Annotated in this window: 50 protein-coding genes (1 of these 50 only partly in view); 20 read left to right on the plus strand and 30 right to left on the minus strand. The window is 61.2% G+C overall.

What is annotated here, in order from left to right:
• Positions 1–770 carry the end of a bifunctional acetate--CoA ligase family protein/GNAT family N-acetyltransferase gene (locus tag KW842_RS03890; protein ID WP_218302748.1) on the plus strand. Its footprint begins 1,909 nt before the window's first position, so 770 of the gene's 2,679 nt are visible here — the last part of the coding sequence; the start codon falls outside the window, past its left edge; its stop codon occupies positions 768–770.
• Here the strand turns inward: KW842_RS03890 and KW842_RS03895 are convergent.
• Both KW842_RS03895 and KW842_RS03900 read right to left on the minus strand, forming a co-directional pair.
• Positions 767–1,339: a cytochrome b gene (locus KW842_RS03895; protein ID WP_218302749.1), complete on the minus strand. Its 573-nt coding sequence runs from the start codon at positions 1,337–1,339 to the stop codon at positions 767–769. The two genes, KW842_RS03890 and KW842_RS03895, sit on opposite strands and share 4 nt — an antisense overlap.
• A gap of 18 nt (positions 1,340–1,357) precedes the next feature.
• Entirely contained in the window at positions 1,358–1,948 is a 591-nt protein-coding gene (locus KW842_RS03900; protein ID WP_218302750.1) for a TetR/AcrR family transcriptional regulator, read from the minus strand.
• Between the two features lie 151 nt (positions 1,949–2,099).
• Between KW842_RS03900 and KW842_RS03905 the strand changes: the two genes are divergently transcribed.
• The 5 genes from KW842_RS03905 to KW842_RS03925 are packed head-to-tail and all read left to right on the plus strand — an operon-like array spanning position 2,100 to position 9,544.
• Positions 2,100–3,248, plus strand: coding sequence for an efflux RND transporter periplasmic adaptor subunit (locus tag KW842_RS03905; RefSeq protein WP_218302751.1), 1,149 nt, complete (start codon positions 2,100–2,102; stop codon positions 3,246–3,248).
• A gap of 14 nt (positions 3,249–3,262) precedes the next feature.
• Entirely contained in the window at positions 3,263–6,385 is a 3,123-nt protein-coding gene (locus KW842_RS03910) for a multidrug efflux RND transporter permease subunit (protein WP_218302752.1), read from the plus strand.
• Positions 6,373–7,737, plus strand: coding sequence for an efflux transporter outer membrane subunit (locus tag KW842_RS03915; RefSeq protein WP_218302753.1), 1,365 nt, complete (start codon positions 6,373–6,375; stop codon positions 7,735–7,737). The genes KW842_RS03910 and KW842_RS03915 overlap by 13 nt, the downstream gene beginning before the upstream one ends.
• Positions 7,738–7,754: 17 nt before the next feature.
• Entirely contained in the window at positions 7,755–8,480 is a 726-nt protein-coding gene (locus KW842_RS03920; RefSeq protein WP_218302754.1) for a response regulator, read from the plus strand.
• Positions 8,477–9,544: an ATP-binding protein gene (locus KW842_RS03925; protein ID WP_218302755.1), complete on the plus strand. Its 1,068-nt coding sequence runs from the start codon at positions 8,477–8,479 to the stop codon at positions 9,542–9,544. The genes KW842_RS03920 and KW842_RS03925 overlap by 4 nt, the downstream gene beginning before the upstream one ends.
• A gap of 68 nt (positions 9,545–9,612) precedes the next feature.
• On the opposite strand, the gene KW842_RS03930 is transcribed toward KW842_RS03925, so the two are convergent.
• The 14 genes from KW842_RS03930 to KW842_RS03995 all read right to left on the minus strand — a co-directional run bounded on the left by KW842_RS03930 (position 9,613) and on the right by KW842_RS03995 (position 24,084).
• The gene (locus KW842_RS03930) at positions 9,613–12,495 is read right to left on the minus strand and encodes a TonB-dependent siderophore receptor (RefSeq protein ID WP_218302756.1); all 2,883 of its coding nucleotides are present in this window, start codon (positions 12,493–12,495) and stop codon (positions 9,613–9,615) included.
• A gap of 417 nt (positions 12,496–12,912) precedes the next feature.
• Positions 12,913–14,907: an LTA synthase family protein gene (locus KW842_RS03935; RefSeq protein ID WP_218302757.1), complete on the minus strand. Its 1,995-nt coding sequence runs from the start codon at positions 14,905–14,907 to the stop codon at positions 12,913–12,915.
• Entirely contained in the window at positions 14,907–15,740 is an 834-nt protein-coding gene (locus tag KW842_RS03940; RefSeq protein ID WP_218302758.1) for a hypothetical protein, read from the minus strand. The genes KW842_RS03935 and KW842_RS03940 overlap by 1 nt, the downstream gene beginning before the upstream one ends.
• A 35-nt stretch (positions 15,741–15,775) precedes the next feature.
• Complete coding sequence (locus tag KW842_RS03945; RefSeq protein WP_218302759.1) at positions 15,776–16,483, minus strand: hypothetical protein; 708 nt, start codon at positions 16,481–16,483, stop codon at positions 15,776–15,778.
• A complete protein-coding gene (locus KW842_RS03950) occupies positions 16,480–17,604 on the minus strand; it encodes an exo-alpha-sialidase (RefSeq protein WP_229223466.1) in 1,125 nt (374 codons plus the stop codon). The genes KW842_RS03945 and KW842_RS03950 overlap by 4 nt, the downstream gene beginning before the upstream one ends.
• 228 nt (positions 17,605–17,832) lie before the next feature.
• Positions 17,833–18,231, minus strand: coding sequence for a VOC family protein (locus tag KW842_RS03955; protein WP_218302761.1), 399 nt, complete (start codon positions 18,229–18,231; stop codon positions 17,833–17,835).
• 184 nt (positions 18,232–18,415) lie between these two features.
• Positions 18,416–19,048, minus strand: coding sequence for a winged helix-turn-helix domain-containing protein (locus KW842_RS03960; RefSeq protein ID WP_218302762.1), 633 nt, complete (start codon positions 19,046–19,048; stop codon positions 18,416–18,418).
• Positions 19,049–19,195: 147 nt separating this feature from the next.
• Positions 19,196–19,882, minus strand: coding sequence for a DUF2971 domain-containing protein (locus tag KW842_RS03965; RefSeq protein WP_218302763.1), 687 nt, complete (start codon positions 19,880–19,882; stop codon positions 19,196–19,198).
• Between the two features lie 103 nt (positions 19,883–19,985).
• Positions 19,986–20,459 carry a DUF695 domain-containing protein gene (locus KW842_RS03970; RefSeq protein WP_218302764.1) on the minus strand — a complete coding sequence of 158 codons (474 nt, stop codon included), beginning with the start codon at positions 20,457–20,459 and terminating at the stop codon, positions 19,986–19,988.
• A 54-nt stretch (positions 20,460–20,513) separates the two neighbouring features.
• Positions 20,514–21,050 (minus strand): hypothetical protein, encoded by a 537-nt coding sequence (locus tag KW842_RS03975; RefSeq protein ID WP_218302765.1) that lies wholly within the window; start codon positions 21,048–21,050, stop codon positions 20,514–20,516.
• A 368-nt stretch (positions 21,051–21,418) separates the two neighbouring features.
• Complete coding sequence (locus tag KW842_RS03980; protein WP_218302766.1) at positions 21,419–21,787, minus strand: hypothetical protein; 369 nt, start codon at positions 21,785–21,787, stop codon at positions 21,419–21,421.
• A 111-nt stretch (positions 21,788–21,898) separates the two neighbouring features.
• A complete protein-coding gene (locus KW842_RS03985) occupies positions 21,899–22,288 on the minus strand; it encodes a DUF3224 domain-containing protein (protein ID WP_218303099.1) in 390 nt (129 codons plus the stop codon).
• A gap of 516 nt (positions 22,289–22,804) precedes the next feature.
• Complete coding sequence (locus KW842_RS03990; protein ID WP_255583292.1) at positions 22,805–23,548, minus strand: LuxR family transcriptional regulator; 744 nt, start codon at positions 23,546–23,548, stop codon at positions 22,805–22,807.
• Positions 23,549–23,550: 2 nt separating this feature from the next.
• The gene (locus KW842_RS03995) at positions 23,551–24,084 is read right to left on the minus strand and encodes a DUF1993 domain-containing protein (RefSeq protein WP_218302768.1); all 534 of its coding nucleotides are present in this window, start codon (positions 24,082–24,084) and stop codon (positions 23,551–23,553) included.
• Between the two features lie 222 nt (positions 24,085–24,306).
• Between KW842_RS03995 and KW842_RS04000 the strand changes: the two genes are divergently transcribed.
• Positions 24,307–24,534: a hypothetical protein gene (locus tag KW842_RS04000; RefSeq protein ID WP_218302769.1), complete on the plus strand. Its 228-nt coding sequence runs from the start codon at positions 24,307–24,309 to the stop codon at positions 24,532–24,534.
• 525 nt (positions 24,535–25,059) lie between these two features.
• Here KW842_RS04000 and KW842_RS04005 read toward each other — a convergent pair.
• Entirely contained in the window at positions 25,060–25,428 is a 369-nt protein-coding gene (locus tag KW842_RS04005; protein ID WP_218302770.1) for a DUF6404 family protein, read from the minus strand.
• A 252-nt stretch (positions 25,429–25,680) separates the two neighbouring features.
• Here KW842_RS04005 and KW842_RS04010 point away from each other — a divergent pair, with 252 nt between their 5' ends.
• Positions 25,681–28,512, plus strand: coding sequence for a pitrilysin family protein (locus KW842_RS04010; protein ID WP_218302771.1), 2,832 nt, complete (start codon positions 25,681–25,683; stop codon positions 28,510–28,512).
• A gap of 11 nt (positions 28,513–28,523) precedes the next feature.
• Here KW842_RS04010 and KW842_RS27840 read toward each other — a convergent pair whose 3' ends face one another.
• Positions 28,524–28,625 carry a DUF4844 domain-containing protein gene (locus tag KW842_RS27840; protein WP_373925124.1) on the minus strand — a complete coding sequence of 34 codons (102 nt, stop codon included), beginning with the start codon at positions 28,623–28,625 and terminating at the stop codon, positions 28,524–28,526.
• Positions 28,626–28,811, minus strand: coding sequence for a hypothetical protein (locus KW842_RS04015; RefSeq protein ID WP_218302772.1), 186 nt, complete (start codon positions 28,809–28,811; stop codon positions 28,626–28,628).
• A 154-nt stretch (positions 28,812–28,965) separates the two neighbouring features.
• Between KW842_RS04015 and KW842_RS04020 the strand changes: the two genes are divergently transcribed.
• From KW842_RS04020 to KW842_RS04050, 7 genes are all read left to right on the plus strand, one after another.
• Positions 28,966–29,400: a DUF411 domain-containing protein gene (locus KW842_RS04020; RefSeq protein WP_218302773.1), complete on the plus strand. Its 435-nt coding sequence runs from the start codon at positions 28,966–28,968 to the stop codon at positions 29,398–29,400.
• Between the two features lie 142 nt (positions 29,401–29,542).
• The gene (locus KW842_RS04025) at positions 29,543–31,753 is read left to right on the plus strand and encodes a bifunctional diguanylate cyclase/phosphodiesterase (RefSeq protein WP_218302774.1); all 2,211 of its coding nucleotides are present in this window, start codon (positions 29,543–29,545) and stop codon (positions 31,751–31,753) included.
• Complete coding sequence (locus tag KW842_RS04030; RefSeq protein WP_218302775.1) at positions 31,750–32,430, plus strand: Fe2+-dependent dioxygenase; 681 nt, start codon at positions 31,750–31,752, stop codon at positions 32,428–32,430. The genes KW842_RS04025 and KW842_RS04030 overlap by 4 nt, the downstream gene beginning before the upstream one ends.
• Before the next feature lie 99 nt (positions 32,431–32,529).
• Complete coding sequence (locus KW842_RS04035) at positions 32,530–33,018, plus strand: sigma-70 family RNA polymerase sigma factor (RefSeq protein ID WP_218302776.1); 489 nt, start codon at positions 32,530–32,532, stop codon at positions 33,016–33,018.
• Positions 33,009–33,944, plus strand: a complete 936-nt coding sequence (locus tag KW842_RS04040; RefSeq protein WP_218302777.1) for a FecR domain-containing protein — start codon at positions 33,009–33,011, stop codon at positions 33,942–33,944. The genes KW842_RS04035 and KW842_RS04040 overlap by 10 nt, the downstream gene beginning before the upstream one ends.
• A 78-nt stretch (positions 33,945–34,022) precedes the next feature.
• Entirely contained in the window at positions 34,023–36,803 is a 2,781-nt protein-coding gene (locus tag KW842_RS04045; RefSeq protein ID WP_218302778.1) for a TonB-dependent siderophore receptor, read from the plus strand.
• The gene (locus KW842_RS04050) at positions 36,793–39,591 is read left to right on the plus strand and encodes a M16 family metallopeptidase (protein ID WP_218302779.1); all 2,799 of its coding nucleotides are present in this window, start codon (positions 36,793–36,795) and stop codon (positions 39,589–39,591) included. The genes KW842_RS04045 and KW842_RS04050 overlap by 11 nt, the downstream gene beginning before the upstream one ends.
• Here KW842_RS04050 and KW842_RS04055 read toward each other — a convergent pair.
• The 4 genes from KW842_RS04055 to KW842_RS04070 form a co-directional block, all read right to left on the minus strand.
• Positions 39,569–41,914: a TonB-dependent siderophore receptor gene (locus tag KW842_RS04055; RefSeq protein WP_218302780.1), complete on the minus strand. Its 2,346-nt coding sequence runs from the start codon at positions 41,912–41,914 to the stop codon at positions 39,569–39,571. The genes KW842_RS04050 and KW842_RS04055 overlap by 23 nt on opposite strands.
• 75 nt (positions 41,915–41,989) lie before the next feature.
• Positions 41,990–43,000, minus strand: a complete 1,011-nt coding sequence (locus KW842_RS04060; RefSeq protein WP_373925125.1) for a FecR domain-containing protein — start codon at positions 42,998–43,000, stop codon at positions 41,990–41,992.
• Positions 42,997–43,518 (minus strand): sigma-70 family RNA polymerase sigma factor, encoded by a 522-nt coding sequence (locus KW842_RS04065; RefSeq protein ID WP_218302782.1) that lies wholly within the window; start codon positions 43,516–43,518, stop codon positions 42,997–42,999. The genes KW842_RS04060 and KW842_RS04065 overlap by 4 nt, the downstream gene beginning before the upstream one ends.
• A 63-nt stretch (positions 43,519–43,581) precedes the next feature.
• Positions 43,582–44,319, minus strand: coding sequence for an IclR family transcriptional regulator (locus tag KW842_RS04070; protein ID WP_218302783.1), 738 nt, complete (start codon positions 44,317–44,319; stop codon positions 43,582–43,584).
• A 72-nt stretch (positions 44,320–44,391) separates the two neighbouring features.
• Here KW842_RS04070 and KW842_RS04075 point away from each other — a divergent pair, with 72 nt between their 5' ends.
• Positions 44,392–45,621, plus strand: a complete 1,230-nt coding sequence (locus KW842_RS04075) for a multidrug effflux MFS transporter (protein ID WP_218302784.1) — start codon at positions 44,392–44,394, stop codon at positions 45,619–45,621.
• On the opposite strand, the gene KW842_RS04080 is transcribed toward KW842_RS04075, so the two are convergent.
• Entirely contained in the window at positions 45,587–46,462 is an 876-nt protein-coding gene (locus KW842_RS04080) for a substrate-binding domain-containing protein (RefSeq protein WP_218302785.1), read from the minus strand. The genes KW842_RS04075 and KW842_RS04080 overlap by 35 nt on opposite strands.
• Positions 46,463–46,537: 75 nt before the next feature.
• Complete coding sequence (locus KW842_RS04085) at positions 46,538–47,644, minus strand: S-(hydroxymethyl)glutathione dehydrogenase/class III alcohol dehydrogenase (protein ID WP_090179756.1); 1,107 nt, start codon at positions 47,642–47,644, stop codon at positions 46,538–46,540.
• A 116-nt stretch (positions 47,645–47,760) separates the two neighbouring features.
• Here KW842_RS04085 and KW842_RS04090 point away from each other — a divergent pair, with 116 nt between their 5' ends.
• Positions 47,761–48,759: a GlxA family transcriptional regulator gene (locus tag KW842_RS04090; RefSeq protein WP_218302786.1), complete on the plus strand. Its 999-nt coding sequence runs from the start codon at positions 47,761–47,763 to the stop codon at positions 48,757–48,759.
• A 3-nt stretch (positions 48,760–48,762) separates the two neighbouring features.
• Here KW842_RS04090 and KW842_RS04095 read toward each other — a convergent pair whose 3' ends face one another.
• Entirely contained in the window at positions 48,763–52,827 is a 4,065-nt protein-coding gene (locus KW842_RS04095) for an ATP-binding protein (RefSeq protein ID WP_229223469.1), read from the minus strand.
• 202 nt (positions 52,828–53,029) lie between these two features.
• Between KW842_RS04095 and KW842_RS04100 the strand changes: the two genes are divergently transcribed.
• Complete coding sequence (locus tag KW842_RS04100; RefSeq protein ID WP_218302787.1) at positions 53,030–53,515, plus strand: Fur family transcriptional regulator; 486 nt, start codon at positions 53,030–53,032, stop codon at positions 53,513–53,515.
• On the opposite strand, the gene KW842_RS04105 is transcribed toward KW842_RS04100, so the two are convergent.
• A complete protein-coding gene (locus tag KW842_RS04105) occupies positions 53,496–53,687 on the minus strand; it encodes a DUF1653 domain-containing protein (RefSeq protein WP_218302788.1) in 192 nt (63 codons plus the stop codon). The genes KW842_RS04100 and KW842_RS04105 overlap by 20 nt on opposite strands.
• A gap of 42 nt (positions 53,688–53,729) precedes the next feature.
• Positions 53,730–54,347, minus strand: a complete 618-nt coding sequence (locus tag KW842_RS04110; RefSeq protein ID WP_229223470.1) for an MSMEG_1061 family FMN-dependent PPOX-type flavoprotein — start codon at positions 54,345–54,347, stop codon at positions 53,730–53,732.
• Positions 54,348–54,438: 91 nt separating this feature from the next.
• Between KW842_RS04110 and KW842_RS04115 the strand changes: the two genes are divergently transcribed.
• A complete protein-coding gene (locus KW842_RS04115; protein ID WP_218302789.1) occupies positions 54,439–55,206 on the plus strand; it encodes a helix-turn-helix transcriptional regulator in 768 nt (255 codons plus the stop codon).
• Here the strand turns inward: KW842_RS04115 and KW842_RS04120 are convergent.
• Entirely contained in the window at positions 55,203–55,811 is a 609-nt protein-coding gene (locus KW842_RS04120; RefSeq protein ID WP_218302790.1) for a trimeric intracellular cation channel family protein, read from the minus strand. The two genes, KW842_RS04115 and KW842_RS04120, sit on opposite strands and share 4 nt — an antisense overlap.
• A gap of 106 nt (positions 55,812–55,917) precedes the next feature.
• Here KW842_RS04120 and KW842_RS04125 point away from each other — a divergent pair, with 106 nt between their 5' ends.
• Positions 55,918–56,820 carry an HTH-type transcriptional regulator ArgP gene (locus KW842_RS04125; RefSeq protein WP_218302791.1) on the plus strand — a complete coding sequence of 301 codons (903 nt, stop codon included), beginning with the start codon at positions 55,918–55,920 and terminating at the stop codon, positions 56,818–56,820.
• On the opposite strand, the gene KW842_RS04130 is transcribed toward KW842_RS04125, so the two are convergent.
• Positions 56,801–57,571 carry a helix-turn-helix domain-containing protein gene (locus KW842_RS04130; RefSeq protein WP_307729786.1) on the minus strand — a complete coding sequence of 257 codons (771 nt, stop codon included), beginning with the start codon at positions 57,569–57,571 and terminating at the stop codon, positions 56,801–56,803. The genes KW842_RS04125 and KW842_RS04130 overlap by 20 nt on opposite strands.
• Positions 57,572–57,671: the final 100 nt, after the last annotated feature.

The raw sequence follows: 57,671 nt of genomic DNA on the forward strand, positions 1-57,671 counted from the left end.
TGACGCTGGACGAATGGCGCGGCGCACCGGCGGTGGACATGCAAGCCATCGAACATATCCTGCTGCGCGTGTCGGAAATGGTGTGCGAACTGCCGCAGCTGCGTGAGCTGGACATCAATCCGCTCATCGTTGACCAGTTCGGCGTGCTGGCAGTGGACGCGCGCGTGGTGGTTGGCGTGGCGCCGCCATCGGCGCAGCGCTACGACCAGTTGGCCATCATGCCCTACCCTTCGCGCTATGCCAGCGACTGGCCGATGCGCGGTGGCGGAGAATACACGCTGCGCCCGGTGCAGCCGACCGACGCGGACATGCTGCAAGCATTGGTGCGCGGCCTGTCCGACCAGTCGCGCTACAACCGCTTCGCCTCGTCGCTGCGCGAGCTGTCGGCGCAAATGCTGGCGCGCTATTCGCTGATCGACTATGACCGCGAAATGGCGCTGGTCGCGGTGCTGACCACCCGCACCGCCGACGATGACGGCAGCTTCACCGAAACGGAACAGATCATTGGCGTCTCACGCTATATTGCCAATCCGGACCGCAGCAGCTGTGAATTCTCGCTGCTGGTGGACGACAAATTCAGCGGCCAGGGACTCGGCACGCGCCTGATGCTGGAGATTATGGACGTGGCGCGCGACCGCGGCCTGAGCGAAATCGTCGGCCTGGTGCTGCGCAAGAACCGCCCGATGCTGAAGCTGATGGCCAGCCTGGGCTTCCAGATCCGTCCGTACGACGATGATCCGGAATTCCAACTGTGCAGCAAGGCGCTTTAAGGCAGCATGCGGGTCAGGACATTATCCTTGCGCACGCGGTGGTGATATAGCGCTGCCGCGATGTGCAGCGCCACCACGCCCCATGCCACCCACTTGCCGACAAAGTGATGCACCACATCGACCGGCGCTTCAAAGCTTTCCCAGGTAAAGCCGAAGATCGATGCCAGCCAGTCAAAGGCCGCCGTGTCGCGGAAGCTCGGAATGGCGAACAGTCCGAAATCGGTGGCCGCGCTGGTGCCGATGTAGCCCGTTACCGGCATCAGTATCAGCAGGCCGTACAAGCCCCAATGCGCGGCATGCGCCAGCTTGTGTTCCAGTGCTGATCCAGGCGGATCGTCCGGCTGCACGTCCAGCATGCGCCACACCAGCCGCGGCAGCACCAGCACGCCAACCAGCACGCCAAGCACCCAATGGATATTCAGCACCGGCAGGAAGTTGGGCGCGTCCTCATCGAGAAACCAGATCACGTAGTACACCACGATGTAGGCGCCAATGAAGGCGGCGGCGCTGGTCCAGTGAAAGAATTTGGCGAGCGCGCCAAAACGGTGTGCGGTATTTTTCCATTGCATAATCAGTTCCTGAATTGGCTAGCGAGGCAGCAGCCCGCTGAGCAATTTGTCGAGCGCCTCCAGCGACACCGCCAGCCGTACCGGCGGGTCGCTGTCCGGTTCCGCGATCCAGAACGCCGCCTCGGTGACGGCGCCGTACAGCATGCGCGCCATCAGCCCGGCATGCACCTCCACCACCGTGCCGGCGTCGATCAGTTCCTGGAGCGCGGCTTCCAGCGCGGCGATGCCGGTATTCTGGTTCTCCTGCGGGACGTCGCCGAACATGGCGCGCGCGTCTTGCAGAATGATGCGCCGGTTCTCCGGTAGCAGCGCCAGTTCAAGGTAAGCACGGCAGCGGCAACGAAAGGCTTCCCACGGCGTTGGCGCGGCGTCGGCGATCTGTTGCAGGCGTTGCGCCAGTTCCCCTTCCAGCTGATCGATGACAGCGATCAGCAATTTCTCCTTGCTGCCGAAATGGTGATACAGCGCGCCGCGCGTCAGCCCGACCGCCGCCGTGAATTCGTCCATTGAGGTATTGGCGTAGCCATGTTCTGCAAAGGCCTTGCGCGCGGTGGCCAGCAATTTGGCGCGTGTTTCTTCGATCATCTGGGTGCGGGTACGTCGCTGCATGCAGCCTCCTTGTTGACATACGCGGCGTATGTTATTTGCATACGCCGCGTATGTCAAATACTTCCCGCTCCACGCAATCTCCATACTTCCCACACAAAACCTGCAAACCGACTCAGTAAGCTTGCGGTTTTGTTCGTTGGCGGGAAAGACTATGAATCTCAAGAACTGGCCGGCATTGCTGGCCGTCGTGGCGTTGGCGGCGTGCTCCAAAGGACCGCAGGCGGAACAGAAAACACCGCCGCCGTCGGTGACCGTGCTGGCGCTCAAGCCTTCTTCCATTACGCTCAATGATGATCTGCCAGGCCGCGTCGCTGCCTACCGCAGCGCCGACATCCGCCCACAAGTTGGCGGTATCGTGCTGCGCCGTCTGTTCGAGCAAGGCACCGAGGTGCAGGCCGGCCAGCCGCTGTTCCAGCTCAACCCCGCGCCGCTGAAAGCGGAATTCGATACCGCCGCCGCGTCCCTGCAGCACGCGCAAGCCACCCTCGCCCGCGCCAGCCGCCAGGCTGAGCGCCTGCAACCCCTGATCGATGCGGACGCCATCAGCCGCCAGGCTTACGACGACGCCGTCTCCGACCGCGATCTCGCCGCCGCCAATGTGGCGCAGGCCAAGGCCACGCTGGAACGCAAGCGCCTGGACCTGGCGTTTGCCACCGTACAGGCGCCCATCAGCGGCCGCATCGGACAGGAGCTGGTGTCGGAAGGCGCGCTGGTAGGCCTGTCGGACGCGAATCCGATGGCGCGCATTCTGCAAATCGATAAAGTGTATGTGGACGTGCGCCAGCCGGCTTCCATGCTGGCGTCCCTGCACGCGATGCGCGAACCGGGCAAGCAGCAGGCGGTCATTCTGTCCGCCGAAGGCCAGCCTTACAAGGTTGACGCCAAAGTGCTGTTCGCCGACCTGAATGTCGATGCCGGGACCGGCGACGCCACCATCCGTATCCTGGTGGAGAATCCGGACCGCGCGCTGTTGCCGGGCATGTTCGTGCGCGCCCGCATCGCACGTGCTGCGCCAGCCGACGCATTGATGGTGCCGCAACAAGCAGTGCAGCGTGCCGCCGACGGCCACGCCAGCGTGTGGACGCTGGATAAAACCGGCAAGGCCGGCCAGCGCAACATCAGCGTCGGCGAGGTCATCAATCATCAATACCTGGTACGCAACGGCCTGGCCGCAGGCGACACACTGGTAGTCGAAGGCCAGGAACGCCTGCAGGAAGGCGCACACGCCAAACCGCTGCCGTGGAAAGCGCCAGCACAGATCTCGGCGTCCGCTCCCCCTTCCGCTGCCGCCGCAAAATGACAAGGACTGAGTAGATGTCTCAATTTTTTATACGCCGCCCCGTTTTTGCGTGGGTGGTGGCGATCTTCATCATCCTGTTTGGATTGATCGCCTTGCCCAATCTGCCGATTGCGCGCTTCCCTTCCGTCGCGCCGCCTAGCGTCTCGATTTACGCCAGCTATCCGGGCGCTTCGCCGCAAACCATGAACGACGCGGTGGTCAGCCTGATCGAGCGCGAGCTGTCGGGCGTGAAGAACCTGCTGTACTTTGAATCGTCGACCGACACTTCTGGCTCTGCGTCGGTCAACGTCACCTTCAAGCCGGGCACCAATCCGGAGATGGCGCAGGTGGATGTGCAGAACCGCCTGAAAGCGATCGAACCGCGCCTGCCGCAAACCGTGCGCCAGAGCGGTGTGACGGTGGAATCCTCATCCTCCAGCTTCCTGATGATTATCAGCGTGAACTCGACCAAGGGCCACGACGAACAGGAACTGGGCGACTACCTGGCCCGCAACGTCGTGGAAGAACTGCGCCGCGTGCCTGGTGTGGGTCGCGTGCAGCTGTTCGGCGCGGAGCGCGCCATGCGGGTGTGGGTCGATCCGGCCAAGCTGGTGGCGCATAACGTCTCCATGGGCGACGTGACCAACGCTATCGGCCAGCAAAACGTGCAGATCGCACCGGGCCGTGTCGGCGATACGCCATCGGTTTCCGGCCAGCGCGTGACCACGCCGCTGACCGTGCAGGGCCAGTTGCGCACGCCGGAAGAATTCGCCGCTATCGTGTTGCGTGCGGAACGCGACGGTTCCAGCGTCACGCTGGGCGATGTGGCGCGCGTGGAGCTCGGCGCGCGCGACTACACCTTCAAGGCGCGCGAGAATGGCAAGACCACGTCGGGCGCGTCGATTTCAATGTCTCCCGGCGCCAATGCGGTGCAAACGGCGCGGCTGATCCGTGAACGCATGGACGAGTTGTCGAAGTCCATGCCGGCCGGGATGGAGTACACGATTCCATTCGATACCGCGCCGTTCGTGAAAATCTCGATTGAGAAGGTCGTCAGCACGCTGGTGGAAGCCATGGTGCTGGTGTTCCTGGTGATGTATCTGTTCCTGCAAAAAGTCCGCTACACGGTGATTCCCGCGATTGTCGCGCCGATCGCGCTGCTCGGTACTTTTGCGGTGATGGCGGTGGCCGGGTATTCGGTCAACGTACTGACCATGTTCGGCATGGTGCTGGCGATCGGCATCATCGTTGATGATGCGATTGTGGTGGTGGAAGCCGTTGAGCGGCTGATGGCGGCCGAAGGCTTGTCACCCAGGGAGGCAACGTCACGGGCGATGCGCGAAATCAGTGGTGCGGTGATCGGCATCACCGTGGTGCTGACGGCGGTGTTCATCCCGATGGCGCTGGCCTCCGGCTCGGTTGGCGTGATCTACCGCCAGTTCACGGTGGCGATGGCGGTGTCCATCCTGTTCTCGGCTTTCCTGGCGCTGACGCTGACGCCTGCCTTGTGCGCAACCCTGCTCAAGCCCATCGGCCCGGACGACCATGAGAAGAAAGGCTTCTTTGGCTGGTTCGACCGCAAGTTCGATGCGCTGACCGAGCGCTACACGGCGCGCACCACCGCCCTGCTGAAGCGCGGCGGCCGCGTGCTGGGCTTGTACGCCGCCATCGTTGCCGGTGTGGCCTGGGGCTTCTCGCAACTGCCGTCGTCCTTCCTGCCGGAAGAGGATCAGGGCTATATCATGACCTCGTTCCAGCTGCCGTCCGACGCCACCATGGATCGCACGCTGGACGTGATTCAGCAGTATGAAAAGCACGTCGCCAGCCGTCCGGGCATTGAGGTCAACCAGTCGCTGATCGGCTTCAGCTTCTCCGGTTCCGGCCCGAACGCGGGCATGGCTTTCACCATGCTGAAGGACTGGGACAAGCGTGATGGCGCCACCGCTGTGGAGGAAGTCGCCAAGGCGCAGGAGGCGATGGCCAGCGCCAGGGAAGGCATGATCATGACGGTGATGCCGCCAGCGATTGATGAACTGGGCAACTCGTCCGGCTTCTCGCTGCGTCTGCAAGACCGCGCGGGCCATGGCATCGCCGCGCTGCAGGCGGCGCAGGACAAGCTGCTGGGACTCGCCGCGCAAAGCAAGCTGCTGGAAGGCGTTTATCCGGACGCCCTGCCGCCGGGTAACAGCATTCGCCTGGAGATTGACCGCCGCAAGGCGGAGGCGCTGGGCGTGTCGTTTGCGGCAGTCAGCGATATGCTGGCCAGCGCCACCGGGTCGACCTATGTCAACGACTTCCCGAACCACGGCCGCATGCAGCAGGTGATCGTGCAGGCCGAAGCTTCGGCACGCATGCAGCTGGACGATGTGCTGGCGCTGCGTATCCGTAATAGCGCTGGCGGCATGGTGGCGATGGGCGAGATCGTGCATCCGGTATGGGAGCAGACGCCGCTGCAACTGGTACGCTACGACGGCTATCTGTCGGCGCGCATCAGCGGTAGCGCGGCAGCCGGCGTTTCCAGCGGTGTGGCGATGCAGGAGATGGAGCGGCTGGTGGCGCAGCTGCCAGCCGGCTTTGCGGTCGCCTGGACCGGCCAGTCGCTACAGGAGCGCGAGTCTGCGGCGCAGGCGCCGTTGCTGATGGCTTTGTCGATGCTGGTGGTCTTCCTGGTGCTGGCGGCGCTGTACGAGAGCTGGGCCATTCCGCTTTCCGTCATGCTGGTGGTGCCGCTTGGCCTGCTCGGCGCGCTTCTGGCTGTGATGGTGCGCGGCATGCCGAATGATGTGTTCTTCAAGGTGGGCATGATTACGATTATCGGTCTGTCGGCCAAGAATGCGATTTTGATTGTGGAGTACGCCAAGCAGCTGCATGCAGAGGGCAAAGGACTGGTGGAGTCGGCGATTGAGGCGGCGCGCTTGCGTCTGCGGCCAATTCTGATGACATCTCTCGCCTTCACGCTGGGCGTGGTGCCGCTGATGCTGGCGTCGGGCGCTAGTGCGGAGACGCAGCATGCAATCGGCACCGGTGTGTTCGGCGGCATGGTCGCGGCCACCGTGCTGGCGATTTTCTTTGTGCCGGTGTTCTTTGTGGCTGTCGTTGGCGGCGCGGAGCGGCTAGGCAAGTTACGTAATAAAGGAGTGAAAACATGCGGGCAATGATTGCGATGTCGGCCGCGCTACTGGCCGGGTGCTCGATGAATCCACCGCTGACCAAGCCAACCATGCCGGTGCCAGCCGCCTACCACGACGCGCAAGCGTCCGGCACAATGCCAGACTGGCGGCAGATGTTGGCTGATCCGGCGCTGCAACGCCTGGTTGAACTGGCGCTGGAGAACAATCGCGACCTGCGCGAGGCTGCGTTGAATGTCGCTGCCGTGCAGGCGCAGTATCAGATTCAGGATGCGAACCGGCTGCCGGCGCTGGATGCCACCGCTGGCGGCTCGCGTCAGCGGGCGTCGTCGGCCGACGCGCCAAATGGCGCCGTCACGCAGCAAACCAGCGCCGGCCTGGCCATCAACGCCTTCGAGCTGGATTTCTTCGGCCGTCTGCGCTCGCAATCGCAAGCCGCCTTCGCCCGCTACCTGGCGTCGGTTGAAGGCCAGCGCACCGCGCGCCTGACGCTGATCGCCGCCATGGCCGACGCCTACCTCGAACTGCGCCTGGCCGAAGAACAATCAGCACTGACCGAACGCACGCTGGCCGACTGGCGCCTGGCCCTGACGCTGACCGAACGCCTGCACGCCGCCCAACAACGCAGCGGACTGGATGTCGCGCAAGCCGCCGGCCAGGTCGCCACCGCCGAAGCCGACCTGCACGCCCGCGACCGCGCCCTGCACCTGGCCCGTAACAACCTCGAACTGCTGCTCGGCACCCAGCTCCCGCAAGACCTGCCGCGCGGCCGTCCTCTGGCCCAGCAACCGGTGATGACCACCCTGCCCGCCGGCCTGCCGTCCGAGCTGCTGGCCCGCCGCCCTGACCTGATGCAGGCCGAACAAGCGCTGGTCGCCGCCAACGCCGAAATCGGCGCCGCCCGCGCCGCCTTCTTCCCGCGCGTGTCGCTGACGGCGCAACTGGGCTTGGGCAGCGCCGAAATGGGCAGCTTGTTCAAGGGAGGCAACCGCAGCTGGTCGTTCGCGCCGCAGATCACCCAGCCTATCTTCCACGGCGGCCAGTTGCGCGCCGAACTCAAACTGGCCGAAGTCCGTAGCAACATCGCCATCGTGCAGTACGAACACGCCATCCAGACCGCCTTCCGCGAAGTCAACGACGCGCTGGCCAGCAACCAGACCTACCAGCGCCAAATCGTCGCCCAGCAGCGCGTGGTGGACGCCGCCGCGCTGCGCGAGCGCCTGTCCAATCTGCGCTATGGTGCCGGCCAGGACAGCCGCCTGGAACTGCTGGACGCCCAGCGCCAGGCCTACGCCGCCCAAAGCGCCCTGCTGGAACTGCGCCGCGACCACTTCAAATCCGCCATCGCGCTCTACAAGGCACTGGGCGGCGGCGTCAGCTGATGCAGTATCATGTCGACATGAATACAGAACTGCCCGCCACCGATCAGGCCCTGGTGCTGGTGGCCGAAGACGAATCGGAAATCGCTCAGATCCTGATGGCCTACCTGTCGCGGGCCGGCCTGCGCGTGGCGCACGCGCCCGACGGCCGCCGCGCGCTGGAAATGCAGCAGATGCTCAAACCCGACCTGGTGCTGCTGGACGTGCAGATGCCGCAACTGGACGGCTGGAGCGTGCTGTCGCAAATCCGCCAGCGCGGCAATACCGCCGTCATCATGCTGACCGCGATGGACCAGGACATCGACAAGCTGACCGGCCTGCGCATCGGTGCCGACGACTACGTGGTCAAGCCCTTCAACCCGGCCGAAGTGGTGGCGCGCGTGCTGGCTGTGCTGCGCCGCACCGCCGGCCAGCACAGTGCGCAAACGAGCAAGCAGCTGCGCGCCGAAGGCCTGGAAGTCGACCTCGAACACTACGAAGCTGCTGTTAGCACTGACGGCCAGCCGCGCCAGCTGCTGTCGCTGACGCTGACCGAATTCCGCCTGCTGGCCCATATGCTGCGTGCGCCCAAGCGCGTATTCAGCCGCGCCGAATTGCTCGCTGCCTGCCTGCCGGAAGGCGAAACACTGGAACGCACGGTCGACAGCCACCTGAGCAAACTACGCAAGAAAGTCGAAGCGGCCGGCCTCACCGGCCTGCTGGAAAGCGTGCGCGGCGTCGGCTACCGCCTGGGCAGCGCGGCATGAAGCTCAACGCCGGCATCAGCCGGCAGATTTCGCTGTCCATGTCGCTGGTCGCGCTGGGCATCATCCTGCTGGTGCAAATCAGTTCATATGCGCTGTATGCCTACCTGATACGGCATTCGCCGGAGTTCATGTCCGGCGACCCGATGGACCTGACGCCAACACGGGAAGAAGTCGTCTGGCTGGTGGTCACTACCTTCATCTCGGTGGTGATTGCGGTGCTGGCGGCCAGCAAGCTGTCGCGCCGTATCCTGGCGCCGCTGAACTCCGTGGCCGAGAGCCTGCGCCAGGTGGCGCAAGGCGATCTGACCGCGCGCGCCACCAGATACGACCACGCGATGGGCGAAGCAGCCCAGCTGGTGGCCGACTTCAACCACATGGCCGAGCGCCTGCAAAACATGGAACAGGAGCGCGTGTTCTGGAACGCCGCCATCGCGCACGAACTGCGCACGCCGGTGACCATTCTGCGCGGCCGCCTGCAAGGCATTACCGATGGCGTATTCGTGCCCGATCAGACGCAGTTCCGCAATCTGCTGACCCACGTTGAGGGACTGGGACGACTGATCGAAGACTTGCGCATGGTGGCGCTGGCAGAAAGCGGCCACCTCGGCTTGCAGAAAGTACGCGCCAGCCTGGCCGGCGAAATCGAAACCGTGGTGCAGCTGGCGGCGCCGTGGCTGCAAGTGGCTGGCTTTGCGCTCGCATTGGATCTGACCGTGCAACCCGTGCTGTGCGATCCAATGCGCATCCGCCAGGCCTTGCTGGCCTTGCTGGAAAATGTGCGCAAGCATGCAACGCCCGGTGTGGTCCGGGTCAGCAGCGCGATATCAGGGGGCATGTACCGCTTGCGCGTCGAAGACCAGGGACCGGGCATCGACGCTGCGCTGGCCGAGCGTGTATTCGAGGCCTTCCATCGCGGCGCGCTCACGCAAGAACCCGGCGCCAGCGGCAGCGGTCTTGGACTGGCAGTCGTCAAAGCAATCGCGGTTGCCCATGGCGGCCAGGCGGTATGCCGGCCATCCAAACTCGGCGGTACCTTATTCGAATTGAACTGGCCACTCGGCTAATCACGGTTCACTAAAAGAAAAACGCCCCCGTCGGCTTGCGCTGACGGGGGCGTTTGTTTTGAGGCGAATTACATGAACGAGTATTTCGCGGTCAGGCGGAAGTTACGGCCCATGCCGTTATGCAGCTGGGTGTTGAAACCTTCGGTCGGGTAGCGTGGATCGTAAGGCGCTGCGCGGTCCAGAACGTTTTTCACGTTGACGGACAGGGTCAGGTTCTTGATACCAGTGTACGCGTAGTTGAAGGTCAGCGTAGTCCAGCTTGCGACTTTGCAGCCAGCATTGCTGTACTTCGCCAGGCCACCCAGCTGATAGGCGCTCGATGGCTGACCGGTACCGTAGTGGCAGTACGCCACTGGGTACACATCGGCGTTGTCGTAACGACGCTTCAGCGACACAGTGTCAATGAAGTCCACAATACCGGTAACGCTATGCACGCCGTTGGTCCAGTTGCTCGACCACGAAGAACGGTTGCGCGGGTTGTCGCCGGCCGAGATGGCCCAGTCGGACAGGCCGCCGTTCGAACCTGCGGTGTTGTGCGCAACGTCGCCTGGCTGCATGGCGCGCTTGAAGCTGTTCAGGTAGCTCCAGTTCAGCGTGTTGGTCAGGCGGCCATAGTCGCCCAGCGAGGTGCGCAGCGCAACTTCCAGATCCACACCACTGGTCTTGGTCAGGCCCTGGTTGATGTAGGAACGGTTAACCTGCAGCAGCGGACCCGAGTTCGGCACCACGGTGCCGTTCGCCAGCACCAGCTGGTTGGCTGGGTTGGTGTCACGCAGGACTTCAGCGCCTGGGTACTGGTTAGGATGGTCGATCACCGTCTGCGCACCCAGCAGCGCGGTTTCATCACGCAGCTCGATGGTGTAGAAGTCCAGCAGAATGTCCAGATTCTTGGTCGGCTGCAGGATCAGGCCCAGCGAAGCGGATTTCGATTTTTCCGGTTTCAGCTCAGGATTGGCTTTCGACAGGCTGGAGATGCTCTTCGAGCAGTCAGCGGTGGTGGCATTACCAATTGGTACCACGCCATCCGGGCAACGCACGGAGTCGGTCACAGTCTGGAAGGACTGCACGCCGCCTGGCGACACCTGGGTCAGCGCTGGTGCGCGGAAGCCGCGTGCAAAGCTGCCGCGCACTGCGACTGCTTCGCTGATGGTCCACTTGGTGCCAGCTTTCGGTACGAAGCTCGATTCGGTCGGGTACTTGTCGTAGCGGCCGGCGAAGTCCATCTCGAAGTTCTTCAGGAACGGCGTACGCAGTTCGATGAAGGCCGATTTCACGTTACGCTGACCATCAGCAACCGAGTTGGCCAGGCCGATGATGTTGCCGGCGCGGGTTTCTGCGTCTGGCGTCAGGCCGATTTTTTCCTGACGCGCTTCGGCGCCGAATGCCAGGCCGATATCGCCGCCAGGCAGTTTGCCCAGGGTGGTCGACGCTTTGGCATCGATCTGCACCACTTGCGAGAAGCCTTTGTTTTCCAGATTGCGGGTCGAGTTCGGATCAGCGATGGTTGCCGCGATGGTGCGGTTTTCGGTCATGATGCGCTCAACCACTGGACGGTACAGCATGCCGAAATAGTGCTCGGTACGCTCGCTGCGGTTCCACAGCACGCCGGTTTCCCAGTCGAATACGCCGGTGGTGCCTTTCAGGCCGGCCAGCACGCGGTACGATTCGTTGATGTTGTCGCTGCCGCCCTGATGGCCGACGAAGCGGAAGCCGACGGCCGTGCGCGAACCGGTGCCGGTAGGCGTGTTATTGAACGGATTGTCCGGGTGGCCGACTGGCAGGATCAGCTGGAATTGCGACGATGGCTTGCCATCGGCTGCAAACACGGTGCTCGACGAGGTGCTCGAAATGGTGCGCGGTGCGCCCAGATAGGTACGCTCAGCGCGCGAGTACGATGCCTCCGAGAAGGCGGTGACCGATTCGCTGACCTTGAACGTGCCACGCGCCAGCAGGTTGGCGTCTTTACCGGCACTCTGTACTTCGGTGTAATCGTTGACGTTGAAGTTACAGAAGGTACGGCCAACCAGCACGCTGGTAGCGGTCAGGTTGTGGTCGGCAATGCTGCCCACCAGCTGTTTCGACGGATCGCAATTGGTGCGGTTGATCACGTCCGCACGCAGTGCGTAGGTGGTGGCGAAGTTGCGGCCATTCGGCGTGCGTTCGCGGTAGAAGAACGGCTGGTCGGTCAGGCTGCTCGAATACGGGTTCAGACGGGCATTGATGTAGCTGTATGAGGCCTGGTCGATGCCGCCGGTGGCGTCGCCGATGACGGTGCTGTCGCGCTTGGAGAAGTCGAACGACAGGAAGCCGTTGTAGCGGTCTTTATCCAGATCGCCGAAACCGATCACGCCACTGACGTTTTTGCGGGCGAATTCGCCGTCGCCGTTGGCGGAAGTGCTGGCCGACAAGTCAAAGCCGGTGTAGTCGGTTTTGGTGATGAAGTTGATCACGCCTGCGATCGCGTCGGAGCCATACACAGCCGATGCGCCGTCCTTGAAGATCTCAACGCGGTCGATGGCCGACAGTGGGATCGAATTCAGGTCGTACACTGCCGATTTACCCTGATTCGGGTCGGCATAGGCGGACGATGCGATGCGGCGGCCGTTCAGCAGCACCAGCGTGGACGAGGAACCCAGGCCACGCAGGGAGGCGGTTGCCGCGCCGCGCGAGAAGCCGCCGTCAACGATGTCGATAGATGCGCCCGAGCCGAAGGCTGGAATCGAGTGCAGCAGTTCGGCAACGGTGTTGGCGCCAGTGGCGGCAATTTGCTTGGACGTCACGGTTTGAACTGGCGACGAGCCTTCCTTGTCGGAACGCTTAATGTTGGAGCCGGTCACGAATACCTTCGCGATCGGCGCTTCCGCCACTTCCTGAGCGATCGCGAACTGGGTCGAACCCAATGCCAATGCGATTGCAATGACGCCTTGTTTCAAGACTAATTTGTTATTCAAAGTTTCTCTCCGCTGTATAAGTGGGGTGTACTGTGCCTTCTGTGTCGATGGCTTTTTCGGAAAACGGTAGGTGTCCCAAAAGACGATTTCAACATTCGCATTGCCGAATGTCAATGAAGGCCCCGGCGCCATAGAACGCCCCGAATTTGACAGCGCTGCTCCGCCGTAGATGATTCTGCAAGCACAAATTTTGTAAAATCTCAATTTAAAGAACATTTGTTTTGCCGTTACAAATTGAAACAATTTTTGTATCGGCAGGACAAAGTTTGCATAACTATATGTTTCCCCTGAACAGTTAAGCGTCTCGAATATGCGACAGACTTTGCTGTTAATTTGTGTAAAAAAACAACATAATCAGATGTTCAAGACGTAAAAAAACCGCCGGTTTCAACGGCGGTTTTCAGGAGAGGCGGCGGTCTAATGCACCGGCGGCAACTTGTAGCGCTGCTCCCGGTACAGAACGGACGGCAAGACCACGTGCGACATGGCTTTGTCGACCTGGGCGGCGCTCGGGGTGCCGCCGGTGGTCAGTTCGCCGGTCGCGGCGTCATAGTGCCCCAGCAGCGGCGGCTGGTTGGGGCGCAGAATCGTGGCCGACTTACCCTCCAGCCAGGCGAAGTAGTTGTCGAACTGTATCAGCGCGCGGCCCGGCGTGTCGCTATCCCTGGCCAGATCGCGGCCTATCATCGGATGCTCGCTGGCGATGCCCATCAGCGACAGCAGCGTCGGGCCCAGATCCACCTGGCTGGCGATGGTCTTGATGCGTTTCGGTTCAATATCCGCGCCCAGGATCAGGCCGGGGATGTGGAACTTCTTGACCGGCACCAGGCTGTCGCCATACACGCGGTTATCGTGGTCGGCCACGATCAGGAACACCGTATCCTTCCAGTAAGCCTGTTTCTTGGCTTCGGCAATGAAGCGGCCCAGCGCATAATCCGCATATTTGACGGCGTTATTGACAGTCTGCTTCTCCGCATCATGCAGTGCGATGCGCCCATCCGGAAACTGGAAAGGCTCGTGGTTGGACGAGGAGAAAATCAGGCTAAAGAACGGTTTGCCCGTATCGTGCAGCGTTTTCAGGCGCTCCAGCGATTTATCGAACAGATCCTCATCCGACGCCCCCCAGCTGCCGACAAACTTGGGATTCTTCATATCGCGACGGTCCACCACCTTCTGGAACCCATTGCCGGTGAAGAAACCGCGCATATTATCGAAGTGCGCCTCGCCGCCGTAGACAAATTCCGTGTGATAGCCCTGGCGTCCCAAGCCGGCCGCCAGCGTGTAGAAATTCTGTTGCGATAACGACAATTTAACTACGCTGCGCGCTGGTGTCGGCGGATAGCCAGCCACCACCGCTTCGATGCCGCGCACCGAACGCGTGCCGGTGGCATACAGTTGCTCGAACCACCAGCCTTCCGATTTGAGTTTTTCCAGCTCCGGCGTTACCGGCAGACCGCCCAGTGATTTGACGAAGGTCGCGCCCAGGCTTTCTTCCAGCACGATCACCAGGTTCAGCGGACGCTCGCGCTGCATCACCGGCACCTGCTTGTGCAGTGTCGGCAAGTCGGCGGAGGTAAATTCCTGATCGCGCAGCCATGGTGCGCTCTTCACCACCTGGAACACTTTTTCACGCGGATACTCGCCATAGATTTCCGACGAATTGGCTTCATGGCTCATCGCCGCCCAGGCATCCAGCACCGACCACGGCGAATTGATGATCAGCGAATTGATCATCGCATCGCCGGTCAGCGCAAACAAGGCCGGATTGGCCGGACGGTGTGCCAGGGTCGATCGGATCTGCAGCGCCACCAGCAGTACCAGCAATGGCCACAGCAGCAGCAGCTTCACCGAACCGATGGCGCGGATATCCTTCGAAGATCCCTTCAGCAGCTTGTAGATGCCGGTACCCAGAGCCACGGTAGCCACCATGCCCAGTATCAAGGCGATGCGGAAGCCGTTCCACAGCGTCGAAATAACCTCTTCCGGATACGACAGGTATTCAATAAACAGGCGGTTCGGACGCACGTCGTACTGCATGATGAACTGCGGCGTCGACACTTCCATGAACACAATGAAGATCAGCGCAAATGTTCCCCACGCCACCGTGAAACCCTTCCACAGTCCCAGCGTCTTGCGATGCGCCAGGAATGGCGCCAGCAGCATCGGCACGGCAATCAGATAGCCGAGCATGATCAGGTCAGCGCGCACGCCCTGCACCATGATACGCAGCGGGATGCCAGTCGCCGCCACGCGCTCCCACTGCCACAGCACTAGGCCGGCGCGCGACAGCGAGAAAATGACCACCCCAAGCAACAGCAATTGCAACAGGCCAGCGAATGGGCCTGCCCACAAGGTCAAGCGAGCCAGGCGGCCAGCGACCTTGTCCAACCAGCTATCAGGGCGGCGGAACATTATTCAGCACCAAAGCCTGGGTGGCTGGCGATGTAGGCGCCTGCACCGGCGCCGGCGCTCAGCATCCAGCCGATCAGCAGCAGGAAGACCAGCATCATGCAGAACAGCGTCGAGATACGGCGGGCGTCGGCGTTATCCTGGAACACTGGTTTCTTGCCGTAGTTGACACCGAAGAAGTAAGCAGCCATCACGGTCACCAGGTAATGCACGGCGCCGAAGGTTTCGCCCAGTTCGCCCTTGCGTGGATGATCGACCAGCAGGTGCGACAGCGCCACCAGCACGATGTAGATCACCGACGCCGACAGCGGCGGCAGGTACAGGCCGAACTTCTCGACAAAGGTACGCACGCCCGGCCGCTTCTTGGCCAGCAGCGGCAGAATGATGTTGTGGGTCAGGCCAACGATGGCGATGATCTTCAGCAGCACCGCCTTGTGCAGACTGCTGCTGCCCAAGGCCAGATTGTGCAGATTGGTTTCGCCCTGACGGTTATTCTGCGCGAAGAACTCCGGCGGAATGATGTGCAGCACGCGCTGGAACCAGCTGATTTCTTCCATCGCCGCCAGGCCCACCAGCGCGCTCAGGCCGACAAAGGCCAGCAGCTGCAGGTTGACTTTGGGCTCGCGCTGCCACTGTTCGACCGCCAGGAACGCTAGCAAGGCTGACAGGAACACGAAGCACAGGAACTGCATCCATTCGACAATGCCGTCTTCCACCAGCAGGCGCCACAGCGCGGCCTGGTCGTGGGCGAACGCAATCGCCAGGCCCAGCACGAAGACATTGATGAGAACCCCAACCGCGATCACCGGATGTATGTACCACTTCGTCGCTACCATGTATTACTCCCTTGTTTGTGTGCTATGTACTTAAATTATTCTATGCCGCTGGCGCGGGTCTGCGCCAGTTCCGGCCTGGCTTTTTGCAGGCCGCCCTGCCGCGCAGCGCTGTCGGCCTGATAGTTCAGATATAAACGGCGGCCGGCGATGATGGCCGAAGCCAGCGCCCAGGCCCACAGCAGCGGATCCAGCAGCGCATCCCACAGATTGCCACTCGGCAGGCGCAGCAGCGAGAACAGCAGCACGCCGGTCAGCAGCGCCGCGCCGCCCGCGCCAAAGCGCAGCCAGATGGCGGCAACGCCCGCCGCGGCGGCAGCACAGGCCAGCAAGGCGGCAGCGGCGGCGTCAAAGCCGCGGTAGTACAGTCCCAAGGCGACCACACCGAACGCATCCAGATACAGCACCGCCCCGAGCAGCGACAGAAAAACCGCAAACGCCGGATGCAGCAGGAAATCGACCGGTTTCTCATTCCAGCGCGCGAACAGCGCCACCAGGCTGTAACCAGTCAGCAGGCCGCTTGGATACTGGAACACCAGCGTCAGCCAGTACGCCGGCGAAGCTTCGCCCGGCAGCACCATCACCAGCGTCACCGTGGCGGCGACGATCAGCTTGGTGCGCTGGGCCAGCGCCGGGAACAACTTAGGCAACAGCGCCGGCAGCACCGACAGCAGCATCGAAGCGGCAACCAGCGCCCAGGCCAGGCGCGCGTAGATGATCTGCAAAGAGAGATCGGGCAAACTCATGATGCGTCCTTCGCCAGCTTGATCTTCAGGCGGTGGTGCGCGATCGCCCGCCGCTGATAGGTGTACGTGATGTGCAGCTCGTCGCCCAGCTGATACATGGCCGGGTAGGAGTATTCGTCGCCCGGCTGGCCGGCAATGATATCGGTCAGCGGCTGCCAGGTGTGGCCATCGGCCGACTGCGACAGCGACAAGGTGCTGCGCGCGGTTTCGCTGTCCGTGCCCTGGTTGCGCAGCATCAGCAGAATGCCGCTGTCCAGGCGCAGCACTGCCAGCGAAGTGCCGAGATTGCTGATCGATGTCGGTCCCATATCCTCCCAACTGACGCCGCCATCGTGGCTGACCGCCTGCTGCACTACCGAATTCTCCTTGGTGGCGTCACGCATCCAGGCCAGCACCTCGGTATTCGAGACTGGCACCAGGGTCGGCTGCAAGGAGCGGGTGCGCTCGCCGATGCGGGTCAGGCGCTGCGGATCGCCATTGGCGTCGAACGACACCAGCATCGGATATTTGTGGCCGATTTCGAAATACACCGGCAACCACCAGCCGCCGTCCGCCAGTCCGACCGGCGACGAGCGCACCAGCACGCTGGTATTGAATACCGGCGACATCGGCAGCACGCGGCGCACCGTAAAAGTCGCACCTTCGTCTTTCGATTGCAGTTGCACCACCCGCGAGGCAGCCCAGCCGCCCAGGCCGGTAGCCACCACATATAAATGCACAGTGCCGTCGGCGCCCGTCCAGGCGACCGGATTGCCGATGCGGCGCACGCCATGGCCCAGCACCTGGCCCAGCGATTCGCGGCTGGCGACTTCCCAGTTGTCGCTCCAGCGGCCATTACTCCAGCGCGAAGCGTACACCTTGACGTCCGGGCCGCTCTCGCGGCTGCCGGCCCACCAGAAGGAAATCAGATCACCATGCGGAAGTTGCGCGAGCGCGCTGGCATGCGCAGAAGGCACGCCTTTCGGCATCGGGATAATCGCGCGCGACAATTCAGTCAGCGTCACCGGCTGCGGGTTGGCCGCCTTGACGGCCTGAGGCCGGGCCTGATGGTGGGGCGAACGCGACCAGCGCCAGCCCTCGGCGGTCGCCACAGTTGCAACGATAGCAATGCATAACAGCATGACCAGCTTGCCTGGCCGCTGTCTAGCTGGGCTAAAAACTCCCATTCCGTCTCCAGAGATCGGGACATGGAAGCATACGCGTGATTCCCTTGCCCAAAATTAAGTCACTTCCCCGCCAGCATCGGCTTTTGGCTGCTGCTCAGCACGGACGAAGACGGTATCCTACAGTAAAACCTAGGCTAAATGTAGGTGACTTATCGGTCAGCAAGTGACTTTTCTCGGTGGAAATCAGGTCTGTGGCGCCATCCATACCAGGTTCCATAGATGGCCATCGAGATCCTCAAAGCCCTGGTCGTACATGAAGCCATGATCTTCGGGCGGATGAGGGATGCGGGCGCCGGCGGCGGTGGCTTTGGCGATCAGCGCATCGACCTCTTCCCGGCTCTCGCAGCTGAGGCAAATAATCACCTCGTTCGCCTCCCTCGCCTGCATCACCTGCTTGTTGGTAAGCGACCTGAAGAAATCCTCGGTCATCAGCATGGCGTAGATGCTGTCCTCCAGCACCGCCATGAAAACAGCTTGCTCATTGGAGAACTGCTGATTAAAACTGAATCCCAGCGCGGCAAAGAAAGCCTTGGACGTGTCCAGATCCTTGACGGGCAGGTTGAAGATGATTTGCTTGTTCATTACGTCTCCCAAGTTGTGATGCGGTGAAATACCAGCTACTCAACAATGACGACGGATCACCTTTACGGAATTCGACAAGTCGGGCGTGGAAAAAATTCATATTTGACCAATCGCCCCTGCTGGCTCAACTTCGGCTTACGCCCCTTCTCGGACGTTCACGTTTGGCGAAGATGAAATGTGGCAATTAGACGGTTTTTGCCGCAGACTTCACCATCGCTCGCAATTCTTGAAGTGTGAAGGGAGGTTCCCTCCGATGAGCCATGTGATGACAATTAGGGCACAGTGGAACTAAATGCTCCGTTGGAATGAGCTCATATTCATTGCCAATCGAGGAAATCTGTACGATGTGATGGACATGAATTTGATTTTTCCCCAGAGGGCCATATGATAGTTCAAAATTAAACCCACAGGCCATGCAGCTGTAACCAAAATGCGCAAGACATGCAGCTCGCGCTTTTTTATTTCTTTCGTAACTATTAACTGTTATTTTTTTGACTGATCCTTCTTTATAAGGCCCATCGGGAAGTGCTTCATCCGCGTACAAGTCCGCTGAATTTATTTTTCCTGAAAGCTGCCAATAACCGCGACCGGAGGCAGGTAATCTTTCTAAAACTCCTTCGACGACCAATTCTTGTCGAGCCCACCTAATTTCAACCTTATACTGTGGCTGAGAGGTTAGCAAAACAGCCTTGTCCTGTGCGCTGAGGTTGAATCGTTCTGCCAAAATTTCATGGACTACCGGAACAGGTAATGTACCTTGCTCCTGAAGAATCTCAACAATGGCCGCTTTTATTACGTTTCTCTTAGGTAAAGGCATATTTATTAATGAAACAAGGATTTCTCAGAAGATTATGGGCGCAGATAAAGAACGCACGCTTTAAACTAACATGTAAATATCGGAAAGGCCATTCTTGGCCGATATCCAACATACGCTTAAAGGCTTACGACCGCGCATCGCGTATCACTACTCTCCCTGAACGATGATTCTTGGTGTAAGCCGATCTCGTGTCATTGCAAACCGACGAAATGCAGGCCGCGTCTTAAAGACAGTAACATCACTTAAATTCTTCGAAACGAGATTTGCAACTTTCTCCGGAGTTCGATGATTCCTTGCTCCAAGGATTACCTCTCTTAGTTGCATCTGCGGGCCGAAGTCGACGTAATGAAAGCCAGTCTGCAGGTCACGAACTGCCAAATCAGCGGTAACTCTCCATTCTCGCTCATAGGCCCATTCGTTGGCTTTCGTGTAGAGCATAGCTTTCACGAAATTTTCATCTATGCCGAACAATGGTACGCCATCTTGAAGTTGGAACCTAAGACGATCTGATTCATACGCTACTTGGCGAACGATGTCATCGTCCGCACCATCACGCCCGATGTCGAATCCGAAACAAATGCCAGAATGTTTGATCGCATAATGCGCCCACATGACCGGAGAGCGCCAATTATCACTAAAACAGATAATCCCCTTTTTACCAAAATATTCTCGCTGCAAAGCACGGGCAATTTGTCGAAGTTTTTTATCGCCTAAAGCAAATGCCTCAAGCTCAAAGGGATCGTTTAGCTCATGAAATTGCGACAACTTCAATCGCCGTTCCGGCAATATATGCTGGATAGCGACGGCATCAGAGGTGAAGTAGTAGAGGCGCATGGAAAACTATTCTGGGTGATCGCATCATTCTTTTTATTAATCTTTATGTCAGCGACGAGTTATACTCCCTCTGTTGCAGACTTCCGCTTCTGGCCGATATCGGCTATTGCTTTACACTGGTCGCAAATCGCTCATATGTAGTCCAAGATGGGTCGGGCGCGGCATGGATTTCGATGGGAAATAGTTGTTTAGAGTGAAGCGCTTCGTTAAGTCGCTGAAAGAATTCATCTTCGTTGCGAGCATAATAAGTCCACTCTTTGAGGTTATTGCCAGTTGAGACGAGCGCGAGTGTTGAAAAGCCATCCTCCTGCATAGGCGCAAGCGCGTCTTCTAGTTCGTCCATTCTTGTTCGTTCTTCTACTGAAGGCATACCCTTATTGCCTTGATATCGCCAGACAACAATGACTCGGTCAGGCTGCACGCTTTTTGTGAACTCCTTCTGGAACTCTTTGATGTAGCGATAAACAATTGCGGTGTCCTCCGCGTTATTGCGAGCGACAGCAGTGGCCCACACTTGTGCAATCGAAGTCATAGGTATGATAAGTAATAGCGCTAAAAGTAACAGGTTACGATTCATTATCTATTTTCGTTGGACAGAAGTCTGCTCCTGGCCGATTTCGGTCACGGAAAATTATTTATTCTTCGCCTCAATATCCGAAATTATCTTCGCAAGCGGAGGTACCTGTGCTTCAGAACGCTCCACGTCGGTTACTGCATTCGGTAGTATCGGATACAGGGAAGTTTTACCAGTTTCCTTAAAATATTGAGATTGTGTACCGTACCATTGAGGCTGTTTTTTCCACATCATATAACGGTCCCATGCTGCCGCAGCTAACCACTTAGGAGCAGGATGCGTCGGCGCTAATCGGCTTGAAACTGTTGCAAGAGAGAAAGCAAGCTTTATGTCATCTGGGCTGCTGCTATGGTGAAAAATCATCCCAGCGTTATAAAAGTCCTCCGCAGTCTTAAGCTGCGCATCTTTAAGCAACTGTATTACCCTTGTGGCTCGCTGAGAATCTCGCTCATCGACCGCACGCCAGTCTACGTCGTTTCCTTCTCGGTCCGATTGGTCGGCCTGAACAAGCGCTTTCAGCTCTGGGTTCGACGAAACTTGTGCATTCACACCCAAAGCAGCGAAACCCATAAACAGTACAAATATTTTTTTCACTTTTACAACTCCGTCTGCTTGTGGCCGAACTCGGTCACGTTGGTTCTAAGTCTGTAGGAAACTGACTGTCACGCTGCCAATTTTCCTTATCTGTGTCACCAGAAGCATCTCGCCGGTTCCAAGCTCTATTCAGATGTGAAAACACATGCCCAAGGTCGATACGTAGATTCACCTCGTCGTATTCGGTATCGCTATTCATCTTGGATATTAGCGAGGTCAAGTGCTCCTGAGCGTCTTCCAGCTCGTACATGAGCGTAGCCCAAGCCTCCGGGGCAGTTTCTTTACTAATCATAGGGTCGACTTAAATTGCACTGCAACGACATCGTGAACTTCCGCTTCTGGCCGGTTTCGGTATTTCACTGCACGCTTCAGGCAACCGTCGCTGGCGGCAAGTCATTTACATACAAGTTTCGAACTTGCTTGTAGTACCTACCGCCGTTTAGCGCACTCTCTGAAAATTTTTGCTCTACATACACCAAGTCAAGATGCACTTTGCGAATCCGCCGACCTCCTGATCTTAAGTCACTGACCGCCTTTTTGTGCAGTCCACAGAAAATTGCCCACACCATGGTTTGATGAAATTCGCTCAGACGTTTTGAGTGCTTCTCCGCAACATCCCAAGCTCTGGATAGAGTCGGAAAATAACCACCACTGCCTCCTCGCAATTCGCCGTCGGAGATATCAATTTCATGTGGCCGGAATCTTAGGGCTTCAGAAAAAATCTTTGTAAATTTCATCAACTATGTCTAAGTCGTTCAGAATTCTTACACCACTGGGCGGCGGCTCCTGGCCGAATCCGGCGATCTATCATTTGCGACGATTCAGCCTGAGTCCTCGAAGAATCTCATTCAAGGCAGGGAGTAGTCGAAGTGATAATAGTGTTTTCCGCTCGTGATCTCTATCGTCATAGCGCCGGTGATGCCCATCAGCTCGCCCGTTCCGGAATCTGGTACCACCGTCAACACGAGCGACGATGCGCCGCGATTCATCGTACCGCTGTGTTGCAACACGAAACTGCCCTTGTGCCCGTTTAGACTGCCTTCCACGCGCTCCATCGCCACGTAGCCGGCGGAACCGGATACCGCGGTGCGAAATGCCAGCATCTCACCCAAGCTGTGCGCCACAAGATCCCCATCGAATTGTTTGTCAATAGTCATCCGGCCGAGACCAGTGGGCTCGATGCCCGGAGCCGGCGGCTGCGGTGTCAATTTGACGTCGAATTGTCCTGAAGCCTGCATTGTCTTCTCCTTAGTTCCGATGTGTGCCTCCGCGTGACCTATAAATGCCAACAGAGCGAAGATTCCTGCCAGTCGTTTGATGATCATCGTAATGTCCTTTGCGTAAAATACGCGAAACATTGTATGCCGCTGGGTCTCATTATGATTGGAAAAACGCGAACCATTTTCCTGAGGCGCGGACTCGATTGAGCTAATGTCCGCATGTGGCGGAACTCGGCCGGGACCATAGAGGATAGCATCTTGCTCATCTGAAAAATACGCTAAATCTCACAAGTCCGATTGGCGGTGTTCAATGCCATGGAGGGAGACGGCGAGTGGGAACAGGGACGGCAACTTATGTGAATCGCTCGCGGTAGTGCTGAGAATACTGCCATAGGCAAACTGAGGAGCCAAGCCAAGTGGCAGTTCAGGATGCTAACCGCTAGTGGTTTCGCGATGCTAATCAATGGTTGGCATGCTAAATGGTGGTGGTTTGGATGCTACTACTCACTTAGCATGTAACTACCTCGACGGACTTCATGCGCGCGGCTTGACCAGGCCGTACATGACGGCCTTGGCCACGGCATGTTGGCGGTTCGAGGCGCCCAGCTTCTTGATCACCGAAGTGAGGTGAAAATTGATGGTGCGTTCCGCCACGCCGACGATCTGGGCCATTTCCCAGGCGGTCTTGCCCTCGCATGCCCAGAACACGCACTCCAGTTCGCGCTCGGTTAATTCGTTGACCTTGGGGTTCTCGATCTTGTCGATGCGGATGTAAGCGTCGAAAAGGTAATTGCTGAAGATGCCGGCGGCCGGCAGCAGATTGCCGAGCCGGTCGTCGTCCAGCGTCAGGTCCGAACTGGCCATGCAGAAGAAGGCGGTCTGCCCGCTCGGAGGACTGAGCGGCACCGTCAAGCCACGGTGCAGGCCATGCGCCCTGCCGCGCTCGATGAAGGCCTTTCCCTCGCCGGCGCCTCCCTGGGCAGCGGGCAGATATTCCAGTTCACTCCAGAGGATTGGCGCGGTATTGGAAAAGCTGTACTGGAGGATCGGATCGACCGAGGATGCTCGGCGCTGCAGATAATGGTCGACCCACTCCGTGGGAAAATTCGTCACGGTGATCAGGCGCGGCGAGGTCAGCGACACCGCCTCGCATACGGCGAACATATAGTGCGGCATGCTGGTCGCGCTACAGAAGTCCCTGCAGATGGATTTCAAATCTGTCAGGTGAGGCGCCTTCGACAAGGCATCGCGGAATGCGCGGAGGTGGGAATAGTCCATCGCTACTGCAGGTTGTCCAGATCGGCCGGATCGCACTCGTCGGTGAAGACGAAGCCGAGCGGGTATCGATGATAGCCGTCGAAGTCGGCTTTCCCGATCGGCACCCCGGCATGGCGGGCGATCGCATACACCATTGCATAATGGAAGAAGAAATTCGGCATGGCGTACATCTGGTAGTACTCCCACCCGTCCAAGTTCAGATCGGCAAAGCCTGCCGCCGTCGAAACGGACTGCGCGCCAATCCGGCCGAACGCATCATCGGGAATGGCCGCCAGATAAGCGCAGGTCGAGTCCAGCTCGGCCAGAACGCTTTCAAAGCTGTCCACGTCGTCGCTGAAGGAGACGATATCCCGGCCGGCTAGCGGGCAGACGGTGCGCAGTGTGAATCCGATCGCCGTTTTCGCCTGCTGCAGCAGCGGAAACATATCCGGATAGAGCCGCTGGCCGCCGATCGCTTTATCGACAGCACGTACACGGTCGAGCACTTCGCGTAGCCTGCTCAGGTAATGCAAGAAAATTTTGGTTGGCACGACCACGTTGTCTACTCCTGTTCCCGGCACGGTTAGCATGTCGATGGCGCACGTAACCGCATTTTTCCGCTACGCCCCCGCTACTATAGCGAAGTGCCTCGGCCTGCTCACCTGTCAGATCTAACACCGCGCTCCCTGCCATATCTAACAGGGACATCTGACAGCTTCACACACAGCAAGCAGCGCCTCAGAATGGCTTCTCTAATCAACCCAACCGGAGGAGCCAGCATGCACACCCACCCAGCCGCCGGCGAGCGGCGTCGTCTTAGCCTCGTGATCATGGTGGCAGGGTATGCCGCCGCCTGGATGATGGTCGTACCCGTGATGGTCAACCTCGCGCAGACCGGGCTCATCGCGCGGCATCATCTCGAAGCCCATCCGAACTATCACCTTCGCTATCCACCCTACAGTCCATCCCATTGCTTTTGGCCGCTTTCTGACATCATTAGAGTTTAGGAGTTTTTCTCCATTCAAGCCAAGATGCCGAAAGCAAATACACAATGAACACGCCCGCAGCAGTTACAAAGTCTTGGAGATCAAGTGTACGATATCGAACCCAATGCCCACCTAGCACTATTGCCGTAGGGATAGCGGCTTGAATACCAAATTGACGCAGTATGGCAAGCGGTGAAAATTTCCTCATAAATCCTCTCTTGAATCATGTAAGTCCGCCCATGGCCGCAAGGTGCCTGCCGGCCTATAATGGCCTTTAGAAGCCATCAGCTACTGTATGTGGCATAGCCCATCAGGATGGGTTTTGACTTCTTCTGAACTCTGCAAATCAATTGCGCACGACTTGTATAGCTTGTAACTGAAGCCATCGAACTTGAATGCTAATAACGGTAGCCCCCCAATGACTATGCCGCCCGCTACACAGTTTGCCATCTTTCAGTTGCCACCGTCTGCTGCGGGCCGTTCGCAGTCAACAAGTCTTTCATGCATCCGTAAACAAATCCTAAACGCTGCCGCAGGCCAAGAGCATCATTCCCGCTTCTGGACTTCACCCAACGACGCCCACGACGGCAAGCCGTATTTGCGACGTGCATGCGCGTAGTAGAGCGCCATCAAAAATCCAAAGAACAGTCCGGCGCAACAAGAAACGGCGATGGCGGCCGTTCCGCTCAGGCCTTGCTGTGACCACATGGAGAACCACATGCAAACGCCCCAAGCACCGCTGAACCACCCAGCCGCCAAAACCACCGTTTGAAAAAAGGGCATAAAGTGAGGCGGTGGCATGTCGATGCCCATCCGCCAAAGCAGACGCAGATATGGAGGCTCATAATTGCAGCGCCAGATGCCCGTATCTTTCAAGATCGCCAGCGACCGCGCGCGTCGGGAATGAAAAGTCATAACAAATCATAAAAATTGATTGATGGAAAACTATACACGACCATGGCAACTCCGAAATACGCGCTTTGTCACGCCATCGACTCCCCTCCTTGACTGACAAGCACGCGCTTCGCCATCACCTTATCAAAAAACTTATTGTTTCGTTGATGGAAAGATGTTTTTTGATTAAAGTCTGCCTTGGTGACGGCCGTAGTGCGCCCCTCGATCCGGTTGCAGGGACGGTCGCCCGCTTATCCATGACAGGACCACGCAATGACCAAACATCTGACCTTCCCTGCGCTTATCGCCGGCCTGCTGCTGGCTGCGTCAGTGGCCGCAGCACCGGCGCTAAGCGACAAGGTGCCCGCCAATCCCAATCTAAAGACCGGCAAGCTCGACAACGGCCTCAGCTATTACATCGAACGCAACGCCAAGCCAGCCCAGCGCGTCGAACTGCGCCTGGTCATCAACGCAGGCTCGGTGTCGGAAGACGACGACCAGCGCGGCATGGCTCACCTGCTGGAGCATATGGCGTTCAACGGTAGCAAGCATTTCAAAAAGCATGAACTGATCGCCTATCTGCAATCAATCGGCGTCCGCTTCGGCGCGGACCTGAACGCCTCCACCGGCTTCGACGCGACCATCTACATGTTGCCCATCCCGACCGACAAGCCAGCCAATCTGGAACAAGGCATGACCGTGCTGGAGGATTGGGCGCACGGCCTCACGCTGTCCGACAAGGACATTGACGACGAGCGCCAGATCGTGCTGCAGGAAAAGCGCATGCACGCCGGTTACGGCCAGCGCAGCACGGAAGCCATGCTGCCGAAGCTGACCAACGGCTCGCGCTACAAGGACCGGCTGCCGATTGGCACCGAGGATTCGATCCTGAACGCCAAACCAGAAGCCCTGCGCCGCTTCTATGCCGACTGGTATCGCCCGGATCTGATGGCCGTGATCATGGTCGGCGATGTCGATCCGGAGCAGGCGGAAAAGATGATCAAGCGTCACTTCGCCGGCCTCAGCATGCCCGCCAATCCGCGCCCTCGCCCGACCTACACGCCGGCGCCGCTGGCTACGCCGGACGCCCTGGTCTTTCTCGACAAGGAAGCGCCGGCCAACAACGTGCTGCTGTACTACTCGACCTTTGCGCGCAAGCCGCCGGAAACCGTCGGTGAATTCCGTGATGCTCTGGTTCGCCAGTTGTTCAGCCAGCTGATGAAGATGCGCTTCGGCCGCTTGACCCAGGTCGCGGAACCGCCTTTCCTCGGCGGCGGTGCTGGCGAAAATGCCGTGCCATTCGGCGTCAACCAATTCGGCTTTACCGCAGCGGCCGCAGTTGGCAAGGCTGGCGTCAATGCGGCGATCGACGCACTGGTGCAGGAAAACATGCGCGCCCGCCAGTTCGGTTTCCCTTCCAACGATTTCGACGTGGCCAAGCAAAATATGCTGGCCGGTTACGAATACAACGCCAGCTCGCGCGCCACCCGTGATTCGGCTATCGTGCTAGGTCCGTACATCCGCCACTTCCTGGCAGGTGGCGCGATTCCCGGCGCCGATCAGGAAAACGCCTACGCCAAGACGCTGCTGCCGACCATCACGCTGGACGAAGTCAACGCCTATGCAAAGAGCATGATCCCCGCGACCGCGCCCAAGCTGGTGCTGTACTTCGCCCACAACAACAGCGTCCCCGCTGGACAGACGGCGCCGACCGGCAGCGAACTGCTGGCGCGCGCGGAAGCAGCCGCCAAACTGCCGGTGACGAAGCCCGAAGAGAAAGCGCTGCCGGCCAATCTGATGAGTTACAAGCCGGAACCCGGTACCGTCATCAACCAGACCGAAGACAAGACACTCGGCGTGACCACGTTGACGCTGTCCAACGGCGTCAAGGTCATGCTCAAACCCACTGACTTCAGCAAGGACAAGGTGCTGATGCTGGCGGTGCGGCCCGGCGGGCAGAATGCCTTCCCGCTCTCCGAGAAGAGCACCGTCCGCTTCGCCAGCGCGGTACAGAATGCGATGGGTGTCGGTTCCTACACGCCAGCCGATCTGCAACGCGTGCTGGCTGGCAAAGCCGTCTCCTTCAGCGCTCAGCTGAATCTGTATGCAGACCAGTTGAGCGGTAGCAGCCGCAGCGAAGACATCGAATCGATGCTGCAACTGAACTACCTGTCCGTGACCAGCCCGCGCCGCGACGAGAATCTGTTCCGCTCCTTCATCACGCGCAGCGCAGAATCGGTGCGCAACCGCTCCGCCATGCCGGAAATGCGCTTTACTGAAGCACGCATGAAAACCGTCTTCGGCAACCACCCGCAGCTGGACCTGCCGCCGCTGCCGCAGGACTTTGAAAAGCTCAACCTGGACCGCACGCTGAACCTGCTGTGCACGCGCATGTCGTCGGCCAAGGGCATGACCTACCTGTTCGTTGGCGACTTCGACATCGAAAAGCTCAAGCCTTTGCTGGCGACTTATGTGGCGACTCTGCCAGTAAGCGACCTGCCGCTCACTTACCGCGATGCGGGCATCCGTCAAGTGCCAGGCGTGTTGCGGCAGGAAGTCAAAGCAGGCGTCGAGCAGAAAAGCCTGGTCACTTTCGATTTTGGCGGCGACGTGCAATACGTCTACGCGGAATCCTGGCCACTGAGCCTGTTGGCCGACGTGCTGAACCTGCGCATCACCGACGAACTGCGCGAGAAGCAGAAGCTCATCTATTCCGGCGGCGCCAGCGTTCGCTACGAAAAAATACCGCGCGGCTCATACGCCGTGGCGATTTCGCTGCCGACCTCACCGCAAAACGTGGAGAAGGTGGAAGCCGCTGTTTGGGCCGAAATCGAGCGCCTGCAAGCCGAGGGGCCGACGGTGGAGGATCTGAACAAGGTGAAGCAAGCCCGGCTTCAATCCTACCGTCGCGCGCTGCGCGAGGACGGCTACTGGATGAATTACCTGCGCCAGGGCGTGCTGGAAGATAAAGACCCGCACGAAATTCTGAAGGTCGAGCAGCGCATCAATAGCGTAGGCGCCGAAGACATCAAGGCGGCCGCAAAACGCTTCCTCGACCGCAAGAACCATGTAGAAATGGTGTTAAAGCCGGAGGAAGCGAATTGAGACAGTCGGCGTTAGCTTAGCCAGCCATACGGGAATCCATAGCGCCAGACGTTGAATAACTCGCCCGAGTTCTCCACGCCGCAGATATCCAGCATCCGCCCGAAATACCTCACTTAAGTGGCGGCCGGTTTGGCACTATGGCTTATGCCATCTTTAAATCCACGGACGAAGTCCTCGCCAGCGCCATGTGCGAGCCAGACGAATGCGGCAGCCACCAGCAATGCGCGATTGTTTTTCTTAAAACCCAGGATCAGCAAGGCAGCGCCAGCGATCAGCAGAAACAAGGAAATAGCGGTCATGTGTATTTGAAGTTAAAGCAATGTATCAATAATAACAAATTGGCGTGCGGAAAAATACACACATTCTCACTTAAGCTTAGTTTGATTTGCATCAAAGATCAGCAAGCCTGTAGCACCGTATCGTGCCGGTACGCTTAACACCAAGGGAGTAAATATGAAACGCATCACAGTAGCAATACTGTTGTCCATTCAAGCCACGGCATGGGCCGCATCGCCGGTGGTCGATGTGTACAAGAGCGCCACCTGCGGCTGCTGCAAGGAATGGATCAAGCATCTGGAAAAGAACGGCTTCACCGTTCACGCACATGAGGTGGACAACCCTTCCGACTACCGTGAAAAGTTTGGCATTCCCCAGCGCTTCGGCTCCTGCCACACCGGCGTCGTGCAAGGCTATGCGCTGGAAGGCCATGTACCGGCCGCCGATATCCAGCGCCTGCTGAAACAAAAACCGAAAGCCAAAGGACTGGCGGTGCCAGCCATGCCGATGGGTTCGCCCGGCATGGAAGGTCCACGCCAGGACCCGTATGACGTCTACCTGGTCAAACAGGACGGCAACGCCACCATCTACAACCACTACGGCCCTAAGTAAGCAAGCGCTCCTCAGGCTGAATTTTCGATAACTAAACGCATTCTTACTTGATTTAGGACATTTTTTTGCGTTGCCGCGCGGGCTAGACTGATTGCCGCGCGCGGCGCGCCCTTGCGCGTCGGCCCACCATAGGAAGCCACGCATGCTTGCAGACCCGACGGAATTGGACCGTACCGCCAGTACCATGATGATCTCCGACGCCGACATCCAGCAGCGCCTGCTGTTTCTGGAGGTAACGGCCGAGGACATCAGACTGTTGCGCGAGATCCATCCGCTGCTGCAAGCACGGCTACCGGCAATCATCGCCGGCTTCTATCGCCATCTGCAGACCATGCCGGTGCTGCGCAGGATGCTGGCCGACCCGGTGGTACTGGACCGGCTGCACCAGCTGCAAGGCGCGTATTTTGAGACGCTGACCGCCGGCGACTATGGCCCCGACTACGTACGCCACCGCTTGCGCGTCGGCCTGGCCCACCAGCGCATCGGCCTGGCGCCGGAATGGTATATCGGCGCCTACCGCAAATACCTGGGCGATCTCGGCCCGGTGTTGCAGGAGCTGCTGCACGACCGCCCCGCCCTGCTGCTGCCCACTTATAACGCGCTGATGAAAGTAGCCAGCTTCGACATGGGCCTGGCGCTGGACACCTACATTCAAGCAAGCCGCAAGCAGCTGCGCGACAGCGAGGCCCGCTTCCGCGCAGCCTTTGGTCAAGCGGCAGTCGGCCTGGCGCAGTTGTCGGCCGAAGGCCGCTGGCTGCGCGTCAACCGCAAGCTGCAAGACATCGTCGGCTACACCGAAGAAGAACTGCGCTCCATGCACCTGTCCGACTTGGTGTCGCCCGAAGACTGGCAGATGGACGCGCCGCTATTGCACGCGCTGGCGCACGGCGAGCTGGAAACCTCCGCCCGCGAAAAGCGCTATCTGTGCAAGGGCGGCCACCAGGTCTGGGTCAAGGCGACGGTGACCGCCATGCAGCCGGACGGCAGCGCGGCCACGCTGGTGGCGGTGATCGAAGACATTTCCCAGCGCAAGCAGTTCGAGGAAGAACTGATGCACCTTGCGCGCCACGACGCGCTGACCGGTCTGGCCAACCGCACCTTGCTGCTGGACCGCGTATCGCAGGCCATCGCCCAGGCGCGCCGCAGCGGCAACCAGGTCGCCATGCTGTTTCTCGATCTCGACCGCTTCAAGACCATCAACGACAGTTTGGGGCATGACGCCGGCGACCGGGTGGTGGTCGAAGTCGGCCGCCGCCTCAAACATGCGGTGCGCGACGCCGACACCGTGGCCCGCTTCGGCGGCGACGAATTCGTGGTACTGCTGCCGGAGCTACCCAACGAGAATATCGCCGCCGGACTGGCGCAAAAAATCCTCAACGCGCTGTTCGAGCCGATGCTGATCCAGGGCCATGAGCTGGCGCCCGCGTGCAGCGTCGGCATCAGCCTGTTCCCGCGCGACGGCGCCGATGGCAAAACATTGCTGAAAAACGCCGACGCCGCGCTCTACCAGGCCAAGGCCATGGGGCGCGGCAACTACCAGTTCTATTCCGAAGAAATGAACGCCCGCACGCTGGACCGGCTGACGCTGGAAAGCGGCTTGCGCCATGCGGTCGAGCGCGGCGAGCTGCAACTCAAGTACCAGCCGCAAATCGACCTGGCGAGCGGCACGGTGGTCGGCGCCGAAGCGCTGCTGCGCTGGCAGCCGGCCGGCCAGCATCTGGTGATGCCGGACGCCTTCATCACCATTGCCGAGGAAACCGGCCTGATCGTCACCATCGGCGAATGGGTGCTGCGCACCGCCTGCGCGCAACAGGTGGCGTGGCAACGCGCCGGACTGCCGTCGCTGCGCATCGCCGTCAATCTGTCGGCACGCCAGTTCCGCCAGCCGGGACTGGACACGATGGTGGCGCGGGTGCTGGAGGAAACCTGCTGCCGGCCGGATGTGCTGGAACTGGAGATCACCGAATCGGTGCTGATGGATCGGCCGGACGCCGCCGCCGTCACACTGCAACGCCTGAGCGACATGGGCGTGCAACTGGCCATCGACGACTTTGGCACCGGCTATTCCAGCCTGTCCTACCTGAAGCGCTTCCCGATCAACGCGCTGAAGATCGACCGCTCCTTCGTCAGCGACATCTCGGCCGATGCCGACGATGGCGCGATCGCCGGCGCCGTCATCGCACTGGCGCACAGCATGGGCCTGACGGTGGTGGCGGAAGGCGTCGAAACCTCGCAGCAGCGCGACTTCCTGCGCCAGCTGAAATGCGACCAGGCACAGGGCTTTTACTTCAGCGAACCAATGACAGCGGCAGCGCTGCAAAACACTTTCTACTATGGAGAAGCACAAGCATGATGTTACATATCCCCGGCGTGCTGACGCCCGAACAAGTGGCTTATATGCGCCAGCGCCTGAAAGACGCCGACTGGATCGACGGCCGCGCCACGGTCGGCGACCAGGGCGTCAAGGTCAAGAATAATCGCCAGCTGGCCGAATTCACGCCGCTGTCCACCGAGTTAGGCCAGATCGTGTTGGATGCGCTGGCGCGCAACCCGCTGTTCTTCTCGGCGGCGCTGCCGCTGCGCACCTGCCCGCCGATGTTCAACAATTACGCGGGCGGCGGCACTTACGGCAACCATGTGGACGGCTCGATGCGCCGCATGTCGCCCAACGGCCAGTGGCTGCGCACCGACGTGTCATCGACCCTGTTCCTGACCGATCCCGACGAATACGAGGGCGGCGAATTGGTGGTCGAAGACACCTACGGCACGCACGAAGTCAAGCTGCCGGCCGGCGACCTGATCGTCTATCCATCCACCAGCATCCACCGCGTGGAGCCGGTCACAGGCGGCGCCCGCATCTGCTCGTTCTTCTGGAGCCAGAGCATGGTACGCGACGATATGAAACGCTGCATGCTGTTCGACCTGGACCGCAATATCCAGGCCTTGCGCGCCCGCCTCGGCGACTGCGACGAGGTGGTTGGCGTCACTTCGCACTACCACAACCTGCTGCGCCAGTGGAGCGAGGCCTGAAACTCCGCTGGCCTTCAAAACTACCGGAATACGCAAAAGACCTGCTACAATCCCCTTTTTAAATGATAATAATTCTCATTTATTTAAGAGGGATGCGCATTGGCTGTCAGTGTAGAAAGTCTGTATCGCGAGCATAGTTCCTGGCTTACCGGCTGGCTGCGGGCGCGGCTGGGCCATTGCTCGGACCGCGCTGCCGACTTCGCGCAGGACACTTTCTTGCGCATTTTGCAGTCCCGTCCGGTGGTGGCGGACATCGCCCAGCCCAAGTCCTACCTGGCCACCATCGCGCGCGGGCTGATGATCGACCACTTCCGCCGCAACGACATCGAGCAGGCCTACCTGGCCGAGCTGGCGCTGGTGCCGGAGGCCTTGCAGCCTTCGCCCGAAGAACGCGCGCTGCTGCTGGAAACGCTATGCTCCATCGATCTCATGCTGACCGGCCTCGGTCCCAAGGTGCGGCAAGCCTTTCTGCTGTCGCAGATCGACGGCCTGGATTACGACAGCATCGCCAGCGAGCTGGATGTCTCCGTTAGCAGCGTCAAGAAATACATGCGCAAGGCGGTTACGGAGTGCTTGAAATGTCTGTGACGCCGCTGACCGGACAGCATCTGGAGGCAGCGGCCGACTGGTTCCTGCTGCTGGCCGAAGATCCCTCGACAGAAACGCGCGCCCGCTGGCAGCGCTGGCACGACGCCGCCGCCGCGCATCAACTGGCCTGGCAAAAGGTGGAAAAGCTGCAAAGCCTGCTGGCCGCAGCGCCACGCCAGACCCGGCTTGCGCTGCAAGCGCCGCAACGCAAGCCGCGCCGGCATGCGCTGGGCGCACTGGGCCTGGCGCTGGCGGGCGGCTTGATCTACGCGCTGCTGCCAGCCCGGCCGGCAGCGCCACAAATCGCCTGGAACAGCACCCTGCGCGGCGAGCGCCGCGCCATCCGGCTGCCGGACGGCGGCCAGCTCTGGCTGGGATCGGATACGCGCATCGGCGTCGCCTTCCATGCCGGCGCACGCGACATCTATCTGTCGCATGGCGCGATGCAACTGACCAGCGGCAGCGATCCGCAAGCGCGGCCCTTGCGAATTCTGACGCGCGACGGCATGGTACGGCCACTCGGCACGCGGCTGACCATCAGCGAATACCCAACACGCACCGCGCTGGCCGTGCAGCAGCACGCTGTCGAAGTTCTGCCGCTGAATGGCGCCACAGTGCGCATCGAAGCCGGCCAACGGGTGTCCTTCAGCGCCGCCGGCTGCGGCCAGCCTGAACGTGCGCCGGTTGCCGAAGACGCCTGGACCAAAGGCCTGATCATGGCCATGAATATGCCGCTCGCGGAATTTGCCGAGCAATTCGCACTGCAATCCGGCCAGCCGGTCGCGGTGGCGCCGGCTGTAGCGAGCCGCCGGGTGTCCGGCACCTTCCAGATCGACGCACCGCAACGTTCGCTGCAAACCCTGGCCGACGTGCTGGCCGTGCGGCTCGACAAAACAGCGGACGGCTGGCAATTCCGCCCCCGTTGAAAATATTTTGCCTGGCCGTTGTCCTTTTCTGATGTTCGTTCGGCTTACCAGTAACAAGATAACTTTTGAGCCGAACACATGAAACTGGTCCCCAAGACTGCCCTGCTCGCCGCGTTGCTGAGCGCCGGGGTGATTTTGCCGGCGCACGCCGCTGATGCCCCTTCCAAAACCTACACCATCGCCGCCGCACCGCTGGCCGAGGCGCTGAACCGCTTCGCCGCCGACGCCGGAGTGATCCTGGTCTTTGACGCCAACCTGCTGCGCGGCCTGCAATCCAGAGGCTTGCAGGGCAAGTACGATTTGCAAGCCGGCTTCCAGACGCTGCTGACAGGCACCCGCTATGAGGCAGTGCTGGCCCGTAGCGGCGCCTATATCCTGCGCGAGCGTGCCACGCCACCGTCCCGCGAGCCGCTGGCCGAGGCCAAGCCGGATGCGGCAATGGGTGAAATCACCGTCACCGCATCCACGCTGGCAACTGTCGACAAGCTGGACCGCGAAATGATCGTCAACCTGGCCACCATCAACGGTGACCTGACCAGCCAGCTCAAACTCAATCCGAATGTGCAGTACGCCGAAGCGCTGCTGTCCTCGCATACCGGCGGCGAGATCGCGCCGGCCGAAATCAGCATCCACGGCGCCAAGCCTTTTCAGAACGAGATCCTGCTGGACGGCGTCTCCATCGCCAATGACATCGATCCTGGCAACAAAATGAACGCCAGCAGCATCGAACTGATACCGGGTTCGGCACAATCGCTGGCGATCGACAGCAGCATCCTGTGCGATATCGAAGTTAAGGATGCCAATGTCTCGGCCGAATACGGCCGCTTTACCGGCGGCGTGGTCACGTCGCGCGTGTGCTCGGCGCGCAAGAAGCTGGGCGGCAGCGTGGCGGTCGGCTACACCTCGTCCGACTGGAGCACGCTGTTCATCGATCCTGCGCGGCAGGTGGAGTTTGAACAATCGTCGAACGAGAACTACCAGCCGCGTTTCAGCAAATGGACTTACAAGACCACGCTGGAGGCGCGGCCAACAGACGAATGGGGAGTGCTGGTCAGCGCCGTCCGCAAAACCTCGGCCATTCCGCTGCGCCGCTTCAAAACCGCCAACGAAGACAGCACGCTCAGTCAGGACATGACCCAGCGCCGCAAGCAGGATACGCTAGTCGTCAAGTCCGACTACACACCGGCAGGCAGCCCGCACAAGGCCGAGCTGACCATGGTGTACGCGCCCTCAGCCAACACTTACTACATCGAGAATTTTCGTGACGGCGATTACACCATCGACGGCGGTGGCCTGAACCTGAGCGGCCGGCTGGAATCGCGCTACGCCATGGCGACCCTGACCAATCAGCTGTCCTATTCGCGTAACCAGCAATCACGCCGTAGCGACGCCGGTATATACCGCTTGTGGCGCTGGTCCACCGACAAGAACTGGGGCGATCCGACCGCCACCACCAATCCGACCAGCGGCGAAGGCTCGTGGGGCGACATCGATCAGGAAATGAAGTCGCTGGAATATAAATTCCGCTCGGTGTTCAAACCATTCACGCTGGGCGCCAGCAAGCACCGCGTAGTGGCCGGCCTGGAAGCCCGCCATCAGGAGGCGGAGTATGCACGGCTGAAGGACCAGTATTACTACTACACGTCGGCGCTGCTGCCGGCCAGCGGCGCCATGGCCAACTGCCAGCTGAGTGACGGCAGCTATGACACCGCCGCCTGTTCCAGTGCGCCGACGCTGATTCAAGGCGCCGGCCAGTACTTTCGCAATCTGATGATTTATCGTGCTGGCAGCTTTGACCTCAGCACCAACTCATGGGCCGGCTATGTGGAAGATGACCTGAGCTGGCGCAACCTGACACTGCGTGTTGGCATCCGCGCCGACAAGGATGGCCTGACCGGCAACACCAGCGTAGCTCCGCGCCTCAAGCTGGGCTGGCAGGCCGCCGATCCGCTGTACCTCGATGTGGGCCTGAACCGCTACTATGGACGCAACCTGTTCGCCTACGCGCTACAGGAAAAAATCGCCACGCTGAAGACCACGCAGAGCCGCAACGGCACGCTGAGTTTTAGCGCGCCAGCCATCAATCGCCCGGAGAACCGGCTGGACGATATGCGCTCGCCCTACGATGACGAATTCACGGCTGGCCTGACCTATGACGGCGACCTGCTGGCCGGCCCGTTGAGCGTGCGCTTCACGCGCCGCAATGGCCACGACCAGATCGTCAAGATTATCAAGCGCGGCCAGACCGATTGCGCTGGCAGCCAGTGCTACGTCTACACGAATAATGGCGCCAGCATTGCCAAGGACCTGACCGTGAGCTGGTCCAACGCGCGCGCATTCAAGACCGGCAACGTGGCCACGCGCATGTGGGTGGCAGCCAACAAGAGCGACATCACCTCCAACTACTCGGACTACACGTCGACGGTCGGCGCCAGCTTACTCGACGATACGCTGATTAACTACGACGGCAAAGTGATGCACTACTCGGAAAAGCCGGCCGATAACTTCAATCGCCCGTGGACCTTGCGCGTCGGCGCCATGAGCACCATCGCCTCGCAGCAGCTCAGCATCAGCAATATCCTGCGCGTACGCGGCGGCTACCAGCAGTTCGTCCGCAACGGCACGGTCATCTATCAGGGCGCCAGCATCGACAACTACGAGATCGCCAACCTGCCGCGTTCGACTGCGCTCGATACGGTGGTGCATTGGTCGCCGCGTGTTTATCGCGACCAGCGACTGGACGTGAAACTCACCATCGAGAACATCACCAACAAGAAAAACCAGATGGCTATCAGCGACAGCTTTGTAGCGTATGAGCGCGGCCGCACCTTTGCATTGGAGATCGGCTATGCGTTCTAAACTGGCTTTATTCGCGCTGGGCGTGGCGCTGTCACTGTGCGCCAGCGCCGAAGATTTTGTGTGGGATAGCCGCGTGCGGCATGGGCAGCTGGAGAATGGCTTCTCGTACTACATCGTCAAGGACAAGGGCAGCCAGGTGTCGATGCAGCTGCTGGTGCGCGTCGGCTCGCTGGACGAGCGCGACAACCAGTCCGGCGTGGCGCATATGGTCGAGCACATGGTATTTCACGCCACCACCGGCCATCCGCAAGGTCTGCGGACCTATATGGAAAGCCAGGGCTGGCGCATCGGCAAGCATTACAACGCGCAGACCAATTTCGACCGGACACTGTACCAGCTGGCGCTAGACAAGCGGCCGGAGCGTATCAGCGCCGGCTTGACGGCGCTGTCCGAAATCGCCGGCGGCGCGCAGATCCCGGCCGAAGGTCTGGAACGCGAACGCCAGATTATTCGGGAAGAATGGCGCACCAAGCTGGGCGTTCGCGAACGCATGGAAAAACAACGCCGCGCCATGCTGCGCGAGGGATCGCTGTATCCGCAGCGTCCAACCATCGGCACGGAGCGTAGCATCGCCGAGCAGCCCGCAGCGTCACTGCGCCAGTTTTATGCGGACTGGTATCGTCCGGGGAATATGGCCTTGATTGTGGTCGGTAATGTCGATGAGGCCCAGCTGCAAGCGGACATCCGCGCCCGCTTCGGTACATTGAAGCCGGGCACCCTGCCTGCGCGGAATGCGGCTGATCCGCACCTGCGCGAGCAGTTGCGCATCGTCCGCTTGCAGGATGCGGAAAGCGGCGGCAGCCAGGTTGGATGGGTTAACCGCTTCGCCGTGAACAAGGAACAGAATGACGCCGGCCTGCGGGACCGTATCATCGACCGCATCGCGGAGCGCAGCTTGCGTACGCTGGTGCGGCAAGTGGCGGAGAATCTGCCGTCCGGCGTGGAATCGCTGACCAGCTCCAAGGGCGAACTTGGCGAATCGACCGCATCGCTGGGCCTTGCCGCCAGCGTGGCGGTGGACGGGCACCAGGCGGGCTTGCAGCAGATACTATTGCTGCGCCAGCGGGTGCTCAGCGAAGGGTTGCGCGCGCAGGATATTCGCGCGGAAATCGACGAGGTCCGCCGCCTCAACGAGAAAGGCCCGGCCCAGCAGGCGGCACGCGATTTCTCCGGCTGGGTGCAGATGCTCGGTGAGGCTGTGCAGGCGGAACGCGTGCTGCAAGATCCCGTGCAAAAGCAAGCGCAGATACGCCAGATCCTCGCCGCTTTAAGCGCCGATGACATCAACGCGCGCGCGCGCAGCTGGATCAACGCCCCGGACCGCGTACTGTTCATGATGGCGCCCGGACTCAGCCCACTGGCGCTGCCAAGCGTTGCCGAAGTGGGCGCGATGCAGCGATCGGTCGCCAGCACCAGCCTGCCCGCGCTGGTCACGACCAAAGCCGCGCCTGCGCCGGAAGTGGTCCCTGTCCGAATGCCGGGCAACGGTACCACCGGCAATATCACAAAGCAGGAAGATATCGGCCAAGGCGCGCAACGCTGGACCCTATCCAATGGCGACATCCTGATCTGGAGGCACGCACCGCAAGACACGCTAACCCGCTTCGTCGCTCAAAGCGGTGCCGGCTACCGTTTGCCTGGCGCGCCATCGTGGCAATGGCAGCTGGCGGCGCAGCTTGGGCAGAATGCGGACCTCAACGGCCAGGCGGAAGGCGATCTGCGCCGCTGGACCAGCGAGCGCAAGCTGAACCTGTCACAGCAGCACAGCGAAACGCAGCTGAGCTACAGCGCTCAGGCCGAACCAGCCAAACTGGCGGAGCTGCTGCAGCTATACGCCGCCCGCCAGACGCTAAGCGACATCACCATGACCGCCCTGAACGGATCCGGCCGCCAACTGGCTCGCCAGTCAGCGCGTCGTCCGGATAGCGTGAACGAACGCATGTCGGCGGAAATGGCAAAATTACGTTATGGCGCGCTGCCGCAAGATGGCTATCCCGACGCAGGCGCCGTGCGCGCGCTGATGACACCAGCCGGATTACAGGCCGTTCGCCAGCAATGGCGCGACATCAGCAGCCAGCCGGCCACCTACTTCGTCAGCAGTCCTGCGGATCCCGGGCAGGTAAAAGAACTGGCCGCTCGCTACCTGGCAGGCATACCGCGCCAGGCAGCCGCCCATTCCGCCAGCCCCCTGCTGCAAGCCGCCGGCTATCACGAAAGCCGCCTGGAAATCGGCATCGAGCCACAGGGCAGCTTGCGCGTGATCGGCAGCCAGCAGCTGCAATGGTCGCCGGAACGGGCGATGCGCACCGCGATTTTGTCGCGCATCGTCTATCGCCAGTTGCGCCAGGAGCTGCGCGAGAAGGAAGCCGGCATCTACCGCCTGAGCTACAAGCTGACGCTGGAGCCAGGCCGCAACCGCCTGTCCAGCGAGCTATCCTTTACCGCCGCACCGGAGCGTCTGGATACACTGTGGGCGGCCGCCAGGCGCGTGCTGGAACGCCTGCCGGAGCAGCTGGACGACGCCATGCTCAGCGAGGAAATCCAGCAAATGCGCAGCGACGAGTCCAAGCGTGCCGCCGACAGTAGCGCCCAGTTCAGCCGTCTGCAACTGAGCTACGCCCAGTACGGCGACGCCCGCTACCTGGACGACAGCAGGCAGCTGACCGCCACACTGACGCCCGCCAGCGTGCGCGCACTCGCGCAGGAGTTCAAGCTGGCCAATGACCTGGCCGTGGTCAAGCTACTGCCACGGCCAGAGGTCAAGGTCACCAGCGGTACTTCGCCGTGAGGATGACGTTACGCTCGGCGCCACGGAAGTAGCTGCCGTAGGCGCGGCCGCTCAGGTACTCCTTGTCAAACAGATTGCTGACATTGAGGGCCAGGCGCCACGGGCCGGTGTCGTAGCGGATGGCGGCATCGGCCACCGTATAGCCTTTTTCAAACGAGCTGTTTGCGGCGTCGTTATAACGCTTGCCGGTGTAGCGTACGCCGGCGCCTATGCTGAAGCCCGGTGCGCCGCTGCCAGCCTGTGCGTAGTCCAGCCATAGCGAGCTGGTTTGCTTTGGCGTCAGGATAGGCGTATTGCCCACCTCTTCCGGTATCGCGCTGGACAGGATTTTCATGTTCAGCGCGGTGAAGGAACCCGTCAGCCACAGCTGCTTGCTCAATTCGGCGCGCGCTTCCAGCTCCAGGCCGCGCGAGCGCACCTGTCCCAAGGCATGCGGAATGAATTCCACCGGGTCGTAGGAAACCACATTGGTTTTTTTCAGGTTGTACACGGCCGCAGTGAACGACAGCGGCTGGTCTTCCGGAATGTATTTGACGCCCAGTTCGATCTGCTTGCCTCGGCTAGGATTGAACAGCAGGTCATCGTCAATCGCCAGCACCGGCACGAAGGATACGCCATAGCTGACATAAGGCGCCCAGCCATTGCCAAGCTGGTAGCTGGCGCCAACGCGGCCGGTGGTGGCGTTGTCGCTGCGTTGATCGCGCACCTCGCCCAGCCTGTCGTTCAGCCGGGTGCGGGCGCGGTCCTGGCGCGCGCCCAGCGTGACGCGCCAGTGATCGTCGAAGCGGATCTGGTCTTGCGCGTACAAACCGATTTGCTCACTCACCACCTGCTTGTCGCGCGACTGTGCGGTGGGCGTCGGCAGGTCAATGCCGTAGACTGGATTGAGCATATTCAGCGACGCCACCATGCCCTGCCAGCGCTGCCATTCGGCACGGCTGCGGTCGTAGTCCACGCCAAACAGCAGCCGATGCGTCACGCCGCCGGCCGTGACAGCGCCCTGCACCGACGTATCCAGCGCAGTCTCGTTGACCGATTCCACATCGTGCCGCGCCTGGCGCAGCAGCTGGTTCGGATCGGCGTCGAAGAAGGACAGGATGTGATGCTTGTCCATGTAGCGGTGCGCATAGCGCATCTTCTGCTGCAACTGCCAGCCGTTGTCGAACTGGTGGCTCAACTGGTAGCCGGCGGCCTCGGACTCGGTCTTGATGCGGCTATAGCGCGGATCGCCTTCCTTGACGCGGGTTGGCGAGCCATCGGCGGCGGTGACGTATTGAACATCGTCGTCGCTGTCGTCGTACAGCAGCTCGGCTTGCAGCGTCAACGCGGTTTGCGGGGAGATCTTCCAGGTCAGCGACGGCGCCAGGTACTGGCGTTCCTGCTGCATGCGCGTGCCATTCGGGTAAGTGTCCTGCGTGCCAGTGTCGAGACCAACCCCGACCACGCGCCACAGCCAATGCTGATCCGCATCCAACGCGCCGCCGACATCCGCCATCACCTGCTTGCGGTCATAGCGGCCAGCTTGTACGCCGATTTCTCGTTGCGCATCCAGGCCAGGCACCTTGCTGACACGATTCACCACGCCGCCCACATCGCCCTTGCCAAACAATACCGAAGCCGGGCCACGCAGCACTTCCAGCCGCTCCAGCCCGTAAATTTCCGTCTGCACGCCCAGGAAGGTGATGCCGACATTCTGCGCCAGGCCGTCGCGGTAGCTGCTGGTGTACCAGCCGTCAAAGCCGCGCAGCATCACCCAGTCCGGTGCGCGCGAATCGAAACCGAAGGGATTGACGGCGACACCCGGCGTCTGCGCCAGTGCATCGGTCAGCGTGACCATGCCTTTGTCGTCAATCTCGCGCGCGCCGATCACCGAGATCGATTGCGGCACTTCGACGATGGCGGTGTCGGTCTTGGTGCCTGTGGCGCTGCGCTTGGCAACCACGCCCGGCACCGGGCCATCGGCATGCTCGCTAGCGGCTTTCACGCTCACGGCGGGCAGGACGGAATCCGGCGCCATCCCGCCGGCCGGCTTGGGGATGGCCACCAGCCGGTAGCCCGCCGTCGTTTTGTCGATCGCGTAGCCGCTGCCGCGCAACAGCGTATTGAAACCCTCGTCCACGCCATAGCTGCCCGTCAGTCCAGGCGACAGCAGGCCTTGCACCTGGTTGGCCTCAACTACGATGGCGACACCGGACTGCTGGGCAAAGCGGTTCAAGGCCTCGCCCAGCGGACCGGCCGGAATATCAAATTGTTTGTTCTGGGCGTGGATGGCGGCGCTGGCGCACAACATCATCGCTGCCAGGGGAATGTGCTTGAACTGCATGGCGTGGACTTCCTATTAAGTTAATCTCACCCTGCTTGACACGCGAGAAGCAAAAACACGAACCGGAAGCGCCAATTATTTTTCCTCCGCCGCATCCACCATCACCAGATAGCGGCTGAACTTGCGAACCCGCAGCGCCGGCAGGCTGTCCACCAGCAGTTGCAGCGCGCGGTCGGTATCATCCAGCGGCAGCACGGCGTACACCTTGATGTCTTGCAGCTCGGCGCGATTGAACTGGATACGCCCCTTGCGGTGACGGCCCAACTCATCCAGCACTTCCGGCAGCAGCCGGCCCTGCGCCACCAGTTGATGGAACCTCCAGGCGTCCTCGATGCTGCGGCCGTCGATGCTTTCCAACTGCCCCAGCGCGTTGGGATAGATGCGCACCCGCTGGCCCGCGCCGACTGCGACGCCCGGCTGGGATGGATCGGGATGGGCGCGCTGGGCGGCGGTGCGCACCAGCGTGCGGGATTCCAGCATCGACAGCGTGGTGGCGCTACGCTCATTGCGCACCACAAAGCGCGTGCCGAGCGCGCGCACGCTGCCTTCGTCCGTCTCGACCAGGAATGGCCGGTTGGCGTCATGGGAGACATCCACCAGCATCTCCCCCTGCACCAGCTCCAGCGCACGGCGCTGCGTATCGAAGCGCAGATTGACAGCGCTGGCGCTGCCCAGTGTGATGCGGGTGCCGTCCGGCAGCGTGGTGGTATGCCATTCGCCGGTGCCGGTACGCAGGTCCGCCATCAGATAGCCAGGCGGGTAGCTTTGCAGCGCCAGCCAGCACGGGACGGCCAGGGCGGCGGCCAGTGCCAGGGCGGCGATGGCGCGTTTCGGGCGACGCTGCCTGCCGCTTGCTTGCGCCGCGCTCAGCGCGGCATGGGCCGGACCTACTCCACCGCCCTGCTCTCCGCGCAGCGTCTGTGTTTGGTGAATGATGCGCTGCATGCGCGCCGCCATTTCCGCGTGGCGCGGGTCGGCGGCCTTCCAGGCATCGAAGCCGGCCACCGCTTCAGCGCGCTCGCCATCATCATCGGCGGACAGCTGGACAATCCACTGCACCGCCTGCCGCGCGATATCATCGGTCACAGTGCGGAACCGGTCAGATGGCAATGCAGCAGCGCCTGCGCCAGGTATTTCTGCACCATGCGGGTAGATATGCCCAGCTCGCCCGCCACCTCGGCCTGGGTTTGACCGTCGAGATAATGCAGCAGGAAGGCAAGGCGCGGCTTGGTCTGCAAGCCTTGCAAGGCGTTGCTTATCTGCTCCAGCGCTTGGACGGCAGCGCAAATCTGCTCCGGCGACGGGAAACCTTCGCACTGGCTGGCCGCCAGCGACAACTCGGCCAGATAGGCTTCCTCGATCAGCTGCCGCCGCACCCGGTTCGCCATCAGATGCTTGGCGGTGGTGGTCAGGTAGGCGCGCGGCTCCTGCATGCGCATCACCGCATCACGCGAGGTGATGATGCGCATGAAGGTATCCTGCGCGACATCTGCCGCATTGTCGGCGCAGCCAAGTTTCTTGCGCAGCCAGCCAAACAGCCAGCCATGATGGTCGCTGTACAGGGAAGCCACCTGCTGCTGCAAGTTGATCTCGACCGCCGGCATTGTCCGCTTAAATGGAAATAAGAATTATTCTCATGTTATCGCAGCTTCAGCCGGTGCGCAAGATTACATCACGCTCAACCGGTCCCGGCAGTGCTCCGCGCAACTGCGCAGCGCCGCTTCCACAGTCGCGCGCTGGCGCTCGAAACGCTGGCTAGGGAGTACCACTGAAATCGCCAGTGGCACACCTTTGTGTATGCCAATCGGCAGACCAATCGCGCTGCGTCCCAGCGCATGTTCTTCCAGGTCGTAAGCGAAATCACCGGCGCGTATGCCCGCGATCTGGCGCAGCAGCTCATCCATGCTGGTGATGGAATGCACGGTCAGTGATTGCAGCGGCGCGTGGAGATACAGCTGGGTGATCGCTGCATTGGACAGGCAGGCCAGCAAAGCCTTGCCGGTGGCCATCGTATAGGCCGGATAAATCCCACCCAAGGTTGGCACCGCGCGCTCGGCCTGATCCGACAGAAAGCGATCCATAAACAGCGCTTCGCTGCCGCTCAACGTGGACAGGTCCACCGTCTCATGCGTTGCCTCAAATAGCTGATACAGCGCCGCCCGCAACTCCTGGGCGATGCCGGAACCGGGCAATTCGCCCAGCCGCCGCAAGCCCCAGCCGGGACGCACGCCACCCGCGCCGGCCTGCAGCAGATGTTCGGTTTCCAGCGCATCCACAATCCGCTGGACCGTGGACCTGGCCAGACCGGTTGCATTTGCCAGTTTCCCCAGACTCAGTCCGTCCGGCTGCGCGCCGACTTCACGCAGTATCGCTGCCGCGCGCGCGATGACCTGGATGCCTTCCATAAGCTCCTCATGAGAAATGTACCGCATCGTGATACAGTGCTATACTGTACCGCCTAACGATACAGTTCCATTATGCCACGCAAATATATCCCCTCCAGCTCGCCGTTCTACATCGTCATGCTCGGCCTTCTTTCCGCACTGCCGCCGCTGGCGATCGACATGGGCCTGCCAGCCATCCCCGCGCTGCAATCGGCTTTTCACATCAGCATCGGCGAGGCCACCCGCACCTTGACGGTATTCCTGCTGGGCTTCTCGGTGGGACCGATCCTGTTCGGCCCGCTGTCCGACCGCTACGGCCGCAAGCCCGTGCTGATGTTCGGCCTTGGCATGTTCTCGCTCGCTGCGCTGGCGTGTGCCTGTGCGGACCAGATCGGTTCGCTGCTGTTGCTGCGGCTGATACAGGGCTTCGCAGCCGGCGCGGCCGCCGCACTGCCGGCCGCCATCGTGCGCGATGTGTACAGCGGCCACGCTGCGCTGTCGCGTCAGTCCCATGTCGCGCTGGTCAACGCGGTGGCGCCGCTGCTGGCGCCCGTCCTCGGCGCCGGGCTGCTACAACTGGGTAGCTGGCGGCTGATCTACGCCTGCCTGGGCGTGGTTGGCATCGCGCTACTGCTGCTGGGCAGCTTCGGCTACAAGGAAACACGGCCGCAGCCTGCGGATGATCATCACGACAACCGCAGTGTCTTGAGCGCCGCCCTGACCGCCTACGGCCAGGTGTTGCGCAACAAGCACTATCTGATACACGCCGCCCTGCTGGCGACATCGTTCGGCACCATGTTTGCCTACATAACCGGTTCGTCGGCTGTTTTCATCGATATGCTGGGCGTATCAAGCGGCGCTTATGGCGCGCTGTTCGCGCTCACCGCCGCCGGCACCATCTTGGGCGCGGCCACGGGCGCACGCCTCGCGCATCGCTGGGGAGCGGATCGGCTGCTGGCCGTTGGCGTCATTGGCTCCGCTGCGATCAGCATTGCGCTGCTGGCCGCTGCCATGTCTGGCGCCGCGTCGATTGCACTGGTCACAGTTTGCGTCATGCTGAGTAACGTCTGTGCCGGCATCGTCATGCCAAACACCACCCATCAGGCGCTGGCCACGGTCGGCAATATCGCCGGCAGCGCGGCAGCACTGCTGCGCTCCATGCAGATGCTGGGTGGCGCCAGCGCCGGCGCGCTGGTCGGACTGCTGGCGGGGAATCAGCTCACTGTGATGGCCATGGTGATGGCCCTCTCGGCGACTATCGGCCTATTGCTATTGTGGGCAAGACAGGCTATGGCAGATAGCTCTCAATATTCGTCTTTGTGAGATAGACCGCGTCCAGTATCACCTCGCGCTGGGCAGGTAGTTTTTTGTCGATGGCGGCAGCGGCCATGCGCACGGCCTGGTAGCCGATCGCGTGCGGCGCCTGGGCGATCAGGCCAGCCACCGTGCCGTCACGCACGCCTTCCAGCAGCCGGTCGGTCACGTCTACCGCGATGTAGGCGACCTTGCCGGCGATGCCTTGTTCATGCAATGCCGCCAGCACGGCCATGCTGGTCGCTTCGTTCGGCGCAAACACGCCCTGGAATTGGCCTTTGTAGCGGCCGAGAGCCGCCGAGCCATTGATCATTGCGGTGCCATACACCGCGCCCAGGTAGCCAGCGTCGATGACTTTCAATCCCTTGCGCCGCGCGGCGTCGGCAAAGCCAAGCTCGCGCCGGTCCGTGGTCTGCCAGCCATGCTTCATGCGGAACAGCAGCACCGTTCCCTTGCCGTTCAAGCGCTGCGCCATCGCCTCGCCAGCCAGTTGGCCGGCCTTGTAATTGTCGGTGCCGACCATGCCGGCAGCGGCTTGCGCGCCCATGCTGCGGTCAACATAAATCCAGGGAATGCCAGCGTCACGCAGCTTGTCGATGGCGGGACGGACTTCCAGCGAGCCAGGCGCGATCACCACGGCCTTGCAGCCGCGCTGGCGTATCATCTCCAGCACCATGTTCTGGATGCCTGCCTGGTCCTCGGCCTGCGGACCACGAAAATAGATGTCGTAGCCCAGCTCCTTGCCTGCATCAACAGCGCCGCTGTTGACACTCTTCCAGAAGCTGCCGCCACCACCACTGGGAATAAAGCCGATGCAGTCCCCGCAGTGCGCCGTTGCAGATGCTAGCAACAGGCAAGCCGCCGAGAGTCGTCCCGATATTTTTATCATGGACCGAGCTTACCAGAACCCGGTCCATTTTTGCTGTTAGTACAGCACCACAGAACGGATCGATTCGCCGCTCTTCATCAGGTCGAAGCCCTGGTTGATATCTTCCAGTTTCAGGCGGTGCGTGATCAGGTCATCGATATTCAGCTTGCCTTCCATGTACCAGTCGACGATCTTCGGCACGTCGGTGCGGCCGCGCGCGCCGCCGAAAGCCGAGCCTTTCCATTCACGGCCGGTCACCAGCTGGAACGGACGGGTCGAGATTTCCTGGCCCGCAGCGGCTACGCCGATGATGAAGGACTGGCCCCAGCCTTTGTGCGTGCACTCCAGCGCCTGGCGCATCAGCGTGGTATTGCCGACGCACTCGAAGCTGTAGTCGGCGCCGCCGTCGGTCAACTGGACGATGGCGTCCACCACATTCTCCACATCTTTCGGATTGATGAAGTGGGTCATGCCGAACTTGCGGCCCATCGCCTCGCGTGCCGGGTTGATGTCGATGCCGATGATCTTGTCCGCGCCAACCATCTTGGCCGCCTGGATCACGTTCAGGCCGATACCACCCAGACCGAAGACGACCACATTGGCGCCCGCCTCCACCTTGGCAGAGAACAGCACCGCGCCCACGCCGGTGGTCACGCCGCAACCGATGTAGCACACCTTGTCGAACGGCGCGTCAGAGCGGATCTTCGCCAGCGCGATTTCCGGCACCACGATGTAGTTGGAGAAGGTCGAGGTGCCCATGTAGTGGAACAGCGGCTTGCCGTCCAGCGAGAAGCGGCTGGTCGCATCCGGCATCAGGCCACGGCCCTGGGTCGAGCGGATCGCCTGGCACAGATTAGTCTTCTGCGACAGGCAGAATTTGCATTGGCGGCATTCCGGCGTGTACAGCGGAATGACGTGATCGTCCTTCTTCAGCGTGGTCACGCCCGGACCAACATCCACCACCACGCCCGCGCCTTCGTGGCCCAGGATGGCCGGGAACAGGCCTTCCGGATCAGCACCGGACAAGGTGTAGTAATCGGTATGGCAAATGCCGGTGGCTTTCAGCTCGACCAGCACCTCGCCGGCGCGCGGGCCGGCCAGGTCGACTTCTTCAATGGTCAGCGGCGCGCCGGCGCGCCATGCAACTGCTGCTTTGGTTTTCATGCGTGCTCCCGTAAAAAGATGACGACATTGTGACCGCTGCCGGCTCACGCGTGGTAGTCGCCAAATGAGAATGGCAGGAATTGATACAATAATGACCGGATTTTCCTGAGTACCTTATGAACCTATCTTCACCCAAGCCTCCGGTCACGGTCGATATCGTGGTCTATCCAGGCTTTAAAGCGATGGAGGCCATCGGTCCGATGTCGGTCTTTGAATACGCCAACCTGCATTTGCAGCGGCGCGGCAAAGCACCCGGCTACGATGTCCGCATCGCTTCTCACCAAACCGGCCCGGTACGCTCCGACACACTGATGTCGCTGGAAGCGACCAAGGCGCTGAATCCGCTGGCGCTGCCGGACAATGCCATCATCGTCGGCGCGCGCCATATCCAGCAGGCGATGCAGGAAAGCGCGGCCATCACCGACTGGGTAGCCAGCGTGGCGCCGCGCATCAAGTCGTTGACGGCGCTGTGCTCGGGCGCATTCTTCCTGGCTGCCGCCGGCGTATTGGACGGCAAGCGCGCCACTACCCACTGGAGCGTGGCGGACCGCTTGCAGGCCGAGTATCCGGCAATTGAAGTCGATGCCGACGCCATCTTCATCCGCTCGGACAATGTATGGACTTCGGCCGGCGTCACCGCCGGCATCGACCTGGCGCTGGCACTGGTGGAAGAAGATTACGGCCGCGACCTGGCGCTGGAAGTGGCGACGGAGATGGTGGTCTACCTTAAGCGCCCTGGCGGCCAGTCGCAATTCAGCACGCACTTGCGCAGCGAGCGCACTACCCGGCCGAATATCCGCGAACTACAGAACTGGATACTCGACCATCTGGACGAGCGGCTGTCCGTCTCGCAGCTGGCGCAAAAGGCGATGATGAGCGAGCGCCACTTCGCCCGCGTCTTCCAGCAGGAAGTGGGACTCAGCGTGCAGGAATTTATCGAAATGTGCCGCTTTGAACGCGCCACGCAATTGCTGGCCGACCTGGCGCTGCCATTGAAGAGCGTCGCCGCCCGCGCATGCTTTACCGACGAGGCGCACATGCGCAGGGTGTTCATGAAGAAGCTGGGCATCACGCCCAAGGTTTATCGCGAACGCTTCGCTACTACCGGCGCATGAGCCCTAACTAGCCAGCGCCGCCAGCAGGTGATTGAAGTCGACCGGCTTGGTCAGATGCTGGTTAAAGCCGGCGGCACTGGACCGCTCCTTGTCCGAAGGCGCGCCCCAGCCGGTCAATGCGATGATTTTTGCGCCGGCCATGCCGTCGATATCGCGCAGCGCCAGCGCCGCGTCATAGCCACTGATGTCGGGCAAGCCGATGTCCATGAACACCACTTGCGGCAAATGCGCCCTGGCGCTGCTGATCGCCGCCGCGCCGTTGTGCGCCACCTGCACCTGATGGCCGCTGTATTCCAGCAGCGCGCCCAGCGTTTCGGCAGCATCAACATTGTCGTCCACCACCAGCACTCGCAAGCCGGCGAGCGGGATGCTTGCCGGCGCGGTGGACGCAACCAGCTGCGGCGAAGGCAACGCAGACGGCAGCGGCAAGCGCACCGTGAAGCGGCTGCCTTTACCTGGGCCGTCGCTTTCTGCCGACACGTGGCCATCGTGCAGCTGCAAGACTTGCCGCACCAGATTCAGCCCGACGCCAAGTCCACCTTGCGCCATCTGCTGCCCTGCTTCCATTTGAGCGTACATATCAAACACGGTAGACAGCAAATGCGGCTCGATGCCGATGCCATCGTCCGCCACCACCAGCACCACCTCGCCCTCGTGTACGCTGGCTGACAGCGAAATCTTTCCTGACTGCGGCGTGTACTTGGCCGCGTTGTTCAGCAAATTGCTCAACACCTGGGCGATGCGATGACGGTCCACATCCAGCGTCAGGGGCTGGGGCGGCAAATGCAGCGACAACTGATGCTGTCCCTTGCGCACCAGCGGCGTGCTGATTTCCACCGCATCGCTGACCACATCAGCCAGCAATACCTGTTCGCGTTTCAGCGTCACCTTGCCCTCGGCCAGACGGGCAATATCCAGCAAGTCATCCACCAGATGCACCATGTGTTCGACCTGGCGCCGCATCATGCCTTGCACATCGCCGGACACTGCGCCGGGACCGGCCGCCATCAGCTCCAGCCCGGCGCGGATCGGCGCCAGCGGATTGCGCAACTCATGCGCCAGCGTGAACAGGAATTCGCTTTGGCGGCGGTTCTTCTCGGTCAGCTCATGCGCCAGGCGCTGCAATTCCAGCTCGGCATGCTTATGCACGCTGATATCCAGGCTGATGCCATCGAAACGGGTTGGCTGGCCGTGGTCGTCCACGTCGCACCAGCCGACCGCGCGCAACCAGCGCCCGCCCGCCTGGAACTCCACATCCAGCGGCACGCCATCGCGCAAGGACGCGGCAATGCCGACGGCGACGCGCTCGCGGTCCGCAGCATCCACCACGGCCAGCAGTTGGCCCACCGTGGCGCTGCCATCCGCCATGCCCAGGTGCGCCGACATCTGCTGATTGAGGCGCAATGCGAGAAACGGCGCATCCGCATGCCACACGCCGATATTGCCGGCGCCGGCCACGCGCTCGAAGCGCTCTTGCAGCACCTTGCGCGCATGGATATCGATCACGGTGCCGACAAAGCCGACCGCCTGGCCGTCGTCGCCGATACGCGGCATGCCGGCGTCGATGCACCAGCAGTAGCTGCCGTCCGCGCGGCGCAGGCGGAAGTCGACCGAATACGGTGTACCGGTTGCGCATGCGGTGCCGAAGCTGGCCTCTACATACGCCTTGTCGTCCGGATGCACATTATCCAGCCAGCCATTGCCCAGATCCTGCTGCGGCGTGCGGCCGGTGTAGTCGTACCAGCGCTGGCTCAGATAGGTGGTGTGGCCTTGCGCGTCGGTGGTCCACAGCATCACCGGCGAGGCGTCGATCAATGCATGGAAATAGGCTTCGCGCAGCAAGGAATCCTGGCGCTGCTGATCGCGTTCGCGCGCCAGCGTCACCTGCCGCAGCACGCGTGCCAGCAGCTCATTGGTGGAGAATGGCTTGACCAGATAGTCATCGGCGCCCGCTTGCAGGCCTTCGATCTTGGCTTCTTCGCCGGCGCGCGCGGACAGCAGAATAATCGGCAGGCGGCGCAACGTTTCATCTGCGCGGATGCGGGCGATCAGGCCAAAGCCGTCCAGCCGTGGCATCATCACATCGCTCAGCAGCAGGTCGCAGGGTTCGTGCTGCAGGCGCTCGAACGCCGCTTCGCCATCGGCGCTGACTATCACGTCGGCGTGCGGATCGAGCAGCGACTTCAGATAGGCGCGCATATCGTTGTTGTCGTCGGCGATCAGGATGCGTGGGCGATGAATCGCCAGCGCCTGCGGTTCGCTGGACACGGCGCGCACTGGCAGCTTGCCTTCATCCTCGTCCGGCAGCCAGCGCAAGGCCTCTTCGACAAACGCTGCACCAGTGCGTGGCGTGCCGCTGCTGGCGAGGTCTGGATCAGCATCCGGCGCCGCCACCCGCTCAGCCGGCAGGTGGACATGGCCAAACGGGATATCGACATCGAAACGCGTGCCCTCGCCCACCACGCTGTGCACCGCGATCTGGCCGCCGTGCAGGCGCACCAGTTCCTGTATCAGCGCCAGGCCGATGCCGCTACCCTCGTAAGTGCGTCCGGGCGCGCCTTCGATGCGGTGGAAGCGCTCAAAGGTACGCGGCAGCTCGTGTTCCGGAATGCCGCCGCCGGTATCGCTTACCGACAGCCGCGCCATACCTGCGTGCTCGCGCAGGGTCAGCGTCACGCCGCCTTCCAGCGTGAACTTGAATGCGTTCGACAGCAGGTTGAAGACAATCTTCTCCCACATATCGCGGTCTACATAGACCGGCTGGGCAAGCGGCGGCAGGTCCAGCGAGTAGCTCAAGCCGCCCTTGGCCATGGCCGATTCAAACACGCCCGCCAGTTCCACCGTCAGGCGGGCCAGGTCCACCGGCTGATAGCTGGCCTGCACGCGGCCAGCCTCGATGCGCGAGAAATCCAGCAAGGAGTTGACCAGCTTGAGCAGGCGCAGCGCGTTGCGGTGCGTGGTTTCAATGCGGCGGCGCTGCTCGGGCGCCAGTCCCTCATTCGCCAGCGCGTCATCCAATGGACCGAGGATCAGCGTCAGCGGTGTACGGAATTCGTGTGACACATTGGAGAAGAAGGCGGTCTTGGCGCGGTCGATACGCGCCAGTTCCTCGGCGCGGCGCTGTTCCTGTTCATAGGCGGTGACATTGCCGGCGGCGGCGTTGAACGCGGCATTCAGCAGTGCGTAGAAATTGCGATAGTCATCATCCACCGCGCGGCGCGCGCTGACACCGGCCACCACAAAGCCGAATACGTCCTGCTGTCCCGGCAGACTGACCGGCAGCACCAGAGCGCAGTCGGGCAATTCTTCGTACGGTCCGCAAGCAGTGGTGCCGCCAAAGCGCGGCGCCAGACCGTTCACCTGCTGCGCCTTGCCACTGGCGGCCACCGCCGCAAACGGCCAGCATTGGTCGCCCTCGGTCTGCAAGGGCGCCAGTTCGCTGCCCGCCGCCACACCGGCATGGCCGCGCAAATGCAACTGCCCGCTTTCCTCGTCGCGCTGATAGAACAGCAGGAAAGGCACGTCCAGCGACAGCTGCTCGTATTGCCCTGCCAGGTCGCGGCCGATGTCGTCCACCGTGCGCGCGTCGGCAATCGCGGCGCTCAGGTCGCGCAAGCTCTGGGTGCGGCGCGCATTCAGCACCAGCGCGGTGGTTTCGGTGATCGGGTGGAAAATGCCGCCCACCTCGCCGGATTCCGCGCGGATCGGCGAGAACGAGAAGGTCATGAACGCTTCCTCCAGGTAGCCGTCACGGTCCAGGAACATGCGCTGGTCCTTGATGTACGTCCCCTCGCCCTGCTGCGCGCGGTCGAATTTGTCACCGACCACCGGCAAGGCGGTGGCCCAGCAGACCTTGAACGGCTCGCCCATGGACTGCGGATGCTTGCCGCCGCAGATCGGGCGGTAAGCGTCATTGTAGATCTGGATATAGTCCGGTCCCCACGCCACCAGGATGGGGAAAGTCGACGACAGGCACAGGCTGACCGTGGTGCGCAGGCTTTGCGGCCATGCGTCGATGGGGCCCAGCGGCGTGCGCGACCAGTCAATGGTTGCGATCAGCGCGGCCATCTCGCCCCCGCCAGCCAGCCAGTTGATATCAGAGGTCGTGCTTGGAGGCTGCGGGGATGGCATAAAGACAATTTTAAGAGTGGATGCCTATTTTACAGCGCAGCCCGCCACTGCCGGTATTTTTCGGCATCCTACGGTGCCTCCATCAAATCTCCATCCATTCGCCACATAAATTGCATGGGCGGCGCCTAGGCTGGCGCATATGAGTAATCCGACGCCAACCCGCGTGTACGAGCAATTGCGCGAGCACCGCATCCGTCCCACTGCCGCCCGCATCGGCGTGCTGCAAGTGCTGCATGAAGCCGATGGCAATTATCGCAATGCCGAACAGGTTTATCTGTCGCTGTACGACGCGGGCCTGCGCTTCAGCATGGCCAGCATCTACCGCGTGTTGCAGGAATTGTCGCAATCCGGGCTGCTGCTGCGTCATTGGTCTAAGAGCGACCAGGCGGGCAAGTCGCGCTTTTTGCTGGCGCCGGCGGTACTGCCGCCTACCGTGTACACCGCCGTATGCCGCATCTGCGCGCGGCGCATGGAGATCGAGGACGCGACCTTTGCCGAGAACCTGCACCGCGTGGCGCAAGGCGCCGGCTTCAGCGCCGGCCTGCACACCTTGTCGCTCAGCGTGACTTGCAATGCATGCAGCGCCGAGCAGCTTACCCGGCTAGCTACGCATCCATCGGCGTAAAGCGCTGCACCTGCTTGCCATCGACCTCAATCTGTTCGAAGAACACCGCGCGCGGACGGCACCAGATCGTGCCGTTCGCGGCGCGATACACAATGATCGGCGTCAGGTCGGCCTCCATGGTAGCCTCGCACACCAGTTCATACTCGCCGCCTTTGTAATGCTTGAAGCGCATGGTTTTTACCCTCCGTAAAAGGGCATATTTTACCGCGCATACTTAATACAGATCGTTCCTGACGGCGTGCGCATAGTGCTGGTTGACCTGCGCGACCTGGGAGTCATCCATATCCGACTGCGGATCGGCCATCTTGCTGAACCTGGCGATCATCTGGCCGACCGTGGGCAGGCTGCTGTGATCCAGTTGAGAACTCGCCTCCCACAGCTTGGCGCGGTTGACGGCTTTGCCGCAGTGGAGCAGCACTTCGTCGATAGCAACCACGGTGGCCGTCTTCGCTACCTTGCCGCCTTCGCTCAATTGCGCCAGCAGCGCAGGATCGGTGGACACCGTGCCACGCCCGTTGATGCGCATGAACAGGTCCAGCCCAGGAAAGATGAACAACATCCCCATGCGCGCATCGCGCTCCAGGTTGCGCATGGATTCAATGCGGTTATTCCCCGGACTGTCGGCATACGCCACCGTGCGCTCATCCAGCACGCGTACGAAGCCTGGAGGACCGCCGCGCGGCGAAGCATCCAGCCCTTTATCGCTGCCAGTGGCCAGGCAAAAGAAAGTCGCCACTTTCAGGTAGTCCTGATGGAAGTCCAGCAAGCGGTCCATGACGGCCCGCTGTATCATTTCGGAAGGTGGTGCGTAAAGTGCGTCGAGATCGGCCATGCTGTGCCCCTGTATTGATGTAGGCACCAGATTAATCCGTTTTGAATGGCGGCTATAATCCATCCAAGCCATTTAATATCATTCTTACGCCATGCCTTTCAATATCGACCCGCATTCCGCACTGGACGGCCCCTCCGTGATCGTTGCCGTGGGCAGCCAGGAAGCCGAGCTGATATCGGCGCCGCACAGCCATCCGCGCGGCCAGTTGTGCGGTTCGATGCGCGGGCTGCTGTCGCTGGATGTGGCGGAAGGCGTGTGGATCGTGCCGGCGATACACGCCGTCTGGCTGCCGCCCAACCACCCGCACGGCGGCCGCTCTCACGGTCCGTTCCACGGCTGGAGCGCCTATGTCACGCCGGACGCCTGCCGCGACCTGCCAGGCCGGCCCTGCATGATACGCACCTCGGCCCTGTTGAAGGAAGCGGTGCTGCGCGCCAGCACCTGGCCGGTTGGCGAATGGAGCCAGCGAAATCGCAACGTGGCGGCGGTGATCCTCGACGAAATCCGCAGCCTGCCGGTCGAACCTCTGGGCCTGCCGCTGCCGCAAGACCCGCGCCTGATGCGCATCGCCCAGGCCATCATCAGCGATCCCACCGATGAGCGCGACCTGGAACAGTGGGCCGCATGGGCCGCCGTCAGCTCGCGCACGCTGAGCCGCCGCTTCGTCAGCGAGACAGGCTTCAACTTCACCGCCTGGCGCCAGCGCGCGCGATTGATGCGCTCACTGGAAATGCTTGCCGACGACGTGCCAGTGCAGACGGTCGCGCTGGACCTCGGCTACTCCACCGCTAGCGCCTTCATCAGCCTGTTCAAGCGCAGCTTTGGCGAAACGCCGGCCAGCTACCGGCGCTATCTCTAGTCGTGATCCGTTTCCAGCACCGGCAGCGCCAGCACGAAGTAGATGGCGACCAGCCGGAAGCAAAAGCCCACGCCCAGCGCCACCAGCGTGGCAACGTGCTGGTCCACGTTGAAGTGCAACTGCGCCATATACAGCGCGCCGGTGAGCAGCGACACGGTGGCGTACAGGTCGCGCCGCAGCACCAGCGGCACCTCGTTGCACAGGATATCGCGCAGCAGGCCACCGGCGATACCGGTAATCATGCCCATCAACACCACGATAGCCACATGCACGCCGGCGCTGGCCGCAATGTCGCAGCCGATGATGGAAAACGCCACCAGTCCCAGCGCGTCGAGCACCAGGAACGCCGAGCGCAGCCGGTGTACAAGTCGCGCCGCCAGCGCGGCAGCAATCGCTGCGCCGATGGTGAACAGCAGGTATTGCGGATGCTGGACCCAGCCCAGCGGATAATGGCCCAGCAACATGTCGCGGATCGAGCCGCCGCCGAGCGCCGTTACCGTGCCAACCACAGCCACGCCGAACAGATCCATCTTGCGGCGCAAGGCCATCAACGCGCCGGACGCGGCTTCCGCCGAGATGGCGACCAGGTAAATAATGTAGAGCAATCGACACGCCTTCAGGTAAAGTGCCGCATTCTGCCTGTTAAACAGGCATATATGAAGCAACTTAAGGCTTTTTCGCCTACGATTAATTTTTCTTCAGATACAGTGTATGGACCTCGAACCCAAGCAGACCGAAGCTTTCCTGGCGGTCGCCGAAACCGGCAGCTTTGAACGCGCCGCCGGCCGGCTCAGCATCACGCCATCGGCAGTGTCGCAGCGCATCCGGGCGATGGAGTCGTCGCTGGGCGCGGCGCTGGTCTTGCGCACCCGTCCCTGCCGGGCCACGCCCATGGGCCAGCGGCTGCTGCAATACCTGCGCCGCGCCGAACTGCTGAAGAACGAGCTGCAAGCCGACTTGCTCAATCTGGACGCCGGCCCGACCACCATCTCGCTGGCACTGAATTCGGATAGCCTGGGCACCTGGTTCTTCCCGGCCATGGCCGGCCTGCTGGCGAAAGACCGCTTCATCCTCGACCTGGTGGTGGAAGACCAGGACCACACGTTCGCACTGCTGAAAACCGGCATGGTGATCGGCTGCATCAGCACCGACGCCGAACCAATGCGCGGCTGTAGCGCGCAGGCGCTGGGGACGATGCGCTACCGGCTGATGGCCAGCAGGTCCTTCTGCCAGCGCTGGCTGCCGGACGGCCTGACCCGTGACACGGCGCGGCGCGCGCCAGTGGTCGCGTACACGCGCAAGGACACGCTGCAATCGAGCTTCCTGCTGACCCACTTCGGTCTGCCGGAAGGCGCATATCCCAGCCATTATGTGCCGGGCGCAGTGGCGCACTTCAACGCCGTGCGCTACGGCGCCGGCTACGCCATGGTGCCGGAATGGCTGCTGGCCAGCGAAGACCACGCCGATGATCCGCTCATCGATCTGGCGCCGGGCCATCCAACCGATATCGCGCTGTACTGGCATACGTGGACGGTGCAATCGCCGCGCATGGAGGAACTGTCCACGCACATCATCGAATCGGCGCGGCAGATTCTCAGGACGACAAGCGCCTAGCCGTTTCGATCAAGCGCGGACGCACCTGGTCAAGCAGGAATTCACGCGTGATACTGCTGGAAGGCCCGCCGCAATTGATCGACATCAGCTGGCTGCCGCCTATCGGCATAAAGCCGACCGCAATGCCGTTGACTTCCGGCTGCCATTCGCAAAACGAGGTGGCGCAGCCGTACTGCTGCTGATCGCGCTGCGCCCGCTCCATCCCCTGCCGCACGCCTTGATGTATGCGCTCGCCACGCCCGCCGGCCTGGCGCAGGATATCGTCACGCTCAGCCGCCGACGCCATGCCGAGATAAGCGCGTCCACTGGCCGACAGCGCCAGCGGCAGCCGCGATCCCACTTGCAGCGACAACGACAGCGCCGCCTTGCTGCGGCACTGCTCCACATAAATCATCGATAAACGATCGCGCACCGCGATGGCAATGGTGGCGCCGGCCGTATCGGCCAGTTCCTGCATCATGGGCCGCGCCAGCTGGCGGATATCCAGCCCGGACAACATCGTGCTACCGAGTCGCAGCGTGGCCGTGCCCAGCTGATAGCGGCCATTGAGGTCCTGTAGCAGATAGCCCAGTTGCGTCAGTGTGAAAGTGACGCGGGTGACAGTCGATTTGGGCAGCTTGCAGCGCTCGGCAATCTGCTGATTTGTCAGGCCTTGATCGGTGACGCGGAAGCATGCGAGCACGTCCAGCCCACGCGCCAGCGCGGTGATGAAATACCTATGTTCCTGCTCGGTGTCGCTGTGTTGCATCATTGCCTCTGTTGTAAAAAGCGCATGCGGGAAAAAGCCGTTGCTGCACTTTTAAAAATGCCGTACGCTCGTGCTATTCCATTCTACACAACTGAGTTTCGCA

Origin of the sequence: Duganella sp. sic0402 (genome assembly GCF_019219065.1) — a bacterium.
In the GTDB taxonomy this organism is placed as follows: Bacteria; Pseudomonadota; Gammaproteobacteria; order Burkholderiales; family Burkholderiaceae_D; genus Rugamonas.

What these genes read in the sequence shown, in the direction of transcription:
- KW842_RS03895 (WP_218302749.1), bottom strand. Translation starts at nt 1,339, where the DNA reads ATGCAATGGAAAAATACCGCACACCGTTTTGGCGCGCTCGCCAAATTC.
- KW842_RS03900 (WP_218302750.1), bottom strand. Translation starts at nt 1,948, where the DNA reads ATGCAGCGACGTACCCGCACCCAGATGATCGAAGAAACACGCGCCAAA.
- KW842_RS03905 (WP_218302751.1), top strand. Translation starts at nt 2,100, where the DNA reads ATGAATCTCAAGAACTGGCCGGCATTGCTGGCCGTCGTGGCGTTGGCG.
- KW842_RS03910 (WP_218302752.1), top strand. Translation starts at nt 3,263, where the DNA reads ATGTCTCAATTTTTTATACGCCGCCCCGTTTTTGCGTGGGTGGTGGCG.
- KW842_RS03915 (WP_218302753.1), top strand. Translation starts at nt 6,373, where the DNA reads ATGCGGGCAATGATTGCGATGTCGGCCGCGCTACTGGCCGGGTGCTCG.
- KW842_RS03920 (WP_218302754.1), top strand. Translation starts at nt 7,755, where the DNA reads ATGAATACAGAACTGCCCGCCACCGATCAGGCCCTGGTGCTGGTGGCC.
- KW842_RS03925 (WP_218302755.1), top strand. Translation starts at nt 8,477, where the DNA reads ATGAAGCTCAACGCCGGCATCAGCCGGCAGATTTCGCTGTCCATGTCG.
- KW842_RS03935 (WP_218302757.1), bottom strand. Translation starts at nt 14,907, where the DNA reads ATGTTCCGCCGCCCTGATAGCTGGTTGGACAAGGTCGCTGGCCGCCTG.
- KW842_RS03940 (WP_218302758.1), bottom strand. Translation starts at nt 15,740, where the DNA reads ATGGTAGCGACGAAGTGGTACATACATCCGGTGATCGCGGTTGGGGTT.
- KW842_RS03945 (WP_218302759.1), bottom strand. Translation starts at nt 16,483, where the DNA reads ATGAGTTTGCCCGATCTCTCTTTGCAGATCATCTACGCGCGCCTGGCC.
- KW842_RS03950 (WP_229223466.1), bottom strand. Translation starts at nt 17,604, where the DNA reads ATGCTGTTATGCATTGCTATCGTTGCAACTGTGGCGACCGCCGAGGGC.
- KW842_RS03955 (WP_218302761.1), bottom strand. Translation starts at nt 18,231, where the DNA reads ATGAACAAGCAAATCATCTTCAACCTGCCCGTCAAGGATCTGGACACG.
- KW842_RS03960 (WP_218302762.1), bottom strand. Translation starts at nt 19,048, where the DNA reads ATGCCTTTACCTAAGAGAAACGTAATAAAAGCGGCCATTGTTGAGATT.
- KW842_RS03965 (WP_218302763.1), bottom strand. Translation starts at nt 19,882, where the DNA reads ATGCGCCTCTACTACTTCACCTCTGATGCCGTCGCTATCCAGCATATA.
- KW842_RS03970 (WP_218302764.1), bottom strand. Translation starts at nt 20,459, where the DNA reads ATGAATCGTAACCTGTTACTTTTAGCGCTATTACTTATCATACCTATG.
- KW842_RS03980 (WP_218302766.1), bottom strand. Translation starts at nt 21,787, where the DNA reads ATGAAATTTACAAAGATTTTTTCTGAAGCCCTAAGATTCCGGCCACAT.
- KW842_RS03985 (WP_218303099.1), bottom strand. Translation starts at nt 22,288, where the DNA reads ATGCAGGCTTCAGGACAATTCGACGTCAAATTGACACCGCAGCCGCCG.
- KW842_RS03990 (WP_255583292.1), bottom strand. Translation starts at nt 23,548, where the DNA reads ATGGACTATTCCCACCTCCGCGCATTCCGCGATGCCTTGTCGAAGGCG.
- KW842_RS04000 (WP_218302769.1), top strand. Translation starts at nt 24,307, where the DNA reads ATGCACACCCACCCAGCCGCCGGCGAGCGGCGTCGTCTTAGCCTCGTG.
- KW842_RS04005 (WP_218302770.1), bottom strand. Translation starts at nt 25,428, where the DNA reads ATGACTTTTCATTCCCGACGCGCGCGGTCGCTGGCGATCTTGAAAGAT.
- KW842_RS04010 (WP_218302771.1), top strand. Translation starts at nt 25,681, where the DNA reads ATGACCAAACATCTGACCTTCCCTGCGCTTATCGCCGGCCTGCTGCTG.
- KW842_RS04015 (WP_218302772.1), bottom strand. Translation starts at nt 28,811, where the DNA reads ATGACCGCTATTTCCTTGTTTCTGCTGATCGCTGGCGCTGCCTTGCTG.
- KW842_RS04020 (WP_218302773.1), top strand. Translation starts at nt 28,966, where the DNA reads ATGAAACGCATCACAGTAGCAATACTGTTGTCCATTCAAGCCACGGCA.
- KW842_RS04025 (WP_218302774.1), top strand. Translation starts at nt 29,543, where the DNA reads ATGCTTGCAGACCCGACGGAATTGGACCGTACCGCCAGTACCATGATG.
- KW842_RS04030 (WP_218302775.1), top strand. Translation starts at nt 31,750, where the DNA reads ATGATGTTACATATCCCCGGCGTGCTGACGCCCGAACAAGTGGCTTAT.
- KW842_RS04040 (WP_218302777.1), top strand. Translation starts at nt 33,009, where the DNA reads ATGTCTGTGACGCCGCTGACCGGACAGCATCTGGAGGCAGCGGCCGAC.
- KW842_RS04045 (WP_218302778.1), top strand. Translation starts at nt 34,023, where the DNA reads ATGAAACTGGTCCCCAAGACTGCCCTGCTCGCCGCGTTGCTGAGCGCC.
- KW842_RS04050 (WP_218302779.1), top strand. Translation starts at nt 36,793, where the DNA reads ATGCGTTCTAAACTGGCTTTATTCGCGCTGGGCGTGGCGCTGTCACTG.
- KW842_RS04055 (WP_218302780.1), bottom strand. Translation starts at nt 41,914, where the DNA reads ATGCAGTTCAAGCACATTCCCCTGGCAGCGATGATGTTGTGCGCCAGC.
- KW842_RS04065 (WP_218302782.1), bottom strand. Translation starts at nt 43,518, where the DNA reads ATGCCGGCGGTCGAGATCAACTTGCAGCAGCAGGTGGCTTCCCTGTAC.
- KW842_RS04070 (WP_218302783.1), bottom strand. Translation starts at nt 44,319, where the DNA reads ATGGAAGGCATCCAGGTCATCGCGCGCGCGGCAGCGATACTGCGTGAA.
- KW842_RS04075 (WP_218302784.1), top strand. Translation starts at nt 44,392, where the DNA reads ATGCCACGCAAATATATCCCCTCCAGCTCGCCGTTCTACATCGTCATG.
- KW842_RS04085 (WP_090179756.1), bottom strand. Translation starts at nt 47,644, where the DNA reads ATGAAAACCAAAGCAGCAGTTGCATGGCGCGCCGGCGCGCCGCTGACC.
- KW842_RS04090 (WP_218302786.1), top strand. Translation starts at nt 47,761, where the DNA reads ATGAACCTATCTTCACCCAAGCCTCCGGTCACGGTCGATATCGTGGTC.
- KW842_RS04095 (WP_229223469.1), bottom strand. Translation starts at nt 52,827, where the DNA reads ATGGCCGCGCTGATCGCAACCATTGACTGGTCGCGCACGCCGCTGGGC.
- KW842_RS04100 (WP_218302787.1), top strand. Translation starts at nt 53,030, where the DNA reads ATGAGTAATCCGACGCCAACCCGCGTGTACGAGCAATTGCGCGAGCAC.
- KW842_RS04105 (WP_218302788.1), bottom strand. Translation starts at nt 53,687, where the DNA reads ATGCGCTTCAAGCATTACAAAGGCGGCGAGTATGAACTGGTGTGCGAG.
- KW842_RS04110 (WP_229223470.1), bottom strand. Translation starts at nt 54,347, where the DNA reads ATGGCCGATCTCGACGCACTTTACGCACCACCTTCCGAAATGATACAG.
- KW842_RS04115 (WP_218302789.1), top strand. Translation starts at nt 54,439, where the DNA reads ATGCCTTTCAATATCGACCCGCATTCCGCACTGGACGGCCCCTCCGTG.
- KW842_RS04125 (WP_218302791.1), top strand. Translation starts at nt 55,918, where the DNA reads ATGGACCTCGAACCCAAGCAGACCGAAGCTTTCCTGGCGGTCGCCGAA.
- KW842_RS04130 (WP_307729786.1), bottom strand. Translation starts at nt 57,571, where the DNA reads ATGATGCAACACAGCGACACCGAGCAGGAACATAGGTATTTCATCACC.